The 43,517-nt window shown below is 72.5% G+C and carries 52 protein-coding genes; 44 read left to right on the top strand and 8 right to left on the bottom strand.

The genetic code is table 11. The features are described 5' to 3' along the window. The 4 genes from ACSMHG_RS15965 to ACSMHG_RS15950 all read left to right on the top strand — a co-directional run. Window positions 1–574, top strand: a 574-nt coding sequence (locus tag ACSMHG_RS15965) for a methyl-accepting chemotaxis protein (RefSeq protein ID WP_435746881.1), incomplete at its 5' end; no start/stop codon positions are given. A gap of 102 nt (window positions 575–676) precedes the next feature. Continuing rightward, the gene (locus ACSMHG_RS15960) at window positions 677–1,564 is read left to right on the top strand and encodes a hypothetical protein (RefSeq protein WP_435746879.1); all 888 of its coding nucleotides are present in this window, start codon (window positions 677–679) and stop codon (window positions 1,562–1,564) included. 83 nt (window positions 1,565–1,647) lie between these two features. Continuing rightward, entirely contained in the window at window positions 1,648–2,754 is a 1,107-nt protein-coding gene (locus ACSMHG_RS15955) for a protein-glutamate methylesterase/protein-glutamine glutaminase (protein WP_435746878.1), read from the top strand. Then, on the top strand, window positions 2,751–3,584 hold the full coding sequence (locus tag ACSMHG_RS15950; protein ID WP_435746876.1) for a CheR family methyltransferase: 834 nt from the start codon (window positions 2,751–2,753) through the stop codon (window positions 3,582–3,584). Before ACSMHG_RS15955 ends, ACSMHG_RS15950 begins: the two co-directional genes overlap by 4 nt. A gap of 99 nt (window positions 3,585–3,683) precedes the next feature. Here ACSMHG_RS15950 and csrA read toward each other — a convergent pair whose 3' ends face one another. From csrA to ACSMHG_RS15925, 5 genes are all read right to left on the bottom strand, one after another. Then, window positions 3,684–3,920, bottom strand: a complete 237-nt coding sequence (gene csrA, locus ACSMHG_RS15945; RefSeq protein WP_435746874.1) for a carbon storage regulator CsrA — start codon at window positions 3,918–3,920, stop codon at window positions 3,684–3,686. A gap of 87 nt (window positions 3,921–4,007) precedes the next feature. Beyond that, window positions 4,008–4,394 (bottom strand): flagellar assembly protein FliW, encoded by a 387-nt coding sequence (fliW, locus tag ACSMHG_RS15940; RefSeq protein WP_435746873.1) that lies wholly within the window; start codon window positions 4,392–4,394, stop codon window positions 4,008–4,010. Between the two features lie 21 nt (window positions 4,395–4,415). Then, window positions 4,416–5,312, bottom strand: a complete 897-nt coding sequence (locus ACSMHG_RS15935) for a flagellin N-terminal helical domain-containing protein (RefSeq protein WP_435746871.1) — start codon at window positions 5,310–5,312, stop codon at window positions 4,416–4,418. Continuing rightward, window positions 5,312–6,709 carry a flagellar hook-associated protein FlgK gene (flgK, locus tag ACSMHG_RS15930; RefSeq protein ID WP_435746869.1) on the bottom strand — a complete coding sequence of 466 codons (1,398 nt, stop codon included), beginning with the start codon at window positions 6,707–6,709 and terminating at the stop codon, window positions 5,312–5,314. Before flgK ends, ACSMHG_RS15935 begins: the two co-directional genes overlap by 1 nt. A 2-nt stretch (window positions 6,710–6,711) precedes the next feature. Continuing rightward, window positions 6,712–7,227, bottom strand: a complete 516-nt coding sequence (locus tag ACSMHG_RS15925; RefSeq protein ID WP_435746868.1) for a flagellar protein FlgN — start codon at window positions 7,225–7,227, stop codon at window positions 6,712–6,714. 255 nt (window positions 7,228–7,482) lie between these two features. Here ACSMHG_RS15925 and ACSMHG_RS15920 point away from each other — a divergent pair, with 255 nt between their 5' ends. The 34 genes from ACSMHG_RS15920 (at window position 7,483) to ACSMHG_RS15755 (ending at window position 34,314) form a co-directional block, all read left to right on the top strand. Further along, window positions 7,483–8,364, top strand: a complete 882-nt coding sequence (locus ACSMHG_RS15920; protein WP_435746867.1) for a sigma-70 family RNA polymerase sigma factor — start codon at window positions 7,483–7,485, stop codon at window positions 8,362–8,364. Between the two features lie 207 nt (window positions 8,365–8,571). After that, window positions 8,572–9,711 carry a flagellin N-terminal helical domain-containing protein gene (locus ACSMHG_RS15915; RefSeq protein WP_435746865.1) on the top strand — a complete coding sequence of 380 codons (1,140 nt, stop codon included), beginning with the start codon at window positions 8,572–8,574 and terminating at the stop codon, window positions 9,709–9,711. A 157-nt stretch (window positions 9,712–9,868) separates the two neighbouring features. After that, the gene (fliD, locus tag ACSMHG_RS15910; RefSeq protein WP_435746863.1) at window positions 9,869–11,191 is read left to right on the top strand and encodes a flagellar filament capping protein FliD; all 1,323 of its coding nucleotides are present in this window, start codon (window positions 9,869–9,871) and stop codon (window positions 11,189–11,191) included. Window positions 11,192–11,213: 22 nt separating this feature from the next. Continuing rightward, window positions 11,214–11,594, top strand: a complete 381-nt coding sequence (locus tag ACSMHG_RS15905; RefSeq protein WP_435746861.1) for a flagellar export chaperone FliS — start codon at window positions 11,214–11,216, stop codon at window positions 11,592–11,594. Beyond that, complete coding sequence (locus ACSMHG_RS15900) at window positions 11,591–11,944, top strand: hypothetical protein (protein WP_435746859.1); 354 nt, start codon at window positions 11,591–11,593, stop codon at window positions 11,942–11,944. Before ACSMHG_RS15905 ends, ACSMHG_RS15900 begins: the two co-directional genes overlap by 4 nt. A gap of 69 nt (window positions 11,945–12,013) precedes the next feature. Beyond that, the gene (locus tag ACSMHG_RS15895; protein ID WP_435746857.1) at window positions 12,014–12,397 is read left to right on the top strand and encodes a response regulator; all 384 of its coding nucleotides are present in this window, start codon (window positions 12,014–12,016) and stop codon (window positions 12,395–12,397) included. Then, window positions 12,394–12,852: a chemotaxis protein CheX gene (locus ACSMHG_RS15890; RefSeq protein WP_435746855.1), complete on the top strand. Its 459-nt coding sequence runs from the start codon at window positions 12,394–12,396 to the stop codon at window positions 12,850–12,852. The genes ACSMHG_RS15895 and ACSMHG_RS15890 overlap by 4 nt, the downstream gene beginning before the upstream one ends. Before the next feature lie 90 nt (window positions 12,853–12,942). Beyond that, window positions 12,943–13,314 (top strand): response regulator, encoded by a 372-nt coding sequence (locus ACSMHG_RS15885; RefSeq protein WP_435746854.1) that lies wholly within the window; start codon window positions 12,943–12,945, stop codon window positions 13,312–13,314. Then, window positions 13,311–13,805, top strand: a complete 495-nt coding sequence (locus tag ACSMHG_RS15880) for a hypothetical protein (protein WP_435746853.1) — start codon at window positions 13,311–13,313, stop codon at window positions 13,803–13,805. Before ACSMHG_RS15885 ends, ACSMHG_RS15880 begins: the two co-directional genes overlap by 4 nt. Before the next feature lie 153 nt (window positions 13,806–13,958). Then, window positions 13,959–14,318, top strand: a complete 360-nt coding sequence (locus ACSMHG_RS15875; RefSeq protein ID WP_435746852.1) for a flagellar basal body rod protein FlgB — start codon at window positions 13,959–13,961, stop codon at window positions 14,316–14,318. Further along, complete coding sequence (locus ACSMHG_RS15870) at window positions 14,318–14,710, top strand: flagellar basal body rod protein FlgC (protein ID WP_435746851.1); 393 nt, start codon at window positions 14,318–14,320, stop codon at window positions 14,708–14,710. Before ACSMHG_RS15875 ends, ACSMHG_RS15870 begins: the two co-directional genes overlap by 1 nt. Next, window positions 14,710–15,048, top strand: coding sequence for a flagellar hook-basal body complex protein FliE (gene fliE, locus ACSMHG_RS15865; RefSeq protein ID WP_435746849.1), 339 nt, complete (start codon window positions 14,710–14,712; stop codon window positions 15,046–15,048). Before ACSMHG_RS15870 ends, fliE begins: the two co-directional genes overlap by 1 nt. Next, on the top strand, window positions 15,048–16,628 hold the full coding sequence (gene fliF, locus ACSMHG_RS15860) for a flagellar basal-body MS-ring/collar protein FliF (RefSeq protein WP_435746847.1): 1,581 nt from the start codon (window positions 15,048–15,050) through the stop codon (window positions 16,626–16,628). Before fliE ends, fliF begins: the two co-directional genes overlap by 1 nt. Continuing rightward, complete coding sequence (gene fliG / locus ACSMHG_RS15855; RefSeq protein ID WP_435746845.1) at window positions 16,628–17,641, top strand: flagellar motor switch protein FliG; 1,014 nt, start codon at window positions 16,628–16,630, stop codon at window positions 17,639–17,641. Before fliF ends, fliG begins: the two co-directional genes overlap by 1 nt. Beyond that, a complete protein-coding gene (locus ACSMHG_RS15850; protein WP_435746843.1) occupies window positions 17,625–18,320 on the top strand; it encodes a FliH/SctL family protein in 696 nt (231 codons plus the stop codon). The genes fliG and ACSMHG_RS15850 overlap by 17 nt, the downstream gene beginning before the upstream one ends. Next, complete coding sequence (locus tag ACSMHG_RS15845) at window positions 18,317–19,633, top strand: FliI/YscN family ATPase (RefSeq protein ID WP_435746841.1); 1,317 nt, start codon at window positions 18,317–18,319, stop codon at window positions 19,631–19,633. Before ACSMHG_RS15850 ends, ACSMHG_RS15845 begins: the two co-directional genes overlap by 4 nt. Beyond that, window positions 19,630–20,103: a flagellar FliJ family protein gene (locus ACSMHG_RS15840; RefSeq protein ID WP_435746839.1), complete on the top strand. Its 474-nt coding sequence runs from the start codon at window positions 19,630–19,632 to the stop codon at window positions 20,101–20,103. Before ACSMHG_RS15845 ends, ACSMHG_RS15840 begins: the two co-directional genes overlap by 4 nt. After that, complete coding sequence (locus ACSMHG_RS15835; RefSeq protein WP_435746837.1) at window positions 20,100–21,080, top strand: transglycosylase SLT domain-containing protein; 981 nt, start codon at window positions 20,100–20,102, stop codon at window positions 21,078–21,080. Before ACSMHG_RS15840 ends, ACSMHG_RS15835 begins: the two co-directional genes overlap by 4 nt. Then, entirely contained in the window at window positions 21,077–22,348 is a 1,272-nt protein-coding gene (locus ACSMHG_RS15830) for a flagellar hook-length control protein FliK (protein ID WP_435746835.1), read from the top strand. The genes ACSMHG_RS15835 and ACSMHG_RS15830 overlap by 4 nt, the downstream gene beginning before the upstream one ends. 9 nt (window positions 22,349–22,357) lie before the next feature. Further along, window positions 22,358–22,840, top strand: a complete 483-nt coding sequence (locus ACSMHG_RS15825; protein ID WP_435746833.1) for a flagellar hook assembly protein FlgD — start codon at window positions 22,358–22,360, stop codon at window positions 22,838–22,840. A 117-nt stretch (window positions 22,841–22,957) separates the two neighbouring features. Then, window positions 22,958–23,809 carry a flagellar hook-basal body complex protein gene (locus ACSMHG_RS15820; RefSeq protein WP_435746831.1) on the top strand — a complete coding sequence of 284 codons (852 nt, stop codon included), beginning with the start codon at window positions 22,958–22,960 and terminating at the stop codon, window positions 23,807–23,809. Window positions 23,810–23,971: 162 nt separating this feature from the next. Further along, window positions 23,972–24,289, top strand: a complete 318-nt coding sequence (locus ACSMHG_RS15815) for a flagellar FlbD family protein (protein ID WP_435746829.1) — start codon at window positions 23,972–23,974, stop codon at window positions 24,287–24,289. Beyond that, window positions 24,289–25,056, top strand: a complete 768-nt coding sequence (locus tag ACSMHG_RS15810) for a motility protein A (protein ID WP_435746827.1) — start codon at window positions 24,289–24,291, stop codon at window positions 25,054–25,056. Before ACSMHG_RS15815 ends, ACSMHG_RS15810 begins: the two co-directional genes overlap by 1 nt. Window position 25,057: 1 nt before the next feature. Further along, the gene (locus tag ACSMHG_RS15805) at window positions 25,058–25,918 is read left to right on the top strand and encodes a flagellar motor protein MotB (protein WP_435746825.1); all 861 of its coding nucleotides are present in this window, start codon (window positions 25,058–25,060) and stop codon (window positions 25,916–25,918) included. Then, window positions 25,915–26,349 (top strand): flagellar basal body-associated FliL family protein, encoded by a 435-nt coding sequence (locus ACSMHG_RS15800; RefSeq protein WP_435746823.1) that lies wholly within the window; start codon window positions 25,915–25,917, stop codon window positions 26,347–26,349. The genes ACSMHG_RS15805 and ACSMHG_RS15800 overlap by 4 nt, the downstream gene beginning before the upstream one ends. 135 nt (window positions 26,350–26,484) lie before the next feature. Further along, entirely contained in the window at window positions 26,485–27,450 is a 966-nt protein-coding gene (locus tag ACSMHG_RS15795; RefSeq protein WP_435746821.1) for a flagellar motor switch protein FliM, read from the top strand. Next, window positions 27,447–28,316 (top strand): flagellar motor switch protein FliN, encoded by an 870-nt coding sequence (fliN, locus tag ACSMHG_RS15790; RefSeq protein WP_435746819.1) that lies wholly within the window; start codon window positions 27,447–27,449, stop codon window positions 28,314–28,316. The genes ACSMHG_RS15795 and fliN overlap by 4 nt, the downstream gene beginning before the upstream one ends. A 7-nt stretch (window positions 28,317–28,323) precedes the next feature. Further along, window positions 28,324–28,863, top strand: a complete 540-nt coding sequence (locus tag ACSMHG_RS15785) for a FliO/MopB family protein (RefSeq protein WP_435746817.1) — start codon at window positions 28,324–28,326, stop codon at window positions 28,861–28,863. Continuing rightward, entirely contained in the window at window positions 28,860–29,711 is an 852-nt protein-coding gene (gene fliP, locus ACSMHG_RS15780) for a flagellar type III secretion system pore protein FliP (protein ID WP_435746815.1), read from the top strand. Before ACSMHG_RS15785 ends, fliP begins: the two co-directional genes overlap by 4 nt. Further along, window positions 29,708–29,977 carry a flagellar biosynthetic protein FliQ gene (locus ACSMHG_RS15775; protein ID WP_435746813.1) on the top strand — a complete coding sequence of 90 codons (270 nt, stop codon included), beginning with the start codon at window positions 29,708–29,710 and terminating at the stop codon, window positions 29,975–29,977. The genes fliP and ACSMHG_RS15775 overlap by 4 nt, the downstream gene beginning before the upstream one ends. Window positions 29,978–29,990: 13 nt before the next feature. Then, on the top strand, window positions 29,991–30,758 hold the full coding sequence (locus ACSMHG_RS15770; RefSeq protein ID WP_435746811.1) for a flagellar biosynthetic protein FliR: 768 nt from the start codon (window positions 29,991–29,993) through the stop codon (window positions 30,756–30,758). Next, the gene (locus ACSMHG_RS15765) at window positions 30,755–31,900 is read left to right on the top strand and encodes an EscU/YscU/HrcU family type III secretion system export apparatus switch protein (RefSeq protein ID WP_435746809.1); all 1,146 of its coding nucleotides are present in this window, start codon (window positions 30,755–30,757) and stop codon (window positions 31,898–31,900) included. Before ACSMHG_RS15770 ends, ACSMHG_RS15765 begins: the two co-directional genes overlap by 4 nt. A gap of 87 nt (window positions 31,901–31,987) precedes the next feature. Further along, window positions 31,988–34,039, top strand: a complete 2,052-nt coding sequence (gene flhA / locus ACSMHG_RS15760) for a flagellar biosynthesis protein FlhA (RefSeq protein ID WP_435746807.1) — start codon at window positions 31,988–31,990, stop codon at window positions 34,037–34,039. Continuing rightward, window positions 34,036–34,314, top strand: coding sequence for a hypothetical protein (locus tag ACSMHG_RS15755; RefSeq protein WP_435746805.1), 279 nt, complete (start codon window positions 34,036–34,038; stop codon window positions 34,312–34,314). The genes flhA and ACSMHG_RS15755 overlap by 4 nt, the downstream gene beginning before the upstream one ends. 43 nt (window positions 34,315–34,357) lie before the next feature. Here ACSMHG_RS15755 and ACSMHG_RS15750 read toward each other — a convergent pair whose 3' ends face one another. Then, window positions 34,358–34,786 (bottom strand): CoA-binding protein, encoded by a 429-nt coding sequence (locus ACSMHG_RS15750; protein ID WP_435746803.1) that lies wholly within the window; start codon window positions 34,784–34,786, stop codon window positions 34,358–34,360. Between the two features lie 114 nt (window positions 34,787–34,900). Here ACSMHG_RS15750 and ACSMHG_RS15745 point away from each other — a divergent pair, with 114 nt between their 5' ends. Next, window positions 34,901–35,743 carry a hypothetical protein gene (locus ACSMHG_RS15745; RefSeq protein WP_435746801.1) on the top strand — a complete coding sequence of 281 codons (843 nt, stop codon included), beginning with the start codon at window positions 34,901–34,903 and terminating at the stop codon, window positions 35,741–35,743. A gap of 153 nt (window positions 35,744–35,896) precedes the next feature. After that, complete coding sequence (gene dps / locus ACSMHG_RS15740) at window positions 35,897–36,451, top strand: DNA starvation/stationary phase protection protein Dps (RefSeq protein WP_435746799.1); 555 nt, start codon at window positions 35,897–35,899, stop codon at window positions 36,449–36,451. 133 nt (window positions 36,452–36,584) lie between these two features. Here dps and ACSMHG_RS15735 read toward each other — a convergent pair whose 3' ends face one another. Beyond that, complete coding sequence (locus ACSMHG_RS15735; protein ID WP_435746797.1) at window positions 36,585–37,463, bottom strand: crotonase/enoyl-CoA hydratase family protein; 879 nt, start codon at window positions 37,461–37,463, stop codon at window positions 36,585–36,587. Then, window positions 37,460–38,710 (bottom strand): LCP family protein, encoded by a 1,251-nt coding sequence (locus ACSMHG_RS15730; protein WP_435746795.1) that lies wholly within the window; start codon window positions 38,708–38,710, stop codon window positions 37,460–37,462. The genes ACSMHG_RS15735 and ACSMHG_RS15730 overlap by 4 nt, the downstream gene beginning before the upstream one ends. Window positions 38,711–38,947: 237 nt before the next feature. Here ACSMHG_RS15730 and ACSMHG_RS15725 point away from each other — a divergent pair, with 237 nt between their 5' ends. The 4 genes from ACSMHG_RS15725 to glf all read left to right on the top strand — a co-directional run. After that, complete coding sequence (locus tag ACSMHG_RS15725; RefSeq protein WP_435746793.1) at window positions 38,948–40,426, top strand: LCP family protein; 1,479 nt, start codon at window positions 38,948–38,950, stop codon at window positions 40,424–40,426. A gap of 57 nt (window positions 40,427–40,483) precedes the next feature. Next, the gene (locus ACSMHG_RS15720) at window positions 40,484–41,425 is read left to right on the top strand and encodes a glycosyltransferase family 2 protein (protein ID WP_435746791.1); all 942 of its coding nucleotides are present in this window, start codon (window positions 40,484–40,486) and stop codon (window positions 41,423–41,425) included. After that, the gene (locus ACSMHG_RS15715; protein WP_435746789.1) at window positions 41,425–42,426 is read left to right on the top strand and encodes a glycosyltransferase family 2 protein; all 1,002 of its coding nucleotides are present in this window, start codon (window positions 41,425–41,427) and stop codon (window positions 42,424–42,426) included. Before ACSMHG_RS15720 ends, ACSMHG_RS15715 begins: the two co-directional genes overlap by 1 nt. Before the next feature lie 6 nt (window positions 42,427–42,432). Further along, a partial coding sequence (gene glf, locus ACSMHG_RS15710; RefSeq protein ID WP_435746787.1) for a UDP-galactopyranose mutase occupies window positions 42,433–43,517 on the top strand: 1,085 nt, incomplete at its 3' end.

The following is a 43,517-nucleotide window of genomic DNA, read 5'->3' as shown; positions in this document are numbered from 1 at the left end:
GCGGGTTGCGTCGCAGGCGGTCTCGACGGTGGAGTCGACCAACGAGACGGTGGCGAAGCTGGGGACGTCGAGCCAGGAGATCGGGAACGTGGTGAAGGTGATCACCTCGATCGCGGAGCAGACGAACCTGTTGGCGTTGAACGCGACGATCGAGGCGGCTCGTGCTGGTGAGGCGGGCAAGGGTTTCGCGGTGGTGGCCAACGAGGTCAAGGAGCTGGCGCAGGAGACGGCTCGGGCGACCGAGGACATCGCGCGTCGGGTGGAGGCCATCCAGGGTGACACCGGTGGTGCGGTGGAGGCGATCGGTGAGATCGCCTCGATCATCACCTCGATCAACGACTACCAGCTGACCATCGCCTCGGCGGTGGAGGAGCAGACCGCGACGACGAACGAGATGTCGCGCAACGTGGCGGAGGCCTCGACGGGGACGGGCGAGATCGCCGCGAACGTCGCTGGGGTGTCAGCGGCAGCGGAGTCGACCACCCAGGCGCTGGCCCAGGCCGGCTCCGCGGTGACCGAGCTGTCCTCGATGGCCCACCAGCTGCGGACCCAGGTCTCGCAGTTCAAGGCCTGACCCCACCAGCTCGGGTCACGTACTAGCGTCGGCCCCGTCCGGAGTCTCCGGGCGGGGCCGTCCGTCATCGAACGCCCAGTGGAACCGAACGGAGGAGGCGCCGTGGCGTACTCGTTCGTGGGCATGTCGGCCCTCGGGTTCGACCTCGCGCGCCTCCCGGGAGGCGCGCGCACCGGTGCGGTGCTGCGCACCGCGCTCGCCTGCTCCGGCGAGGACCTCGCGGCCCTCGCCGCCCAGCACCCCGGTGCTGCCGCGAGGGCGGCGGGCCGCGCGCTGGCGCCGAGCCCCGCCCCGCACCCTCGGGTCGCCGAGGAGGTGGGGCGCGCCGCCCGGTACGTCGCGGCACCCGTCCGGCGCGACCCCGAGGTGCTCCGGCGGCTCGAGGCCGCGCTGCTCGGTGACGGACGCGCCCTCGAGCGGTTCGTGCGTCACGAGGCCCTCGACTGGACGTGGCTGCGCAGCGGCGGGCTGGCCGTGCAGGACCCGGTGGCAGCCGACGCCGCCGACGTGCTGGCGGACGCCGCGGTCGCGGGCTACCACCAGGAGGAGCTTCCCGCCGAGGAGCGGCGCGCCCTGGTGGCGCCGCTCCTCCGGTCCGGCCTGGGGCTCCGCGACCACACGGTGCCCGTGGGCACCGGGCTGGTCGACGACGCCCTCGCCGCGCTCGCCGGCACGGACGGCGCGGGTCGGGAGACCTGGCGGCGGGTGGTCGACGAGCTCCGTCCCCGGACCGCACAGTGGGCCCCGGCGATGCACCGGGCCACCTGGGTGCTGACCGTGACCGAGCGGCTGCGGCTGGCGGCCGACGCCCAGCTCGCCGCCGTCGTCGCCTTCCACCAGGCGGGGCTCACCGCGCGGGACGCGGCGTACGGCGTCTGGAACGCCGTCTCTGGCACCGTCCAGGCGCTGGCGGCGATCGACCTGCTCGACGCCGCGGACGCCGAGGTGCTGCTGCGCCCGTGGCAGGAGGTCGGCGGCTCCGTCGGCTGAAGATCCTCAGGTCCGCCCCCTCGCAGCCGATGGGGGAGAGGGCCGAACGACCGCCGGCCGAAGCGCGAGGAACGGGTGGCAACGTGATCAAGGTCCTGGTCGTCGACGACTCCGTCGTGATCCGCCGGCTGGTGACCGACCTGCTGAAGGCGGACCCCGAGATCGAGGTGGTCGGAACCGCGGTCAACGGCCGCGCCGGCGTCGAGAAGGTGGCCCTGCTCCAGCCGGACCTGGTCACCATGGACATCGAGATGCCCGAGGTCGACGGGATCGAGGCCGTGCGCCGGATCCGGGCCACCGGCAACCGGGTGCCGATCATCATGTTCAGCACGCTCACCGAGCGTGGTGCGGTCGCCACCCTCGACGCCCTCGCCGCCGGCGCCTCCGACTACGTCGCCAAGCCGGCGAACGTGGGGAGCGTCGGCCGGTCGATGGAGCAGGTCCGCGACGCCCTGATCCCGCGGATCAAGTCCCTCGTGCCGCACCACCGCGCACCCCGCCCGGAGGCCGCTGCCCGTCCGGCACCGGCGGCCCGGGAAGCCGCCCCGGTGACGCTGCGCCCGGCCAGGTCGGCACCGGCCGGTGGCTACCGGCTGCTCCTCGTCGGCAGCTCGACCGGTGGGCCGGAGGCCCTGGGCACGCTGCTGTCGGCGCTCCCGCCGCTGCCCGTGCCCGTGGTCATCGTGCAGCACATGCCGCCGTTGTTCACCCGCCAGCTCGCCGCGCGCCTGGACCGCAACGTCGCCGCACGGGTCGTCGAGGGCCAGCAGGGCCAGGCCCTGCTCCCCGGCACCGTCACGATCGCCCCCGGCGACCACCACCTGCACGTCACGAGCAGCTCGGGCCGCCTCGTCGCCAGGCTCTCCCAGGAGCCGCCGGAGAACTACTGCCGCCCGGCCGTCGACGTCCTGTTCCGGTCCGCGGTCGACACGGTCGGTGGCGCGGCGCTCGCCGTCGTCCTCACCGGCATGGGTTCGGACGGCTGCCGCGGCGCCGAGCTGCTGGTGGAGGCCGGCGGCAGCGTGGTGGCGCAGGACCAGGCCACCTCCGTGGTGTGGGGCATGCCGGGCGCCGTCGCCGGCGCCGGCCTCGTCGAGCAGCTGTTGCCCCTCCCTGACATCGCCCCCGAGATCGTGCGCCGGATCATGCCGCAGCGCACGCCCGTCACCGCCGCAGGAGCCACCCGATGAGCATCAACGCCCGCACGTTCTCCTTCGTGGCCGACCTGGTGCGCGCCGAGAGCGCGATCGTGCTCGCGGCCGGCAAGGAGTACCTGGTCGAGTCGCGGCTGCTCCCGCTCGCACGGGCCGCTGGTCTCCCGGACGTCGACGCGTTCGTGGAGGACCTGGAGCGCCGGCGCACGCCCGCGGCCGTCCGTGCGGTCGTCGAGGCGCTCACGACCAACGAGACGTCGTGGTTCCGCGACTCGGAGCCGTTCACGGCCCTGCAGCAGATCGTCCTCCCGGAGCTGGCCGCCGCGCGTGCCGGCCGGGCGATCCGCATCTGGTGCGGTGCCTGCTCCAGTGGCCAGGAGCCCTACAGCGTGTCGATGGTCGCCCAGGACACCCCGGCGGTCGCGAACCACCGGATCGAGATCGTCGCGACCGACCTCAACGAGGAGATGGTGGCGCGGGCGAAGACGGCGGAGTACTCCCAGCTCGAGGTGAACCGCGGGCTTCCGGCGACCACGCTGGTGCGCTACTTCCAGCGCTCGGGCGTGGCGTGGCGGGTCGACCCCAAGATCGCGGACCGGGTCAGCTTCCGGACGCTCAACCTGGTCCGGCCGTTCCCGCCGACGATGGGCCGCTTCGACGTCGTCTTCATGCGCAACGTGCTCATCTACTTCGACCTGCCGACCAAGCGCGACATCCTGCGCCGGGTGAGCCAGGTGCTCGCGCCCGACGGCTACCTCTTCCTCGGTGCGGCCGAGATGACGACCGGGGTGGACGAGGGCTGGGAGCGGGTGCCGGCCGGTCGCTCGTCGATCTACCGCCCCCGGGCGGCCGCCCGCGTCGCCTGAGCCGCGTCACTACGGCTCAGCTGTCGGTGCCCGTCGTCCACGCGATGTCGGGCACCGACGCATGTCCCGGTGTGCGCCCGGTCTGTCCGAGCGGTCGCGTCAGTCGCGGCGGCGGCGCAGCTGCTCGGCGAGCGCGGCGACCGTCTCCTCCGCGGGGGAGGCGGCGGCCTTGTTGCTCGACTCCAGCTCGGCGATCAGCTCGGCGCGGTTGACCGCGACGGACCGGGGCGCGTCGATGCCGACGCGCACGACGTCGCCACGGACGTCGAGGACGGTCACGGTCACGGAGTCGCCGATGACGACGCTCTCGCCCACCCGGCGGCTCAGAACCAGCACGGGACCCAGGCTACCGGTGGGCTGGGAGACGCCGGCGCCCGCCGTCCCGGGTGCCGGGGGGCGGGCGTCGGTGGCCGAGCGGGTGCTTCAGGCGACGAGCGGCGTGGTGACCGAGAGGTCGGCGTCGTCGAGGATGACCTGGCAGGCCCGCCGGGTGGCGGTGTTGAGCACCAGTGGGGCGCGGAGGTTCGCGGTCGTCTCCTGCAGCGTCTCGCCGGGGGTGAGCACGAGCAGCACCAGCACCTCCTCGGCGCCGGTGATGGCCAGGTCGGCCACCGTGGCGTCGTCGACGACGGGGGCGTACTCCGGGAAGAACGGCGCCGGAGGCGCCACCAGGAAGCGGAGGTCGGGGCGGCTCAACGAGCGCAGCGCGCACAGCACGCCGTCGTCGTCGAGCTCCACGAGCGCGAAGCTCCGCTCCTCGGGGAACCCCGGGAGGGGGTGCACGAGCTCGATCACCGGGATGTCGGACATGTCAGCAGCCTCCCACGGGGCTCAACGGAGGAAGTCGAGCAGGCTCGGCTGGGTCACCCGTGCGGTGGCGCCGAGGGCCGCCTGGTAGGCGAGCTCCTGCATGTTGAGGTCGACGAGCGCCCGCGGGAGGTCGACGTTCTCGACCTCCGTCAGCCTCGTCGACAGGGCCAGCTCGGTGTCGGTCGCGGCGATCACCGATCGCTCGACCTGTGCGTAGCGCGAACCGACGACGGCCCGAGCGGACCCGATCTGGTCCAGGTGGCCGGCGAGGGCGTCGAGTGCTGCGTTCATCCCGGCGGCGTCGCCGGCGACCAGGGCGTCGGAGGCGGCGGCGAGGGAGTCGAAGAGCGACGCGCCGTCGGGGCCGAAGACGTCGGTGCCGGCGAGGTCTACCCGGACCTTCACGTCAGGGCCGACCTGGCGGGCGATCTCGCCGGGGACCCCGACGAAGGCGCCGTCGTCGACCCCGTCACCGTAGGCGACCGAGCCGGCGGTGATGCCGCCGAAGACCGGACGCTCGAGGTACTTGGTGTTCGCGTCCGCGAGGAGGCTGGTGCGCAGCTGGTCGATCTCGGTGGCGAGCGCTTGGCGGCCCGTGGCCGAGCTCGCGCCGCTCGTGCCCTGCAGCACCAGCTCCCGGGCGCGGCGCACCTGCTCGGTCATGCTGCCGAGGGTGGTGTCGACGAGCCCGAGCCGGCCCAGCGCGTCGTCGGCGTTGCGGGCGTGCTGCTTGGCCTGCGCCAGCGACGAGCGCAGCCGCATGGCACTGGTGGTGTCGGTGGGGGAGTCCGAGGGCCGGTTGAGCTCCCGGCCGGTCGAGATCCGCTCCTGGACGTCGGCCAGTCGGCCGAGCCCACCCTGCAGCGACTGCAGGGAGCGGCTGGCCAGCATGTTCTGGGTGACGCGGAAGGTGGTCATCAGCGGGTGATCCCTGTCCGGTTGATGAGGGTGTCGAGCACGGCGTCGATGGTGGAGACGACCCGGGCGGCGGCCTCGTAGGCACGCTGGGCCGCCACCAGGTTGAGAGTCTCCTCGTCGAGGTTGATGCCCGTGAGCTGCTCGCGGGCACCGTCGACCTGGGCGGTCAGCAGGTTCTGGGTGCTCGCCGACCGGGTGGCCGACTGCACGGTGCTGCCGAAGCCGTTGACCAGGCGCTGGTACGCCGACGTGGCGGCGTTGGGGGCACCGAGCCGATCGGCGTTCGAGCTGTCCAGGACGCCGCCCGGCTTGGACGAGGCAGCGACCTGCTCCGGACCGGTGAGGGCCACGCGCAGCGTGCCGGCCGCGCCGGCCGCGGCGTCGTAGGCGAAGAACGGCTCGCCGGCGCCGCCGGCGAGGTCGTAACCCTCCGCGTGGAGCGCGTTGACGGAGTCGGCGAGGGTCCGCGCGACCTGGTCGAGGCCGGCGAGGTGGTCCGGGAGGGTCTTCGTGACGAGCTCGGCGACGGCGCCGAGCTCGCCGCCCCAGCCGGGGGTGGGGACGGCGGTCGTGGTTCCCCCGAGCGAGATGCCGAGGGAGAGCGCGCCGTCGGGCGAGCCGTCGGCGGCGATGCCGCCGAGGACGGCCACCGTGCCCGCCTGCGAGCCGGACACGAGCGTGACGCCGTTGACCGCGAAGTCCATCCCGCCGTCGGCGCGGGTCGTCGCCTCACCCCCGGTGAGCCCGGCGAGCCGGGCGGCGAGCATGTCGCGGCGGTCGAGCAGGTCGTTGGACTGCGTGCCGTCCAGCTTGGCCGTGGCCAGGCTGCCGTTGACCGACGCCAGGTCGGCGGCCGCCGTCCCGATCTCGGACTGGAGGTCGACGACGTGGTGGACCTGGTCGGCGATCTCGGAGCTCACGTTCCCCGCCTGGGCGCGGAGCGCGTCGGCCACGGCCGCACCGGCCGCGAGGACCTGGCTGCGGGCCGCCTCGCCGTCGGGGTGGTTGGCGAGGTCCTGCCAGGCGGTGGCGAACTCGTCCAGGGCCGCGGCGACCCCGCTGTCGCCGGGCTCGCCGATACCGCTCTCCACCCGGTTCAGGACGGCGACGCGGGTGTCGAGGTAGGCCTGGCGACCGTGCTCGCGGCGGGAGCGCATGTCGAGGAACGGGTCGACCATCCGGTCCAGGGCGCCGAGGGCGACTCCGCCCGCGGTGTCGTCGGAGGTGGACCAGAGGGCCGGCTGCGCAGGAGCGCCCACGGAGACGGCGTCCGCGCGACGGCGGACGTAGCCCTCGGTGGTGACGTTCGCGATGTTGTTGCTCGCGACGTCCATGGCGATGCGCTGGTAGCGCAGGGCGCTCAGTCCGGTGTTGAAGGACGCGAAGGTACCGGCCACGGTCACAGGCTCCTGTCGAGGCGGGAGGGCAGGGGGTCGAGGACAGTGACGGCGCTGCCGTCGGCGCCGTAGCTGACCGTGGTGCCGCCGATCGCGAGCAGCGTCTCCCGGGCGGAGCGGTAGCCGCTGCTGATCAGGTCCCGGTTGCTGTCGGCCAGGGCGGTGATCTCGCGCACCATGCCGGTGAGGGTCTCGTGGTGGTCGGCGAGGACCGTGCGCCACGGCTCGGGGCTCGCGTCGACCAGCTGCTGCAGCGAGGGGCCGGGGGCGAGGCCGAGCTGCTCGGCGGCCTCGTCGGCCGCGACGGAGCGGAGGACGGCGCCGGCGCGCAGCCGGGCGAGGACGGCCTCGACATCCTTGGTCGCGCGCATCAGCCAGGTGGTGCGGCCGCTGGCGAGCACCAGCTGCTCCACCTCGAGGTGGTACTGCAGGCTCTCGAGCAGCTCGCGCTCGTGCCAGAGGGTTGTCGACAGCTTCTCCATGACCTCTACCGCCCACCCGGCGACACCGGTGGGCACGTCTCGTCGCTCGGGTGCGGGACCCGACGCTCGGTCGTGGTCGCGAACCCCTGACGGGTGTCAATCGGCACGTGACCAGACCACCTGAGGGCTTTGCTACTTCCGGGTCCTGCCGACGGTGCTCTCCGGTCGGTCTCGTGCACACCACCCGATGTGACTAGTTGAAACCTGGCGCGCTCACCCGTCCACACCATTTGCGGACCGTCATGCCCCAGAACCGTTCCGTGGAGCCTCGGGATGTGGGGGAATCCTCTCGTGACCCCCCCGCACAGCTCCCTCGCCCTCGACACCGACGGCTCGGCGCCCGACGCCGACCAGCTGGCCGTCGACAACGTCCCGCTCGTCGCCCACCTGGTGCGCGAGACGCTCTCGCGCGTCCCGTCGCACGTCAACGGCGACGACCTGCGCTCGGCCGGCCTCGCCGCGCTGGTGCTCGCCGCGCGCTCCTACGACGCCGAGCGCGGCGTGCCCTTCCCCCGCTACGCGTCCTCGCGCATCCGCGGCGCCATCCTCGACGAGCTGCGCTCGGTCGACTGGGCCTCGCGCTCGGTGCGTCGCCGCGGCCGGGAGGTCGAGGAGGCGCGGACGCGCCTGGCAGCGACCATGGGCCAGCTGCCCGACGACGCCGCCGTCGCGACCGCCCTCGGCATCGACGTGACCGAGGTGCAGCGCTCCGACGACGATGTCGCCCGCGCGAGCGTGCTCTCCCTCCACGCGGGTCCGGAAGGTGGCGTGGGGGACCTGCTCACCGCTCCGGACCCGAGCCCGGAGGCGGCCGTCCTCTCCAACGAGCGGTTGCAGTACCTCGAGGAGGCCATCGCCGAGCTCCCGGAGCGGCTGCGGGCAGTGGTCACCGGCTACTTCATCGACGAGCGACCGATGGCGGAGATCGCGAACGAGCTCGGGGTCAGCGAGTCGCGCGTCTCCCAGATCCGTGCGGAGGCCCTGGTGCTGCTGCGCGACGCGCTCACCGCAGCCCTCAGTCCCGAGGCGGTCGTGCCGCACGCCAAGCCGAACGGGTGTGTCGCGCGGCGACGCGACGCCTACGTCGCCGCCGTGGCCGAGCGGCACGCCGCAGCGCGGTCGGTGCGGTCGGTGCAGGCCGCCCCGTCCCGGGTCGTCGACAACACCGCCTGATCGCCGGCCACGAGTCCCGCGACGCCGCGGTCGGCCTGGCGCCGGCCGCGGCGTCCGTCGTTCGGGACCGTCGTTCCCGGCTGGCGAACTTTCTCCGCTTTTCTCGACCGAATCCCTCAACCGGCACCCACCAGTGCCGATATCTCGGCTGACGGAAGCCCACGGACGGGCTCCAGCAGGTCGACTCAACCAGGAAGGAACCTCATCATGAGTCTCCGCATCAACCAGAACATCGACGCCTTCAACTCGTACCGCAACCTGTCGGTCACGCAGGGCCAGATGTCGAAGTCGCTCGAGAAGCTCTCCAGCGGCTTCCGGATCAACCGCGCTGCCGACGACGCCGCCGGCCTCGCGATCTCCGAGGGCCTGCGTTCGCAGGTCGGTGGTATCAAGGTCGCCTCCCGCAACGCCCAGGACGGCATCTCCGTCGTCCAGACCGCGGAAGGCGCCCTGACCGAGACCCACTCCATCCTGCAGCGCATGCGTGACCTGTCGGTCCAGTCTGCCAACGACTCGAACGACCAGACCTCGCGGGACGCCATCAACGCCGAGGCGACGAAGCTCGAGGAGGAGCTGACCCGTATCGCGGACAAGACGACGTTCAACAACATCAAGCTGCTCGACGGCTCGTTCAACGGCAAGGACTTCCAGGTCGGCTACGGCGCCAACGACACCATCACCGTCGACATCCAGTCGACCGGCGAGCAGGGCGTCAAGGCGGCGTTCGCCAACGGTGCCGCCAGCGTCACCGGCGGCGAGACCGCGACGTTCGAGGTCGGCGGCGTCAGCGTCACGACGGCGGCGCTCGTCGCGAGCACCGACGCCAACAACATCGCCGACCAGCTCAACGGCGACGACGCGTTCTCGGCGGTCTTCACCGCTCGGGTGGGCTCCACCGGTGGCCTGGAGATCCAGGCCAACGACGCCGACCTGGCCGACACCGAGATCACCATCACCGGCAACACCGCGCTGGCGGCGAGCACCAAGACCGACACCGCCAACGGCGCCGGCAGCGGCGGCTTCAGCACGGCCGACCTGGGCGTGGACGTCAACCTGTCGAGCAAGGCGGGCGCCACGGCCGCGATCACGGCGCTCGACGACGCGATCAAGGCGGTCTCCACCTCGCGAGCGAACCTCGGTGCGCTCCAGAACCGGTTCGAGCACACGATCAACAACCTGAACGTGACCGCTGAGAACCTCTCCGCCTCGGAGAGCCGGATCCGCGACACCGACATGGCGAGCGAGATGATGAACTTCACCCGCGCGCAGATCCTGTCGCAGGCCGGCACCTCGATGCTGGCGCAGGCCAACCAGGCGCCGCAGGGCGTCCTGTCCCTGCTCCGCTGACCGCGGACCCGCTGGCGGCGACGACGACCTCGTCGCCGCCGGCGGGCAGCACCCAGCTCGCGTCCTGGCGGGGGTGACCACCCCCCAACATCCCCGTCGGGACGCGCACCACCCACGGCCCCGAGCACCAGGGCCGAGATAACCAGGGAGGACAGCCATGGCCAGCGTCAGCGGGCTCACCGGCTTCGATGCCGGAGGCCTCGTCGAGCAGCTCATGCAGCTCGAGCAGGCCCCTCAGAAGCGACTGCAGACCCGGGTCGGCAACGAGCAGCTGCGCGTCAACTCCCTGCAGACGCTCAACACCAGGGTCGCCTCCCTCTTCACGAAGGCCGAGTCCGCGGGCGATCTCGCCAAGTGGGGCGGTTGGACGGCGACGTCCACCAGCGACAAGGTCTCGGTGACCGCGGGTCCCACGGCTTCGGCCACCTCGCTCAGCATCACGGTCAACCGGACGGCGACCACCCACCAGCTCGGCTTCGCGGACACGGCTGCACCGGGCGACGTCGTGGTCGCCGGCACCACGGCGGCCCGCGAGGTCGTCCTCACCACCGGCGGCGTCGCGAAGACCGTCGCCGTCGGCGGAGGCACCCTCCAGGAGCTCGCCGACGCGCTCAACGACCCGGACAACGCCACCGGCGTCCGGGCCAGCCTGGTCAGCACCACCGGCGGCCACCGGCTGCTCGTGGAGTCGGCCTCGACGGGCGCCGCGTCGGCCTTCACCCTGACCAACGCCGACGGGACGGACCTGCTCGGCGGCGCCACCGTCCGAGCAGGGCAGGACGCGGAGCTTGCGCTCGGCGCCGGGATCACGGTGACCTCCGCGACGAACACGTTCACCGAGCTCCTGCCCGGAGTCAACCTGACCGTCGCGCCCGGCACCGCCGGGGGAACCACCAGCACCGTCACGGTTGCCCGTGACGAGGCCGCAGCCACCAAGCTGGTCAAGGACCTCGTCGACGGGCTCAACTCGGTGCTCGGCGAGATGAAGAGCCTCACTGCCTACGGTGCCAACGGCGCCGGCAAGGGGATGCTCGCCGGTGACTCGGTGGTCCGGTCGGCCCAGCAGGCACTGCGCGGCACGATCTTCGGCGACGACGGGGTGTCACTCGCGACGCTCGGCATCCAGATCGACCGGACCGGCACCTTCACCCTCGACGAGGCGGCGTTCAAGAAGGCCTACGCGACGGACCCGACCGGTGTCGCGGAGCAGTTCACCTCCGGCTTCGCCACCAGGGTCAAGGAGGCTGCGGACGGCGCCAGCAACAAGGACACCGGCACCCTCACCACCGCGCTGACCGGTCGCAAGAACGGCATCGAGCGGCTCAACGACAGCATCGAGGCCTGGGACCGGCGCCTGGAGCTGCGACGCACCGCCCTGAGCCGGCAGTTCACCGCCCTCGAGACCGCGCTGAGCCGGATGAGCAGCCAGTCCAACTGGCTCGCCGGCCAGCTCTCGTCCCTCAGCTCCTACCGCGCCTGACCTCCCACAAGGACGGCTCCCCATGACCAACGCACGTGACACCTACCTCGGCGCCTCGATCGCGACCGCCAGCCCCGCGCGGCTGCTGGTGATGCTCCTCGACCGGCTCGTCCTCGACGTCAACCAGGGCCTCGACGCCCAGCGCCGCGGCGCCCACGAGGAGGCCCACCACCGGCTGGTCCACGCTCAGGACATCGTGATGGAGCTGCGCACCACCCTCAAGGTGGACCTCTGGGACGGCGGCCCGACGCTGGCCGCGCTCTACGACTTCATCCACCACCGGCTCGTCGTCGCCAACGCCACCCGCAACGCCTCGATCACCGAGGAGTGCCTGCCCCTGGTCACCGACCTCGCGGCGACGTGGCGGGAGGCGGCCATGCAATCCGTGGCCGCGGCCGGATGAGCACCCGTCCGGTCGAGCTCGGCGGGCTGTCCCGCCTGGCCGATCCGAACGTGGAAGCCTGGCAGGTGGCGCTGGACCGGCTCGAGCTGGACCTGGCGCGTCTGGAGAAGGCCCTCGGTCTCGGGACCGTGGTCGACACCGACCCCTGGGAGGTCCCCGAGCAGCACGGCCCGCTCCCTCTCGTGCTCCAGCCCCGGGCGTCGGAGCTGCTGGCCCGTCAGGAGGCGGTCATCGAGACCATCCGTGCGCGGATGGACGCGACGCTCCGCGAGCGGGAGACGGTCGATGCCCGGAGCCGTGGGTCCGTGCCCGCCGAGCCGCGCGCGGCGTACATCGACCTCACCGCCTGAGAACGCCTGCCACCTCTCGTCCCACCCGACCCTCAGCACGACCACCGACCTGACCTCACGGGAGCCCGGATGCAAGCCCTCATCATCGACGACTCGCGCACGATGCGGTCGATCCTGCGCCGCGTCCTCGCGGGTCTCGGATGGACCACGCACGAGGCGGGCGACGGCCAGGAGGCCCTCGACCTGCTCGAGGCGGGCCTGGTGCCCGACATCTGCCTGGTCGACTGGAACATGCCGGTGATGGACGGCTACACCTTCATCACCCGCATCCGCGCCGAGGAGAAGTGGCGCGGCGTCACGCTGATGATGGTCACGACCGAGAGCGAGCACGGCCGCATCGTCCGCGCGCTCGCAGCCGGCGCCCACGAGTACGTCATCAAGCCCTTCACCAGTGACGCCATCATCGACAAGCTGCGCCTCCTGGGGCTGCTGCACGAGGAGGTTCCCGCATGAGCACCACCGCACCCACGGCCGTCGACCTCGAGGCCCTCTTCATCGACATGTGGGCGTCCTTCGTCGGCGCCCCCGAGCTCCTGCTCCCGGGCGCGCCGCCCGCCGACGGGACTCCGCTGTGGACCGCCACCGTCACGATCACGGGGGAGTGGCGGGGCATGGTGAGCATCGACCTCGCGGAGCCCGTCGTCCTCGCGGTGACCCGCGGCATGCTCGGCTTCGGCGAGGACGAGCAGCCCGACCTGCCGTCGTGCACCGACGCGGTCGGCGAGCTGGTCAACATCGTCGGCGGCAACGTCAAGAGCCTGATGCCCGGCCCCAGCTCCCTCTCGCTGCCCGTGGTCTCCCGCGGGCCGGTCGAGGTCCCCACCGAGTGGCGCGAGGCCAGCACCCTGCACCTCAGCTGGTCCGACGCCCCCGCCCGGGTCCGGGTCCTCACCGACGCGTCCGCCTGAACACCTTGAGCACCCCGAACGCCCTGAACACCCGCCCCGCACCACCGCCCGGCACCGCCCACTGCTGAGCCCACCTCTGGAGGAACCACCATGAAGATCCTGGTCGCCGACGACAGCCGCGTGATGCGCCAGATCGTGATCCGCACGCTGCGCCAGGCCGGCCACGGTGGGCACGACATCATCGAGGCGGAGAACGGCCGGCAGGCCGTCGAGATGGTGCAGGCCGAGTCGCCCGACGTGGTCCTCTCCGACTGGAACATGCCGGAGATGAGTGGCATCGACGCCCTGCAGACCCTCCGTGCCGCCGGCATCGGTGTGCCCTTCGGGTTCGTGACCTCCGAGGGCTCCGAGGAGATGCGCAGCCGTGCCGAGCAGGCCGGTGCCGCCTTCCTCATCGCCAAGCCCTTCACCCCCGAGGCCTTCGACGAGGCGCTCTCCACCGTCGGGCTGGTCCGGTCGTGACCGTCGGCCAGGTCGAGACGCACCTCCCGACCCCGAAGGAGGTGCGCGACCTGCTCGGTGGGCTCCTCGACCGCGAGGTGACCCTGCGGACCTGCGCGCCGCTGGTGGTCAGCACCAAGCGGCCGGCGAGCGTCGGGGTCTACGTCGACGACCGCCTCGTCGTCCGCGCGGTCGTCGCGCTCGACCTGCCGCTCTCGGCGTACGCCGCCGCGGCGATCGCGCTGATGCCCCTGCCGGCCACCGAGGCCTCCCTGGAGAACCGGGTGCTCGACGAGGCGCTCCGCGAGAACCTCTTCGAGGTGCTCAACGTGGGCGCGTCGCTGTTCAACGTGCCCGACGCACCCCACCTGCGCCTGCTCGACCTGCACCCGGCAGGCGCACCGCTGCCGGGCGACGTGCAGGCGCGGACGCTCACCCTCGGCCGCCGGGAGGACCTCGCCGTCGAGGTGCCCGGGTACGGCAGCGGGCGGCTCTCGGTGGTCCTCACCTGAGCTGACCCCGGACTGGGTCGCCCGGCCGGGCGGAGACCGGAGAAAGCCCTCCGAATCCGCTCAGGTCCGGGCCCCAGCACCCGATAGGGAAGGTGAGCACGGATCGCTCACCCCCCCAGGCCGACGGAATGGCACACCCCAGAAGGGACGACTGTGCCCATTTCGCCCGTCGGCCACGACGCCGTCTCGGCCGTGCTCGGCACGACCCTCGACGGTCTGGCCATGCGTCGCGACGTGATCGCGGACAACATCGCCAACGTGGACACCCCCGGTTTCCGCGCCAGCACGGTCGACTTCGAGTCGGCCCTGCGCGGTGTCGTCGAGACCGGTGAGCCCCGGTCCGTCGCCCTCGCGACGATCCCCACCAACACGCCGGTGGGCGCGGACGGCAACAACGTCGACCTCCGTCACGAGGCGATGGCTGCCATGCAGACCCAGTACCAGTACCAGGTCATGACCCGGGCGATGAGCGACCGCTTCCAGCTCATCACGACCGCGGCGGGCGCATCCTGATGGGCGCCTACGACACCCTGCGCATCGCGGGCTCCAGCCTCGGCATGCACCAGACCTGGCTGGACGCCCTCGCGTACAACATCGCCAACGTCAACACCGTGGTCCCCACCGACCAGGACGCCTTCCAGGCGCAGCTGGTCGTCGCTGGCGCGGACCCCGAGGGAGGCGTCGAGGTGCGCGGTGTCGCGCTCACCGACCCCGAGGGCCTCCTCAAGCACGATCCCGGCCACCCGCTCGCCGACGAGGACGGCTACGTCCGGGCGCCGGCGACCGACCTCGCCAGCCAGATGTCGCAGCTGATCATCGCCCAGCGCGGCTACCAGGCCTCGGTGCAGACGACCAAGTACGCCCAGGACGCCTACAGCAGCGCCCTCCAGATCGGAGCCCGCTGATGAGCGTCCCCGGCATCGAGGCCTTCGTGCCCCTCGACCTCGCCCAGGTGCGCCCGGCGGAGCTGGCCACCCCGGTCATCGGTCCGCAGGGCGCGACCGGCGCCCAGCCGACCGACGGCCCGTCGTTCTCCAGCTTCCTGGTCGACGGCCTGGACCGGCTCGACGGCGTGCAGCGCACCGCCGACGACCTCGCCGTCCAGGCCGCCACCGGTGACCTGTCGAACATCCACGACTACACGATCGCGGCCAGCGAGGCCGCCGTCACCACGCAGGTCACCGTCGCCGTCCGCAACAAGGCGGTCGAGGCGTTCACCGAGATCATGCGGATGCACGTGTGATGAAGCAGAACGTGACCCGGATGCTGCAGCGCGGCCAGCAGAGCTTCGCTGCCTTCACGACCGGACAGAAGGTCGTGGCCGTGATCGGCTCGCTCGCCGTGCTGATCGGTGCCTTCATGGCCTTCCAGTGGGCCTCGCGGCCCAGCTACGCGCCGCTGTACTCCAGCCTCTCCTCGACCGACGCGAGCGCGGTGGTCGAGCAGCTGGAGGCGCAGGGGACGCCCTACGAGCTTGCCGGTGACGGCACCACGATCATGGTGCCGCGCGACGCCGTCCACGCCACCCGCATCACCCTGTCGGGGGAGGGGCTGCCGAGCGGCTCCGGCGGTGGCTACTCGCTCCTGGACGACCAGGGTCTGACGACGTCGGACTTCAAGGAGCGGACCGACTTCAAGCGGGCCATGGAGGGCGAGCTCTCCACGACGATCGAGGCCATCGACGGCGTCGAGACCGCGGTCGTCCACCTGGCGATCCCCGAGAAGCAGGTCTTCGAGGAGGAGAAGGTGCCGACCACGGCGTCGGTCCTCGTCGGGACCCGCGCCGGGTCGACCATGGAGGCCGGCCAGGTCCAGGCCATCGTCAACCTCGTCGCCTCCAGCATCGACGGGCTCGAGCCCGAGCGGGTGACCGTCGCCGACGCGACCGGCAAGGTGCTCTCGAGCCCCGGCGGCGTCGCCGGCGCCGACGGCACGGCCCGGGCGCAGATGGTGGCGGAGGTCCAGGAGGAGTACCGCGTGCGGCTGCAGTCGATGCTCGACCGCGTCGTGGGTCCGGGCAACTCGACGGTGCAGGTCACCGCCGAGCTGGACTTCGACAAGTCGGTCAGCGAGACGGTCGAGTACCAGGCCGAGGAGGACGCGCTGCCGCTGTCCTCCAGCGAGAGCCGCGAGACGTACGACGGTGCGGCCGGGGGCGGTGTCGCCAACGGCGTGGTCGGCCCGGACGGCCAGATGGAGAACGGCGGCGTGGCGGGTGACGGCACCGGCCGGTACCGCAAGTCCCAGACCACCCTCGACAACGCGGTCGGCTCGCGCAGCGAGCGCCGCGAGACCACTCCCGGCGCCCTCGAGCGCCTCGGCATCGGCGTGGTGCTCGACGCGACGACCGCCCAGCAGGTGTCCGACGTCGAGGTGGAGCAGCTGGTGACGGCCACGGCCAGCATCGACGCCCAGCGCGGCGACACGATCTCGGTCGCCACCATGCCGTTCGACCGCAGCGCGGAGGAGGCCGCCCAGGCGGCCATCGACGAGGCGGAGGCCGCCGAGGCCGCCGCCGACCGCAACGAGCTGCTGCGCAACGCGGCCATCGGCGTGCTGGTGGTCGGCGTCCTGATCTTCCTCGCCTTCCGCAGCCGGCGCCGCGCCCGCAAGCGCGACCAGGAGACCTCGCTCATCGTCGAGCAGCTGCGCGAGAGCCGGCCGCCCGAGGTAGCCCTCGAGCCGCCGCCCGCGGTCCTCGCCCTCGAGGAGGCCGAGGCCAACCGCACCGCGGACCTGCGCGACGAGCTCACCGAGCTGATCGAGCGTCAGCCCGACGACGTCGCGGCGCTGCTCCGCGGCTGGCTCTCGGAGCGTCCCTGATGAGCGCCGTGACCAGCACCGCAGGTGCCCGCAAGGCAGCCGTCCTGCTCATCCAGGTGGGCAGGGAGCAGGCCGGCCAGGTCCTCGCACAGATGTCCGAGCAGGAGGTCGAGCTGATCTCCGCCGAGATCGCCCGGCTCGACGCCATCGGCGCCGCCGAGGGCGAGGCGGTCATGACCGAGTTCCGCGACATGATGACGGCCCGGGCGCACATCGCCCAGGGTGGTCTGGGGTACGCGCAGAAGCTGCTCGAGGAGTCCCTCGGGGTCGACCGCGCGGCCGAGATCATGGAGCGGCTGAACGCCGCGGCCGTCCACATGCCGTTCCAGTTCCTGCACGCGGCCGACCCGGCGCAGCTGCGGTCCTTCATCATCGACGAGCACCCCCAGGTGATCGCGCTGGTGCTGGCCCACCTGACCGCCGACAAGGCCTCGATGCTGCTGGCCAGCCTCGACGCCGACAAGCAGGCGGAGGTGGCCCACCGGATCGCGGTGATGGACCGCACCTCCCCGGAGATCGTCCAGGCGGTCGAGAACACCCTGGAGCGCAAGCTGTCGACGATGCTGCAGCCGGCGAGCGTCTCGCGGGTGGGCGGTGTCGACCCCCTGGTCAACATCATCAACCGCTCCGACCGCGCCACCGAGCGCCAGATCGTCGAGGGCCTCGAGGCGCTCGACGCCGCGCTGGCCGACGAGGTCCGCAGCCGGATGTTCATGTTCGAGGACATCGTCAAGCTGGACGACCGGTCGGTGCAGCAGGTGCTCCGGCAGGTCGACGGGTCGCAGATCGCGCTGGCGCTCAAGGGTGTCGCGGACGCCGTCCGCGAGAAGATCACCCGCAACATGTCCGAGCGTGCCGCCACGGCGCTGATCGAGGACATCGAGCTGCTCGGCGCCGTCCGCCTGGCCCAGGTCGAGGAGGCGCAGCAGGCCGTCATCCGTGCCATCCGCGAGCTCGAGGAGCAGGGCCAGATCATGGTCCGCCGAGGAGGCGACGATGAGTTCGTCGAGTGACGCAGCGGTGCTCCGCGCCGCGGACGCCACGGCCGTCCGGGTCCCGAAGACGCCGGAGCTCCGCACCGGCGCGTGGACGCGGTTCGGCGCGAGCTCGATCCTCGGCGACCAGGTGACCGAGGAGACGCTCAGCGGGCTGGCCGAGTCCGCCCGCCGCGCGGCCAGGTCCCAGGGCTACGCCGTGGGGTGGGCCGAGGGCCGCCGCGAGGCCGCGGCCACGGCCAAGGAGGTCGCAGCGCGCCGCGAGGCCGAGGCCGAGGCCGCGGAGCGCCGTCGGGAGGCGGAGCACCGCGAGGCGGTGGCCGGGCTCCAGCGTGCCGCCGAGCGGGTCGCCGACACCACGGCGGAGCTCGAGCAGCTCGTCCACGACCAGGCGCTCCGGTTGGCCCGCGAGCTGACCGAGGCCCTGGTCGGCCACGAGCTGAGGTCGAGCCCCGACCCGGCCGACGACGTCGTACGCCGGGTGCTCGCCCAGCGGGCCGACGACCGGCCCGTGGTGGCACGGCTGCACCCCGGCCTGCTCGACCGCGAGGCGGTCGCCGAGCTGGCCCGAAGCGGGGTCCGCGTCATCGAGGACGCCGACGTCGGGCCCACCGACGCCCTGGTCGAGGTCGAGGGCCAGGTGGTCGACCTCCGGGTCGAGCGCCGCCTCGCCCGCGTCCGCGAGGTGCTGTCATGAGCACACCGGTCAGCCCCGTCCTCGAGGCCGTGCGCGAGCGCGCCCTGGCGACCGCCCGGCCCGAGCGGCTGGGTCGCGTCGACGAGATGCTCGGGCTCCACCTGAGGGTCACCGGTCTCCGGGCAGCCGTGGGCGACCTCGTCGAGGTGCTCGGTGCCACGTCGCTGCTGGCCGAGGTCGCCGCCAGCAGCAGCGCCGGACTCACGTGCCTGCCGCTGGGGGACACCCGCGGCACGAGCATCGGCGCCGTGGTGCGCCACACCGGCGGCCCGCTGCGGATCCGGGTCGGCGAGCAGCTCGCCGGCCGGGTCCTCGACGGGCTCGGTCGCCCGGTCGACGGGGGACCCGCCCTCCACGGGATGGCGGAGGTCACCGTGGACAACGACGCGCCCGACGCGCTCTCGCGGCCGCGGATCGACCACCAGCTGCGGATGGGGGTGCGTGCGCTCGATGCGCTGGTCCCCTGCGGCCGTGGCCAGCGGCTCGGGATCATGGCCGGCTCCGGGGTGGGCAAGTCCAGCCTGCTGTCGATGATCGCCCGCGGCACCGATGCCGAGATCTCGGTCATCGCACTGGTCGGCGAACGCGGCCGTGAGGTCCGTGAGTTCCTGGAGAACGACCTCGGGCCCGAGGGCCTGGCCCGGTCCGTCGTCGTCGTCGCGACGTCCGACGCACCGCCGGTCGAGCGGCTCCGCGCCGCCTTCGTGGCGACCCGGATCGCCGAGTGGTTCCGCGACGCAGGTCGGCACGTCGTGCTGATGATGGACAGCCTCACCCGCGTCGCCATGGCGCAGCGCGAGATCGGCCTCTCGGCCGGCGAGCCCCCGGCCACCCGCGGCTACCCGCCGAGCGTCTTCGGGCTCCTGCCCCGCCTGCTGGAGCGGGCCGGCACCTCGCCGACCGGCTCGATCACCGGGCTCTACACCGTGCTCGTGGAGGGCGATGACATGCAGGACCCCATCGGCGACACCGCCCGGTCGATCCTCGACGGGCACGTCGTGCTCTCCCGCCGGCTCGCTACGTCGGGCCACTTCCCGAGCATCGACGTGCTCGAGTCGATCTCCCGGGTCACCTCGGCGGTCACCACGCGCGACCACCAGGCCGACGCCACCCTGCTGCGCCGCATGCTCGCGGCCCACCGGGACGTGCGCGAGCTCGTCGAGATCGGCGCGTACGTCACGGGCAGCGACCCCGACGCCGACGCGGCGATCGCGCGGATGGGGCGCATCAACGACTTCCTTCGCCAGTCGATGGACGACAGCACCGCGCTCGAGGCCACCCGGGCCGGCCTGCACGACCTGGTGGCGTCGTGAGCGCCCACCGCGACCGCGGGCTCAAGGCCGTCGCCCGCGTCCGCGAGGTCCGTGAGCGGGACAGCAGGCTCGGGCTGCAGCGCGCGGTGAGCGAGCACGAGCGGCACGAGGAGAACACCGCGCAGCTCGAGGCGCAGCTCGACCGGGCGGCCGGGGCCGACGCCACCGGGGCACCCGCCGACGTGGCCGCCTACCTCGCCGGGCGCACGCACCTGCTCGGCCTCGGCCGGGCGGTCGGCGGCGCCCGCCGCCAGCTCGACTCCGCGGCCGTCCTCCGCGCCACCGCCGACTCCCACTGGCAGGCCGACCACACGCGGCTCTCAGCCGTCGAGGGTCTCCTCGAGCGCCGGGACGAGGTCCGCCGGGCCGAGCTGGTGCACGAGGAGGCCAAGGAGCTCGACGACGCGGCCGGCCGCCAGTGGCTGCGCCGCGCCACCCGTACCCATCGCACCGAGGAGGAGCGACGATGAGTGTCACCGCGGTCAGCAGCCGTGTCGCCGAGATCCAGGCCGTCCTCTCCCAGCTGGGCGCCGGCCGGACCACGAGCGCCGCCGCCGGTGCAGCGTTCCGCAGCACCCTGGACGGCGCCCTCGCCACCGCCGGCGCCCCGGCGGCCTCCGCCGCCACGGGGTCGGCACCGAGCCTCACCACGCCGGCGACCGGCACGGGCGGCGCGCGGGTCGTGGCGGAGGCCGAGAAGTACCTCGGCGTCCCCTACGTGTGGGGCGGCACGGACCCCAACAAGGGCCTGGACTGCTCCGGGCTGGTCCAGCTCGTCTACCGGAACCTCGGCATCGACCTGCCGCGCGTCTCCCGCGACCAGGCCCAGGCGGGCCAGGCGGTCCCGAGCCTGGCCCAGGCGCAGCCCGGCGACCTGCTCGCGTTCAACTCGCCCGTCAGCCACATCGGCATCTACATCGGCGACGGGAAGATGATCGAGGCGCCCCGACCGGGGCTCTCCGTGCGCGTCGCCGACGTCACCGACACACCCACGGCGATCCGTCGGGTGCTGCCGGCCGAGGCCGCCTCGGCCAGCGGAGCGGGTCCGGTGAGCGGCCGGGCGACGGCCGTGCCGTACGCCGATCTCTTCAACCGGGCCGCCGCGACGTACGGCGTCGACGCGGGGCTGCTCTCGGCGATCGCGCGCCAGGAGTCCGGCTTCCGGCCCGACGCGGTCAGCCCTGCCGGTGCGCAGGGCCTGATGCAGCTCATGCCTGCGACGGCCCGCGGCCTCGGCGTGGGTGACCCGTTCGACCCGAGCCAGGCGGTCGACGGTGCGGCGCGCCTGATGCGGGACCTGCTCGACCGCTTCGGCCGCACGGACCACGCGCTGGCGGCCTACAACGCAGGCCCGGGAGCTGTCCTGCGGTACGGCGGCATCCCGCCGTACCCGGAGACCCAGAACTACGTCCGCTCGGTCATGGCCATGGTGGGAGGAGCCGCATGAGCGCCGCGATGAGCACCGTCATGCCGGTCGGTGCGCGCACCGCCCCGGCCGCCGGTCCCCGGGCGACCGCGGGTGGGCCCGGTCCGGCCGCGGCGAGCGGGGGAGAGGGAGGAGCCCCTGGCTTCTCCACCCTGCTCGACGCGCTCGTCGGGGAGGCGGCCGGAGACGCGGCTGCCGCCGGCCCGGAGGGCGAGCCGGCCACGACCGGCGACACCGGCGCGGCCGCGGCGCTGGTCGACCCGGCGTTGCTCGGCCTGCTGCGCGACCTCGTCCCGCTCACGGTCCCCGACGTGGTGGCGGGCGGCGCCGCGGCGCTCTCCGGCGTCGCCTCCGCCGACGGCTCACCAGCCACGGCCGGTGAGCCGGGTGCCGGGGTCGTCCCCGCCGAGGCAGAGCTGCTCGCCGGTCAGCCGGGAGCGGCCACCGCGACCGTCCCGGCTCTCGCAGGCGCGGCTGCCGCCGCCGGCACGGGTGTCGTGGCAGCGGGGTCGACCGCGGTCGGCGCGTCCGCACCGGGCGCCGGCGCATCGCCCGACCAGGCGTCCACCTCGGCGTCCACCTCAGGCTCCGCCTCGGCCACCATGCCGGCGGTGGGCGCAGCGGCCGACCAGTCCGGCCGATCCGCTACCGACTCCTCGGGCCAGGGCCCGGGCCAGTCTCCCGCCCAGCCGGCCGCCCTGCCCGACGGCGCGCCCGCGTCGGCCGTCGCGGTGGCCGGCGGTCCGGTCGGGACGAGCCCTGCCTCGGCCTCGGAGGCCACCGCCGCGGTGCCGGTCAGCCGGCAGCTCGCGGACGCGGTCGAGCGACTGACGCAGTCGGGCGCCGGCGCCCACCGGATGACCCTCCGGTTGGACCCGGGCTCGCTCGGTGAGGTCCAGATCCGCCTGGTCGCCCGCGACGGCGCCCTCCAGGTCCACCTCACGGCCGGTGAGCAAGCGCTGGCGGCCCTCGGCGAGGGCTCCTCGGAGCTGCACCGCCTGCTCGCGGCCTCCGGGGCCGCCGACGTGCGGATCACCGTGCGGGAGCTCCCGCCGGGAGCCGACGCAGGAGCCGACCAGCGAGCCGACCCGCAGGCGGCGCCCGACCACGGCGACGGTGCCGCCGGATCGGGCCGCGACCGACCTGCCCAGGGGCAGCCCGACGGCTCCGCCTGGTCCGGCGCCGCCGGTGCGCCTCCCGGCTCCACGTCCCACCGAGCGGGAGACGTGAGCTCCCGACCCACCGAAGCCTCCGGGCCGACGTCGTCCGGCGTCGACCTGTCCCTGTGAAGGAGATCCATGAGCGTCAGTGCCACTGAGGGCGTCGCCCCGACGTCCGTCTTCGGGATGCCCGCCCCCGGCGCGTCCACCGGAACGAGCGCCGCCAACGGCGCGGACAAGGACATGTTCTTGCAGCTGATGGTCGCCCAGATGAAGTACCAGGACCCCATGAACCCCACTGACTCCTCGCAGTTCCTGTCCCAGACCGCGCAGTTCACGGCGTTGGAGAAGATGCAGGAGGTCGCGGAGCAGACCAACCTCCTCCTGGGCGCGTCCCTGGCGTTCGGTGCCAGCGGGATGGTGGGTCGCCAGGTGACCTACGGCCTCGAGGACGGCTCGACCGGCTCCGGCGCCGTCACCGGCGTGACCTTCGGCAGCACCGGCCCGGTCCTCGACGTCGACGGCGTCGCCGTCCCGCTCAGCATGGTCCAGCAGGTGACCGACGGGTCCGCGACCCAGCCGGTCGCCGCCCCGGTCGCCGCGCCGGTCACCACCGCCTGAGCGCCCTCCGCCTGAGCGCCCTCCGCCTCCAGCACCCACCGCAGCACCCACCCCAGCACCACCGCAGCACCCACCCACCCAGGACTTCAGCACCACCCGACCGAAAGGACACCTCCCGTGCTCCGCTCACTCTTCGCCGGCATCAGCGGCCTCCGCGTGAACCAGACGATGCTCGACGTCACCGGCAACAACATCGCCAACGCCAACACCACCGGCTTCAAGTCCAGCAGCACCGTCTTCCAGGACACGCTGAGCCAGATGCTCACCGGAGCCGCCGGCGAGAACCCGGGGCAGGGCGGCACCAACCCGATCCAGATTGGTCTCGGGGTCCAGCTGGCGGCGACCGCCATGAACGCCGGGCAGGGTTCGGCGCAGACCACCGGCCGCAACACCGACCTGATGATCTCCGGCGACGGCTTCTTCGTGCTGCGCTCCGGCAACGAGGACCTCTACACCCGTGCCGGTGCCTTCTCCTTCGACGAGGTGGGCAACCTGGTCGCGCCGTCGGGCGCCCGGGTCCAGGGCTACGCCCTCGACGCGACCGGCGCGCGGACCGGCGGGCTGGTCGACATCAACCGGGAGAGCACCGCGGTCTTCCCGCCGCTCGGCGGCGCCGAGATGACCTCGTTCAGCATCGGCAGCGACGGCAAGCTGATCGGCTCCTTCGACGACGGTGTGAACCGGGAGATCGCCCAGATCGCCATCGCCGACTTCAACAACCCGATGGGTCTGGAGAAGGTCGGCCAGACGGCGTTCCGCGCGACCGCGAACTCGGGCGCCGTCGAGCTCGGCGTCGTGGGCGAGGGGGGCCGTGGCGGCGTGATGGCGGGAGCGCTCGAGATGTCGAACGTCGACCTGGCCGCCGAGTTCACCAACCTGATCCTCGCCCAGCGCGGCTTCCAGGCCAGCTCTCGGGTGATCACCACCTCGGACTCGGTCCTCGAGGACCTGGTCAACCTCAAGCGCTGACCGTGGTCGGTTGAGCCGCCCGGCGTCCGCCGTCCCCCGGGGGCGGACGCCGGGCCGCGATCGGGCCGCAAGATTCACTCAAGAGCGGTGCTCAGGTGCCGATCAAGTCTTCGGTGGCCACGGATGGCTACTGCCACGAACGCACTAAGGATGGTGCACCGCATGATTTCGTTGACCCGACTCTCGGGCGCAGAACTGGTCCTCAACTCGGACCTGATCGAGCGCGTCGACAAGACGCCGGACACCGTCATCACCCTGACCACCGGCGCGAAGTACGTCGTGGTGGAGAGCCTCCCGGCCGTGGTGGCCAGCGTGCGCCTCCACCGGGCCGAGATCATCGCGCTGAGCGAGGTGGTCCGGGTGAGCCCGGAGGAGCTCCAGCACGAACCGTTCGTCGGACGCCCGGAGGGTGCCCGCGAGCGGCCCCTCGCCACGGTGACCGCCCACCCGTCGGTCGTCCCCGGCCGGGGTGAGGGCTGATGGACGCCGCCACCTCCGCCGGCGTCGGCGGCGCCTTCGCCGTCATCATCACCGTCAACATCCTCGAGGGCGGCAACCCGATGAGCATGCTGCTGCTGCCGCCGATGCTGCTCGTCTTCGGGGCGACGCTGCTGGTCTCGGTGGCCGGCGGCACCGTCGCCGACGCGAAGAGCTCGGTCGTCGCGCTCAAGCGGGCGTTCCTCGGGTCGGTCCCGCAAGCAGGCGACGTCGTCCCGACCGTCGTCTCCCTGGCCGACAAGGCACGTCGGGAGGGGCTGCTCGCCCTGGAGGACGCCACCCGCGACCTCGACGACCCGTTCCTCGTCAAGGGCGTCACCCTGGCGATCGACGGCAACGACCCCGACGAGGTCCGCGAGATCCTCGAGTCGGAGGTGATCGCGAAGCGCAAGGTCGACAAGCAGGCCGCGAAGCTCTTCGCCGACGCCGGCGCCTACGCGCCGACCATCGGCATCGTCGGCACGGTGATGGGTCTCGTCCACGTGCTGGAGAATCTCGACAAGCCGGAGACGCTCGGTCACTCGATCGCCGCGGCCTTCCTCGCCACCCTGTGGGGCGTGCTGTCGGCCAACGTGATGTGGCTCCCCATCGCGGCCAAGCTCAAGCGGCTGAGCGAGCTGGAGGCGGGGCGCATGGAGCTGGTCATCGAGGGCGTCGCGGCGATCCAGGCCGGCTCCAACCCGCGGGTCGTCCAGCACAAGCTCGTCGCGCTGCTGCCGGCCGACCAACAGCCGGCGGAGGCGGCCTGACATGGCCGGCCGCAAGCGGCACGTCGAGCACGAGGAGCACGAGAACCACGAGCGGTGGCTGGTCACCTACGCCGACATGGTCACGCTGCTCATGGTCCTCTTCATCGTGCTCTTCGCGATGGGCCAGACCGACGCGGAGAAGTTCAAGGCGCTCAAGGCCAGCCTCGCCGTGGGCTTCGGCCAGGAGTCGACCGTGCTCACCGGCAGCTCCTCGCTGCTGCCGGAGGCGGGAACCGCTGCGGTCGCCCAGGTCGCGCCGGCCTCGATGCGGCCGGTCGCGGAGGAGCCCGCGGGGATCGATGCGACGGTGCGGACCCGCAACGAGGCCCAGCGTGAGCTCTCCCGCCTGCGCGGCGTCGAGGACCGGATCCGCAAGGCACTGGCGGCCCAGGGCCTCACCAGCGACGTGCGGATGTCGTACGACGGCCGCGGGCTCGTGGTGAGCCTGGTCTCGCGCCACGTGGTCTTCCGGTCCGACCTCGCCACCCTCTCGGCGCGTGGCGGCGAGGTGGTCGACGTCGTGGGCCGGGTGCTGGCCAGGGTTCCCGACCGCCTCGAGATCGCCGGCAACACCAACCAGGTCGACGTGCGACCGGCCTACTACGACACCGACTGGGACTTGTCGGCCGCCCGCGCCGTGACCGTCCTCCGGCGGCTGGAGGAGAAGCTCGGCCTGGCGACCGACCGGCTGGCCGTGGCCGCCTACGGCCACACCCGTCCTCTGCTCGACCCCAGCCGCCCGGGCTCGCAGGCGGTGAACAAGCGCGTCGACATCGTCGTGCTCTCGCCGGCGGACCCGAGCGTCCGCGAGCTGCTGCCCGACCTCGCCCGCCTCACCCCCGCTCCTGGAGATCTCCGATGACCACCACCGCCCTGCCCACCGCGACCGCCGCCGAGGAGACGCCCGCCAAGGGTGGGAAGAAGAAGCTGATGATCATCGTGGTGGCGCTGCTGCTCCTCGGCGGCGCCGGCTACTGGTTCTTCCTGCGCCCGACGGGCGAGGCGGAGCCGGTGCCCGGGGAGGTCCTGGTGATGGACCCCGTGCAGGTGAACCTCGCCGACGGTCACTACCTCAGCGTCGGCATCGCCCTGCAATTCGTCGAGGGAGCGGCCCACCCCGACGGCAGCCAGGCGCTCGACACGACGATCGACCTGTTCAGCGGACGGGACGCCACCGAGCTGGTCCGCAGCAAGACCCGGCACGAGCTCAAGGAGGAGCTGGTCACCGAGCTGGAGCACCGCTACCACGGAGAGGTCCTGGACGTGTACTTCACCCAGTTCGTGACCCAGTGATGACCCAGTGACGGCGCGGTAGCGCCTGGCGCCGGCGACGCTCCCTGACCTCAGGGGAGCGTCGGCCGCGGCGTCCGTGGAAACCGGTCTGGACAATTGCCTCAGGTCCGGGCACGCCGTACCGATGGGTCCGGCGTGAGCACGCCCCCCATCGCAGCCGAGCGCCCCGCCGCGCCGTCGGCCGTCCGACCGCGCCGCCGCACGCGCTCAGCGGAGGAGCGGGCGGTGCCGTACGACTTCAGCCGCCCCCTGCAGCTCAGCCGCGAGCACCAGCGGATGCTGCAGGTGGCCTTCGACGGCTTCGCCCGACAGGTGACCACGGTCTTCACCTCCATGCTGCGCAGCGTGTGCCAGGTGACGCTGAGCGCCATCGACCAGCGCACGTACGCCGAGTACATCCAGTCGCTGCCCGGCACGACGTACCTGACCATGTTCAGCGCCGACCCCGTCGCCGGTCGCGGCATCCTGGAGATGCCGCTTCCCTCGGTGATGTCCTGCATCGACCACATGCTCGGCGGGCCCGGATCGGCCCGCCAGCCGCAGCGTCCCCTCACGGAGATCGAGAGCGGCGTCGTCGGCGGGCTGATGGATCGCCTCTTCGGCGAGATGCGCTACTCCCTGGGCTCGATCGTCCAGCTCGAGCCGACACTCGTCGGTGTCGAGTACAGCCCGCAGTTCGCCCAGGCGGCGGGTGCGTCGGACGTCATGGTCGTCGTGGAGCTCGAGCTGCGGATCGACGAGCAGGTGCACCGGATGACGGTCTGCCTGCCGTTCGTCGGCCTGCTGCCGCACCTGACCGCCGCCGCCGCTCCGGCGCCGGTGTCAGGTCGCGAGCGCGCTCAGCGCGCCCAGGCCGCGGAGCTGCTGCGCCAGCAGTTCGAGGAGGTGCCGGTCGACGTCGCCGTCCGGTGCCGAGCCACCTCGCTCACGCCCCAGGTCTTCGCCGACCTCCGGCCGGGCGACGTCATCCGGCTCAGCCACCCCGCCGCTGCACCGCTCGACGTCGCCGTCGACGGCACCGTCTTCGCCCACGCCACCGCCGGCACCCAGGGCACCCGCCTGGCTGCCCTCATCGTCGCCACTCCGAAGGATGCCTCGTGACCACCTCCCAGCACCTCGACCCGTCCGCCCTCGCCCTGGCCGTGGCCGCCGCCGCTGCTGCGGTGATGCCCGCCGCCGACGAGCTGGAGGCCGGCGGCGTCCAGCCGGGAACCCCGGAGGTGACCGGCCTCTTCGTCGGTGCCGTCGTCGCCGACCTCGGTGGTCCCGGTGGGGGCGTCATCGGCCTGCTGGTGGCGGAGGACCTGGTCGCCGCCCTGGAGTCCAGCCCCATCGGTGGCCTCGACCTGCCGGCCGCCGTGCAGCCCGCGCTGGACGCCGCGGCCACCGCGCTCGGCGCCACCGCCGGTGCCGCCCGCCAGGTCGACCGGGACCAGGTCGTCGCGACGGTGCTCGGCGGCTCGGACGCCGGCTTCACGGTGGTTCCCCTCGTCGGCGAGTCCATCGAGGCCGCCGTGCTGCTCGCGGACCGCACGCTCGCGGCCCACCTGGCCGGCGGCCCCGCCGTGCCCGCCGCCACCGCCGTGCCGACCGGCCCGACGGTCGACACGACCGGCGCTCCGGTGCCGGCCGACCTCACGTCGCCGCTGGTGGCCGGGGCCACCGCAGCGGGCGTGCCGCCGGTGGTCGGTGCCACGGTGCCCGCGGCCGGCGCCGCACGGCGCGGCATCGAGATGCTGAACGACGTCGACATGGAGGTGACCGTCGAGCTCGGCCGCACCCGGATGACGCTGCGTGACCTGCTGGCCCTGAGCCCGGGCCACGTCCTCGAGCTCGACCGCGCGGCCGGGAGCCCGGCCGACCTGCTGGTCAACGGGCACCTCATCGCACGGGGCGAGGTCGTCGTGATCGACGAGGACTTCGGCCTGCGGGTGACCGAGATCCTCGAGACTGCCGCGGCGAGCTGATCCGGCCGTGGTCGAGCTGCTCCTGCGGCTGGCGTTCTCGCTCGCCGCCGTCCTCGGGCTGATGATGGTCATCGCCCGGATCGCCCAACGCCGGGTCAGCGGCCGGAAGGGCGCCCCGCTCTCCGTGCTGCACCGCCAGGCCGTCGGCCGGCACGCGTCGGTCGCCGTCGTCTCGGTCGGCAGCAGGCTGCTGGTGCTCGGCGTCACCGACCACCAGGTCCAGATGATCACCGAGCTGGCGCCCGACGACCTCCCGGCCGACGACGAGACCACGGGCGACCCGGTCGACGCGGCCGACCCGGCTGCTTCGCCGGCCGCCTCCGTCAGGACCGTCCCGGCGGCCGGCCCCTGCCCGGTCCCGACGGCCGTGGCGGCCTTCGGCGCCGACGTGGAAGCACCCGTCACCGGGCCGTCCTTCCGCGCCGTCCTGCGCCAGGAGACCGCTCGGGCGGCGACCGTCCCGGCCGACGGACCGCTGGCCGGGTCCCTGCTGTCGCCGACGACCTGGCGACGTGCGGCGCACGCCGTCCGCGGTTCCGCGTCGTGAGCGCCCTCCGACGCCTCCTCGCGGTCACCGCCCTCGCCGTCCTGCTCGGCGTCGCCCTCAGCGTGCTGCTGCCGGCCGGCGTCGCCGAGGCGGCCGGCTCGCCGGCGCCCGTCGCCTCGGCCGACCACGTCGTGCTGGCCGCGGAGGGCCCCGCGGGTCCTCGAGGGCCCGGCGGCACCGGAGACACCTCGGTCACCGTCGACCTCGAGGGCCTGACCGACAAGCCCGGCACCTCGGTCGCCGTGCTGCTCGCGCTCACCCTGCTCTCGTTGCTGCCGGCGATCGTGCTGACCTGCACCAGCTTCACCAAGATCCTCATCGTCCTGGGGCTGACCCGCAACGCGCTCGGCCTGCAGCAGACGCCGCCCAACCAGGTCCTCGCGGGGCTGGCACTCTTCCTCAGCCTCTTCATCATGGCGCCGGTGCTCTCCGACATCAACGAGGCCGGGGTGCAGCCCTACCTCGACGGCCAGAAGAGCAGCACGGAGGCCTGGGACGACGGCATCGACCCGCTCCGCTCCTTCATGCTCGGCCAGACCGACGACGAGGAGCTCGAGCTGCTCACCAACGTCGCCGACCGGGAGCTGCCCGAGACCCGGGAGGACGTGCCGATGTCGACGCTCGTCCCGGCGTTCATCCTCAGCGAGCTCGAGCAGGCCTTCATCATCGGCTTCATCATCTTCATCCCGTTCCTCGTCATCGACATCGTCGTGAGCGGGGCGCTGATGGCGCTGGGCATGATGATGATGCCCCCGGCGATGGTCTCCCTGCCCTTCAAGCTGCTGCTGTTCGTGCTGGTCAACGGATGGAGCCTGGTGATCACGGCTCTGGTGGGGAGCTACGGATGACCGACACCGAGATCATCGGGATCGCCATGCAGACCATGGTGGTCGCGCTCAAGCTCTCCGCGCCCATCCTCGTGACCTCGCTGGTCATCGGCTTCGCCATCTCGCTGTTCCAGTCGATGACCCAGATCCAGGAGTTCACCCTCGCCTTCGTGCCGAAGGTGGTCGGGGTCGGCATCGCGCTGGTGGTGAGCGGCAACTGGATGCTGCACACGCTGGTCAACTTCACCGAGCAGCTGTACCGCCAGATCCCGGCCCTGCTCGGGTGAGCGGGGACCCGCGATGACCCTCACCGTCGACGGCGAGCCGCTGCTCACCTTCCTCATCGCCTCGATCCGGATCGTCGCGTGGATCGCCGTCGTCCAGCCGTTCTCCTCCCGCACGGTGCCGTCGATGGCGAAGGTGGTGCTCGCGCTCGGTCTCGCGTTCGCCGTCTCGCCCTCGCTGGCCGGGACCGCCGTGCCCGTGGACACCGTGGGACTGCTGCTCACGATCGTCACGCAGGTGGTCCTCGGCCTGGCGATGGGGTACGTCACGTCGCTGCTGTTCTCCGCCGTCGCCGCCGCGGGCGGGCTCATCGACGTCTTCGGCGGGTTCTCGCTGGCCCAGGCCTTCGACCCGTTGGGCATGAACGCCAGCACGGTGCTCGGCAACCTCCACCAGTGGCTCGCCACGGTGCTGCTCTTCGTGAGCGGTGGCTACCTGATCGTCATCGGCGGCCTGCTGCGCACCTTCTCGGCAGTCCCCATCGGGCAGAGCCCCGAGCTGCCCGGGGGAGTGGCGGTGCTCACCTCCGTCTTCGAGTTCTTCTTCATCACCGCCGTCCAGATCGCGCTCCCGATGGCCGCGGTCCTCTTCATCAGCGACCTCGGGCTCGCACTGCTGACCAAGGTCGCGCCGCAGCTGAACGCGATCAACGTCGTGTTCCCGGCCAAGATCGGGCTCACGCTGATGCTGGTCGGCCTCTCCTTCCCCGTCCTGCCCGGCGTCGTCGACAAGATCGTCGAGCGGACGCTCGAGGCGATGGCGGCCATGGTGGGGGCGACGTGAGCGACGACAAGTCCGAGAAGCCGACACCCAAGCGTCTCAAGGAGGCGCGCAAGGAGGGGCAGGTCGCCCGCACCCAGGAGCTCGGCGCCTGGTCGGCGATGCTGCTGGTCTCGATCGCCCTCCCACCGCTGCTCCGGCGGCAGGTGGACGCCTTGATCGCGCTCTTCGAGCGCTGCCTGCGGTCGGCCGAGGACGCCGACGTCCCCCTCGCGCTGGAGCTGCTCAGCCAGGCGGGTGGCCACGTGCTGGTGACCATCGTGGTCCTCGGGCTCGGCGTGATGGTGATCGGTGTCGCCGGAGCCCTGGCCCAGGGCGGGTTCTTCCTGGCGACCAAGACGGTGCAGCCGAACCTGAAGAAGCTCGACCCCATCAAGGGGTTCAAGCGGATCTTCGGCCCGCAGTCCTGGTGGGAAGGGGCCAAGATGCTGATCAAGTGCTCCCTGGTCGCGGGGGTGGTCTGGCTCAGCGTCGACGCGATGCTGCCCCTGCTCGGTGGCCTGGTGCCGATCGGTGTCGTGCTCACCATCGTGGGCGACGAGGCCTACGCCATGCTCCGCAACGTCTCCGTGGCGGGCCTGGTGATGGCCGCGGCCGACTACGCGATGCAGCGGCGCCGGGTGGGCAAGCAGACCCGGATGAGCAAGGACGAGGTCAAGCGCGAGCACAAGCAGTCCGAGGGCGACCCCTTGGTCAAGAGCGCGATCCGGTCCAAGCAGCTCGCGGCCTCGCGCAACCGGATGCTCGCCGACGTGCCGACGGCCGACGTGGTGCTGGTGAATCCGACCCACGTCGCGGTCGCGCTCCGGTACGACGCGTCCTCGGGGGCACCACGGGTCGTGGCCCGAGGCGCCGGGCTGGTCGCGCAGCGGATCCGCGAGACGGCCGCGGAGCACGACGTGCCCCTGGTCCGCGACGTCCCGCTCGCCCGTGCCCTCTACGGCGCCACCGAGGTCGGCCGGGAGATCCCGGCCGAGCTCTTCGCAGCGGTGGCGCAGGTGCTCGCGTTCGTGATCAGCCGACGCTCCCGCGGCCACCTGGGCGGGGAGCACGGCACGCCCCGCGTGGGCGCGGAGCTCCCGCCGGTGCTCGCCGGGCGACGCCGCCCGCGGAACCCCTCAGGCGAGGCGCTCGCCGGCCGATAGGGAGCTCGCAGGCCCGGGACCAGGATGGTCCCTCTCATCCTCCGCGCCAGGGACGGCGCCGCGAACGGCTCGAGGAGCACACCCGCGTTGTCCCTGAAGCGCCTGACCCAGCTGGGCGTCCCGCTCGGCATCGTGCTGATCGTGGTGATGCTCGTCATCCCGCTGCCGGCCGTCGTGCTGGACCTCCTCATCGCGCTCAACATCACGGGCGCGCTGCTCATCCTGCTCACGGCGATGTTCGTGTCCCGGCCGCTGGACTTCGCGGCCTTCCCGGCCGTGCTCCTGGTGATGACGCTGTTCCGACTGGCGCTCAACGTGAGCGCCACCCGGCTGGTGCTGCTCGACGGCTACGCCGGCAAGGTGATCGACACCTTCGGCCACTTCGTCGTGGGTGGCTCGCTCATCGTCGGCATGATCATCTTCGCCATCCTGCTCGTCATCCAGTTCGTGGTGATCACCAACGGTGCCGGCCGCGTGGCGGAGGTCGGGGCGCGCTTCACCCTCGACGCGATGCCGGGCAAGCAGATGGCCATCGACGCCGACCTCAACAGCGGCCTCATCGACGAGGAGCAGGCGCGGCAACGCCGTGCCGACGTCCACGCCGAGGCCGACTTCTACGGTGCGATGGACGGTGCCTCGAAGTTCGTCAAGGGCGACGCCATCGCGGCCATCGTCATCACGCTGGTGAACCTCCTCGGTGGCTTCGCCGTCGGCATGATGCAACGCGGCATGTCCGCCGGCGACGCCGTGCAGACCTACAGCCTGCTCTCCGTCGGTGACGGCCTCGTCTCCCAGATCCCGGCGCTGCTGCTCTCGGTGGCGACCGGCCTGGTGGTCACCCGCGGTGCCGGCGACGAGGACATGGGCTCGGAGATCATCCACCAGCTGACCCGGCAGAAGACGCCGCTGCGCGTGGCCGGTGGGTCGGCCCTCGCCCTGTGCCTCATCCCCGGGATGCCGAAGATCCCGTTCCTCCTCGCCGGTGGGGCCTTCCTGCTCGTCTCCGCCAGGATCGACGAGCCGGGGAAGGCTGGGGAGGCGGAGGAGACGCCGCAGCTCGCCGCCGCTCCGCCCGCCGACACCCCCGAGCTGCTCGCGGCGGAGATCCAGCTCGACCCGTTGAGCCTCGAGCTCTCCGCCGACCTCATCGACCTGGTCGACCGGGACCAGGGCGGCGACCTCCTCGAGCGCGTCAAGGCGCTGCGCCGCAAGGTGGCCCTCGAGACGGGCGTCCTCATCCCGCCGGTCCGCACCCGCGACAACCTCGAGCTGCCGCCGCGGACCTACGTCATCAAGCTGTTCGGCATCGAGGTGGCGCGGGGCGAGGCCCCGCGCGGCACGGTCCTGGCGATCGGTGACCACCTCTCGACGCTCCCCGGGGAGGTGACCCGCGAGCCGGTGTTCGGGCTCGAGGCCAAGTGGATCCCCGCGGAGCTCGCGCACCAGGCGGAGATCGGCGGCGCCACGGTGGTCGAGCGCACGGCCGTGATGACCACGCACCTCTCCGACGTCGTCTCCACCCACGCGAGCCGGCTCCTCGGCCGGGAGGACGTGAAGCTGCTGACCGACGTGGTCAAGCGCTCGCACCCGGCGGTGGTCGAGGAGCTGACGCCGACGCTGCTCACCCTGGGCCAGGTCCAGCGGGTGCTCCAGTCGCTGCTCGACGAGGGCGTGACGATCCGCGACCTCGTCCGCATCTACGAGGCGCTGTCGCTGCGGGCGGCCGAGACCAAGAACCACGAGATCCTCGTCGAGGCGGCCCGGACCGCCCTGGGGCCGGCCGTGGTGGCCCCGCACGTGCGGGACGGGGTGGTCCACGTCCTCAGCCTGGACCCCCGCCTGGAGCAGCAGATGCTCGAGTCGATGCGGCCCAGTGACGAGGGCGGCGTGATCCTCCTCGACCCGATGGTCGCTCAGGCGATGGTCACCCACCTGGGCCAGCTGTTGGTGGATGCCGAGAACGCCGACATCCGCCCGGTGCTGGTCTGCGCGCCGCAGATCCGGCCCGCGCTGCGCCGGTTGCTGCGACAGGCGGTGGAGCGGCTGCCCGTCCTCTCCTACCCCGAGCTGGTGGGCGCGACCCAGGTCCGCTCGGTCGGCGTCGTGTCCGGCGAGGCGATGCTGGAGGCGGGCTCGTGAAGCTGCTGTCCGCCCCCGTGCTCGGCGCCGCCGCCCTCGTGACCGCGCCGGCCCTGTGGTCGGCCCTGGTGACGGGCGGGATGCCGGCCGAGACGGCCGCGGTGCGGTTCGCCGTGGTGGTGGTCCTGGGCTGGGCCGCCCTGTCGCTCGTGGCGATGGTGGTCGGCCCGCCGCCGGCCCCGCCCACGCCCCAGCCGGCTGCGCCGGCGTCCGACGGTGACACCGTGGCGTTCCCGGCCGTCGACGCGTCCGGGGAGCCCGCGGGGAGCCGCTGAACGGCGACGCTCGACGGGCCGCTCGACGCTGGACGGGGGACCGTCAGCGGCGGCGCCACTCGATGGCCGGACAGGTGTCCATCACCATCGGCACGCCCGCTCCGGTGGTCCGCTCGAAGGCCGCCTCGTCGACCACGCCGAGCTGGAACCACACCGCCTTGGCGCCCACGGCCACCGCCTGGTCGGCGAACTCGCCGGCCGCCTCGGAGCGGCGGAAGACGTCGACGACGTCGATGGGGAACGGCACGTCGGCGAGGGTCGGGAAGCCCCGCTCACCCAGGACCGTCTCGGCCGACGGGTGGACCGGCACGACCCGCTTCCCGCGCTGCTGGAGCAACGCGGCGATCTGGTACGCCGTGCGGCTCGGGTCGGGGGAGAGGCCGACCACGGCCCACGTGTGGCAGTCCTCCAACATGAAGCGGATCGCCTCCGGGTCCTGCCAGCTGCTCGTCGCGGTGGTCATGGCTGCCATCAAAGCACCCTCTGGTTGCGCCAATCCGCTGCGACCTGGGTCACACCCGACCTAGGTTGAGCGCTGGTCGCTGCAGGGAGGCAGCGCCGACCGCTCTTGGGAGGGAGCATCTCCATGTCCATCTCTGCTGTTTCCAAGCGTCTCGCCGCCACGGGCGTCGCGACCGCACTCGCCACCGGCGCCCTCGTCTCCGGCACGACGGGCACCTCGTCCGCCGCCGTCTCCGGCGGCGCCACCTACACCTGCACGGTGCCGCTGCTGAACGTCCCCGTCGACGTGCCGCTCTCCATCTCGGCGGACGCCCTGCCGACGGAGGTCCTCGCGGACTTCGGCGTGCCCGGTGGCCTGCTGCCCGTCGGCGGCGGCCTGGAGGTCGGCGGCCTGCTCGGGCTGCTCTCCGCCGTCCCGGGGGTGACCCAGCTGGGCGCCAAGCTGGACGGCTTCGCCATGCTGCTCGGGAACGTCCCGGTCCCGGTGCCGCTCGAGGCCCCCGTCGGCGAGCTGAACCCGCTCGCAGCCGTCACCGGGAACGTCGGTGCGTTCAAGACCCCGGCGAAGGCCGGTGCCTACGACATCTCGCTGCCGGACGCGTTCAGCCTCGTCCCGCTCGGCCTGCCCATCCCGCTCGACGCGCTCCCGTGCGCGCTGAAGGACGGCCAGGACCCGAAGGTCGGCACCGTCGACGTCACGAAGCAGAGCGCCGACCTGCGGGTCGTGAGGGCCGTCAAGAAGGGCAAGGCGGCGAAGGTCGTCGCCCAGGTCGTCCGCCAGGACAGCAGCAAGGCCGCCGGCAAGGTCGCCGCCTTCGTCAAGGGCACGAAGGTCGCCAGCAAGCAGCTCAAGGCCGGCAGGGCGAACCTGAAGGTGAAGAACCTCAAGGGCGCCTCGAAGGTCGTCGTGAAGTACCTCGGCAACAGCTCGACCAAGGCCGCCAAGAAGAGCGTGAAGCTCCGGTGACCTGAGGAACATCGCTCCATCGACGACCGCCCGCTGGGCCCAGCACCCGGCGGGCGGTCGTCGCCGTTTCCCAGCAGTGCGACCAGCAAGTGCGACCAGCAAGTGTGACCGGCCCCGCGGTTCCTCCGTCGGGGTGGTGGGTACGGGGCGCACATGGCTACCAACAGCAAGCTCCGATACACCGTCCCCGGCATGAGCGAGTCCGACGCCGAGCGCGTCGTCGAGCTGCTGCAGGGCCGGCTCGATGCCGCCAACGACCTGCACCTGACGCTCAAGCACATCCACTGGAACGTCGTCGGTCCGCACTTCATCGCCGTCCACGAGATGCTCGACCCCCAGGTCGAGGCGGTGCGTGGCTTCGCCGACGACCTCGCCGAGCGCATCGCCACCCTCGGCGGCTCGCCCTGCGGCACGCCGGGCCGTCTGGTGGAGAACCGCTCCTGGCAGGAGTACAGCATCGGCCGCGCGACGACCCAGGAGCACCTGGGCGCGCTCGACCTCGTCTACCAGGGCGTGATCGAGAGCTACCGCAAGGGCATCACGGAGCTCGAGGAGCTCGACCCGGTCACCCAGGACATGTTCATCGCGCAGACCAACGACCTCGAGCTGTTCCACTGGTTCATCCGGGCACACCTCGAGGACAAGGGCGGCAACCTCAGCACCGCCGGCGCGGCCTCCGAGGAGGAGGCAGCGCGCGCCGCGCGCTGACCCGCGCGCTGACTGACGCGTTGACTCAGCAGACACCCCGCGAGGGGACGTAGCCCCACGGCAGCCACGGCCGGGGTGCGGACGAGGGTCCGCACCCCGGCTGGCGTGCGTCCGGACGCCTCGGCTGGTCCGGTCAGGAGATCTCGGGCAGCTCCGAGGCCCTGCCGGTGAACTCCGGCCGGCGCTTCTCGCGGAAGGCCGCGACCCCCTCCTTGCCGTCGCCGATCGAGGTCCAGTACATCGCCAGGGAGTCGGACAGGTGGGCCTCGAGCGGGTCGCTCGCCGCAGACCCGCGGTAGAGCAGCTGCTTGGCCAGCCCGAGCGCCACGGGTGACCGGCCGTCGACGAAGGAACGCGCGAGCTGCTGCGCGGCCGGCAGCAGGTCCTCGGGCTCGTGCACCGACCGGAGCAGCCGGCCGGCGAGGGCCTGGTCGGCGGTGAGCACGTCCGCGGAGTACACCCACTCCAGCGCCTGCTGGATGCCCACGATGCGGGGGAGGAACCACGACGAGGCGGCCTCCGGCACGATGCCGAGCCGCCCGAAGACGAACCCGATCCGCGCCGCGGTCGACGCCAGGCGCAGGTCCATCGCGAGCGTCATGGTGGCGCCGATCCCGACGGCCGGCCCGTTGATCGCGGCGATGACCGGCTTGGGCAGCGCGTGGATCGCCAAGGTGACCTTGCCACCGGTGTCCCGCACGCCCTCGTCGTACGGCGACCGGTGGTACGCCGCCCGGAACTCCTCCGCCGTCGGCCGGATGCTCTCGTCGAGGCCGAAGACGTTGCCGTCGGCGGAGAGGTCCATGCCCGCGCAGAACGCCCGGCCGGCCCCGGTCACGACCACGGCCCGCACCTCGTCGGCTCGGGCGTCGGTGCGGAAGACCTCCTCGAGCTCGCGCGCCATCGTGACGCTGAACGCGTTGAGGTGGTCGGGGCGGTGCAGGGTCAGCGTCGCCACGCCGTGCTCGTCGACGTCCCAGAGCAGGGTCTCGTAACGGTCGGCAGAGGTCATCCGGTCACTTCCTTCGGCAGCCCGGTGGGCGTGCACAGCTGTCGGGGGATGGAGTCGGTGTCGTCCTCGATGATGGCCTGGAACATCCGCGGCGCCCGCTCGGAGTCCCAGGTCACGGCGAGGTCGGAGATCGGGACCCCGCAGGTCAGCCCCGCGTCGCCGTTCACCCGGGTCATCGCGAGGGCCCACATCGCCGCCCGGACGGGCCCGGTGTTCTCGCCGAAGGCGAAGAAGCCCGGGACCGAGGTCATCAGGTTCCAGTAGCGGAACGGGTTCAGCACCGTCCACGGCGAGAGGACCTCGCGGCCGACCGCGGAGACCACCTCGCGCTGCGCCTGGGCGCGCTGGGTGTCACCGAACCGCTCGTAGGTCTTCCGTGAGCGTGCGTACCCGAGGGCGGTCGGGCCGTCCACCTCCTGGCAGCCGGCCTCGATGTCGAGCTTGGCCTGCGGATCGACCATCGCCTCGTCGGGGCAGATCTCGATGCCGCCGACCGCGTCGACGACGCCCGCGAGCCCGCCCATGCCGATCTCGACGTAGTGGTCGATGCGGATGCCGGTCGCGTCCTCGATGGTGCGGGTCAGCAGCCGGGGGCCGCCGAAGGCGTAGGCGGCGTTGATCTTGCTGGTGCCGTGCCCGGGGATGTCGATGGTGGAGTCGCGGGGGATCGACATGAGCAGGTTGGGGCCCGAGCCGGTGTGCAGCAGCATGATCGTGTCGGTGCGCTGGCCCTCCGCGCCGCCGGTGCCGAGCCGGCGTCGTTCGGCGGGGGAGAGGTCGCTGCGCGAGTCGCTGCCGACCAGCAGGTACGTCGTGCCGGGCTGCTCGGGCGGGCGGTTGTCGCGCGGCTCGAAGTCGACCTTCTCCACGTCGTTCCAGGCCAGCACCGGCACCACGACGAGGTAGGCCAGCCAGGCGAGGAGCAGGAGCAGCACCCAGCGCGCACGCGGCCGGGGGAAGCGCCGCGACCGCCTCGGTGGCCGGCCCGGCGCGGCGGGTGGTGGGGCGGGCGATCGAGGGGGCGGGGCGCCGGGTCCACGCGGCGGCTGGCTCGCGGCCGGGGTGCGTGGTCGGGCACCGTCGCGGGGCTGCACCGGCATGACCCGGGTCTCCTCGGGGCGCGGCTCGCGCGCGCCGCCGCGGTCCTTGCCGTAGAGCCAGCCGTACGGCGCGTCCTGCCCGCCGGCTCGGCCGCTGTCGTGGGGCCGCCCGTCCTCGGGACCGCCGTTCCGGGGACGATCTGCCATGGGCCTGACGCTACCGTGCAGCGGTTCCGGGGCCGCGGACGAGGAACCCTCGCGTGGCTGTCCGGTGGCTGTCCGCCCGCCGTCCGCCGCGTTCCGGCGCGTCGCACCCGCCTGTGACGGCTGTGACTGGTGATACTGACGTGCAGCACTGACCTTCCCCTTCAGTACTCACCGCAGTATCACTCGCAGACTCACTCGCAGACTCACCGCAGCACCAGCAACAGAGAGGCACGATCGATGCCACCCGTCTCTTCCCCCGGGTTGCTCGATGGCACCGGCGCGCTGCGCACCTCGGTCGAGGAGCGCGCGGCACGCGTGCGGTTCCGCCGAGCGATGGCCCTCATGGTGATGACCCTCCTGGCGCCCGGATCGGCGCAGCTCGTGGCGGGCAACCGGCGCGTCGGGCTGGTCGCCTTCTGTCTCTGGCTCGGACTGCTGGTGACCGGGTTCGTCGCGCTGGTGGTCGCGCTCGTGGTCGCGCTGGTCCACCGCGAGTGGATCTTCTCGATGGTCTCCAACCCCAGCCTCCTGCTGGTGCTCCGTCTCGGGCTCATCGCCGCGGCCGTCGGCTGGGCCGCCCTCTTCATGGACGCCTGGCGGATCGGTCAGCCGCTCAGCCTCCGCCTGACGCACCGGCGCGCGGTCGTCGGCGTCAACGGCTTCCTCTGCCTGTCGGTGATGGGCACCCTGCTCTTCGGGGCCCACGTCGTCGGCGTGGCCCGCGACGGGATCCTCACGATGTTCGGCTCCGACGAGGTCGTCGGCGCCCACGACGGCCGGTTCAACGTGCTGCTGCTCGGCGGCGACTCCGGCGAGGGCCGCTGGGGGCTGCGGCCCGACTCGCTCACCGTCGCCTCGATCGACGCCGAGACCGGCCGCACGGTGCTGATCGGCCTGCCGCGCAACATGTCCTCGTTCCCGTTCCGCGACGGCTCTCCGATGGCGGAGGAGTTCCCCGACGGCTTCGACTGCGACGGCTGCTACCTCAACGGCGTCAGCACCTGGGCGCAGGACCACGAGGAGCTCTTCCCCGGCTCGGAGGACCCCGGCGTCGAGGCGACGATCGCCGCCGTCGAGGGCATCACCGACCTGGAGATCAACTACTGGGCGATGGTCAACCTCGAGGGCTTCAAGGACCTGGTCGACGCCGTCGGAGGCGTGACGCTCAACGTCCGCCAGCCGATCCCGGTCGGCCTCCCGCACGAGGCGCACTTCCACTACATCGACGCCGGCGTCCGGAAGCTCGACGGGCACGACACCCTCTGGTACGCCCGGGCCCGCGAGGGCTCCGACGACTACTCGCGGATGGCGCGCCAGAAGTGCGTCATGAACGCCATGCTGCAGCAGGTGAGCCCGCAGGTCGTCGTGCGCAACTTCGAGAAGATCGCCCAGGCGTCCACCGCGATGGTCTCCACCAACCTGCCGGCCTCCGAGCTCGACACCTTCATGGACCTCGCGCTCAAGGCCCGGGGGCAGAAGGTCTCGACCCTCTCGCTCGTCCCGCCGATGATCCAGACCGCCGACCCCGACATCCCGCTCGTGCACCGCAAGGTCGAGCAGGCGATCGAGCAGGCCGAGGGCGGTGGCACCAAGGCGGCCGGCGGCACCGGGCGGAAGCCCAAGGCCACGCCCGACGCGGTCACCGGCGGCTCGATCGGCTCCCTGTCGGAGGGGTACGCCGCGAACCAGGCCGAGGACCTCGGCGCCGCTTGCTGAGCGTGCACGCGCCTGCGGGCGCGGGCACCGGGCGGGCCGGTCCCTAAGGTGTACGCCGTGCCTGATGATCACCCTCGCGTCGTCGCCGTCGTGGTGACCTTCAACCGGTTGCCGCTGCTCCAGCGGCTGCTGGAGCGGCTCGACGGCACCGAGGAGCTGGCCGAGGTGCTGGTCGTCGACAACGCCTCGAGCGACGGGACGGGCGAGTGGCTGGCCGGCCTCACCGACCGCCAGGTGCCCGACGACCACCCGAGCACGCCGGTGGTCGGACGCACCCTGGCCGAGAACGTGGGCGGTGCCGGCGGCTTCCACGAGGGGCTGGCCTGGGCGCTCGAGCGCGGGGCCGACCTGGTCTGGCTGATGGACGACGACGGCCTGCCCGAGCCCGACTGCCTCGGCACGCTGCTGCCCTGGCGGGACCGGCTCGACTTCTGGGGGCCCGTGGTGGTCGACGAGGACCGCCCCGAGCGGCTGGTCTTCCCCATCCGGCTGCCGGGCGGCACCCGCGTGGTCCACGAGATGACCGACGTCGTCGCCGCGGCGACCGACGGCGTGATCCGCGACGTGGTGATCCCGTTCAACGGCGTGCTGCTCACCCGCGCGCTGGTCGAGCGGATCGGCCTGCCGCGGGAGGAGTTCTTCATCTGGGGCGACGACCACGAGTACCGGCTGCGGGCCGAGCGGGCGGGTGGCCGGGTCGCCACGGTGGTGGGGGCTCGGGTGCACCACCCGAGCGTCGGGGAGCTGGGCAGCCCGATGCTGGGTGGCCGGACGACGTACAACCACAGCCCGAGCGACCTCAAGCACTACTGCATGGCGCGCAACAACCTGCTCAACCTCCGCGAGTACCGCGGCTGGCCCCACGCGCTGGCCTTCGTCGCCAAGACCGTGTGGTTCTACGCCGTCACCCGGCCGCAGCCGGGTCGCCTGCTGCTGAGCGTGCGGGCGTGGCGCGCCGCCCTGCGCGGGGACTTCACCGGCCACCGGAGGTATCTCTGATGGTCTCGACAGGCTCGACCAGCGACGGCTCGACCAGCGACGGCTCGACCAGCGACGGCTCGGTCAGCGACGGCTCGGTCAGCGACGGCTCGGCCGGCGGCGGCCGCGAGAGCGTCGCGGTGGTCGTGGTGACCTACAACCGCGCCGACCTGCTCGACCGGATGCTCGACGGGCTGGGGGCCCTGACCACCCCGCCCGACGCCGTGCTCGTCATCGACAACGCCAGCACCGACCACACCGCCGCGCTGCTCGCCGGGCGCACCGACCCGTGGCTGCGGGTGACCCGGACCGAGGAGAACCTCGGCGGTGCGGGCGGGTTCTCCCTCGGCGTACGACAGGCGTGGGACGGCGGCTTCGACCGGATCTGGCTGATGGACGACGACGTCGTGCCGGCGCCCGACTGCCTCGACGTGCTGCTCGCGCAGGACGAGGACTGCCTGATGGCGGTGCGCGAGGACCGGGCGGGCCGGCTGTGCGAAAAGGCGGCGACCCGGTTCGACCTGACCAACCCGCTGGCGGTGAAGCCCAAGACCGCCATGGTCGAGACCGACTGGGGCACCCGGGCGGCGATGCCGGAGCGGGTCGAGCTGGAGAACGTCGCGTTCGAGGGGTTCATGGTCCGCCGGGCGGTCGTGGCGGCGATCGGCCTGCCCGACCCGTCGTTCTTCATCTTCTACGACGACGTCGACTACGCCATGCGCGCCCGGCGCGCCGGCTTCCGGATCTGGGCGGTCCGCGACGCGGTGCTGGTGCGGCAGCTCGACTTCGACCAGCAGCACGACCTGGCGGGGTGGAAGGGGTTCTACATGTACCGCAACCTCTTCGCCGTCCACCTGCGCTACGGCGAGAGCCCGCTGGTGCGGCTGAAGCCGTGGCTCATCGCGCTCGCGGTGGTCGCGCTCAGCCCGCTGCGCGGCGGCCGGGCCGAGGCCCGCAACGTGGTCCGTGCGGTGCTCGCGGCGCGTGCGATGCGGACCCCTCCGCCGCTCTCCGTAGACTGACCGACCGTGTCCTCCACCAACGCTGCCTCCTCCGGGGGTCCCGACCTCGTCGTCGTCGGGTCGGGCTTCTTCGGCCTGACCGTCGCGGAGCGCTGCGCCACCGAGCTCGGCCTGAAGGTGCTCGTGGTGGAGCGCCGCAGCCACCTCGGCGGCAATGCCTACTCCGAGATCGACCCGGAGACCGGGATCGAGGTGCACGTCTACGGCACCCACCTCTTCCACACCTCCAACACGAAGGTCTGGGAGTACGTCAACCGGTTCACCGACTTCACCGGCTACCAGCACCGGGTCTTCGCCAAGTACCAGGGGCAGGTCTACTCCTTCCCGATGAACCTGGGCCTGATCAACCAGTTCTTCGGGAGGTCCCACACCCCCGACGAGGCCCGCGCGCTGATCGCCGAGCAGGCCAGCGAGATCGCGACCGCGGACGCCACGAACCTCGAGGAGAAGGCGATCTCCCTGATCGGCCGCCCGCTCTACGAGGCGTTCGTCAAGGGCTACACCGCCAAGCAGTGGCAGACCGACCCCAAGGAGCTGAGCGCGGACATCATCACCCGCCTGCCGGTCCGCTACACCTTCGACAACCGGTACTTCAACGACACCTACGAGGGCCTGCCCGTCGACGGCTACACGGCCTGGCTGGAGCGGATGGCCGAGCACCCGAACATCGAGGTGCGCCTCGACACCGACTTCCTGGACCCGGACGCCGGCCTCGTCGAGCAGTACAAGGGCAAGGTCCCGATCGTCTACACGGGCCCCGTCGACGAGTACTTCGGCCACTCCGAGGGCCGCCTCTCGTGGCGGACCATCGACCTCGAGCGCGAGACCGTCGACGTCGACGACTACCAGGGCACCGGCGTGGTCAACGCCAACGACGAGGACGTGCCGTGGACGCGGGTGCTGGAGTTCAAGCACCTGCACCCCGAGCGGACCTACCTGCCGGGCAAGTCGATCGTCGTCCACGAGTACTCCCGCTTCGCCGAGGAGGGCGACGAGCCGTACTACCCGGTCAACACCGCGGCCGACCGGGAGAAGCTGCTCCGCTACCGGGAGCTGGCCAAGAAGGAGCCGCTGGTCCTCTTCGGCGGACG

The sequence above is a fragment of the Nocardioides ureilyticus genome, from assembly GCF_051280745.1.
Taxonomy (GTDB): domain Bacteria; phylum Actinomycetota; class Actinomycetes; order Propionibacteriales; family Nocardioidaceae; genus Nocardioides.
This window is presented reverse-complemented; position numbering and strand designations above follow the sequence as displayed.

Bases quoted from the DNA above. Each gene is read 5' to 3' on its own strand.
- fliF (WP_435746847.1), top strand. From the start codon at position 15,048: ATGAAGCAGAACGTGACCCGGATGCTGCAGCGCGGCCAGCAGAGCTTC.
- ACSMHG_RS15830 (WP_435746835.1), top strand. From the start codon at position 21,077: ATGAGCGCCGCGATGAGCACCGTCATGCCGGTCGGTGCGCGCACCGCC.
- ACSMHG_RS15725 (WP_435746793.1), top strand. From the start codon at position 38,948: ATGCCACCCGTCTCTTCCCCCGGGTTGCTCGATGGCACCGGCGCGCTG.
- ACSMHG_RS15870 (WP_435746851.1), top strand. From the start codon at position 14,318: ATGGGCGCCTACGACACCCTGCGCATCGCGGGCTCCAGCCTCGGCATG.
- fliD (WP_435746863.1), top strand. From the start codon at position 9,869: ATGGCCAGCGTCAGCGGGCTCACCGGCTTCGATGCCGGAGGCCTCGTC.
- ACSMHG_RS15770 (WP_435746811.1), top strand. From the start codon at position 29,991: ATGACCCTCACCGTCGACGGCGAGCCGCTGCTCACCTTCCTCATCGCC.
- ACSMHG_RS15715 (WP_435746789.1), top strand. From the start codon at position 41,425: ATGGTCTCGACAGGCTCGACCAGCGACGGCTCGACCAGCGACGGCTCG.
- fliE (WP_435746849.1), top strand. From the start codon at position 14,710: ATGAGCGTCCCCGGCATCGAGGCCTTCGTGCCCCTCGACCTCGCCCAG.
- ACSMHG_RS15800 (WP_435746823.1), top strand. From the start codon at position 25,915: ATGACCACCACCGCCCTGCCCACCGCGACCGCCGCCGAGGAGACGCCC.
- dps (WP_435746799.1), top strand. From the start codon at position 35,897: ATGGCTACCAACAGCAAGCTCCGATACACCGTCCCCGGCATGAGCGAG.
- ACSMHG_RS15730 (WP_435746795.1), bottom strand. From the start codon at position 38,710: ATGGCAGATCGTCCCCGGAACGGCGGTCCCGAGGACGGGCGGCCCCAC.
- ACSMHG_RS15775 (WP_435746813.1), top strand. From the start codon at position 29,708: ATGACCGACACCGAGATCATCGGGATCGCCATGCAGACCATGGTGGTC.
- ACSMHG_RS15950 (WP_435746876.1), top strand. From the start codon at position 2,751: ATGAGCATCAACGCCCGCACGTTCTCCTTCGTGGCCGACCTGGTGCGC.
- ACSMHG_RS15935 (WP_435746871.1), bottom strand. From the start codon at position 5,312: ATGACCACCTTCCGCGTCACCCAGAACATGCTGGCCAGCCGCTCCCTG.
- fliG (WP_435746845.1), top strand. From the start codon at position 16,628: ATGAGCGCCGTGACCAGCACCGCAGGTGCCCGCAAGGCAGCCGTCCTG.
- ACSMHG_RS15810 (WP_435746827.1), top strand. From the start codon at position 24,289: ATGGACGCCGCCACCTCCGCCGGCGTCGGCGGCGCCTTCGCCGTCATC.
- ACSMHG_RS15845 (WP_435746841.1), top strand. From the start codon at position 18,317: ATGAGCACACCGGTCAGCCCCGTCCTCGAGGCCGTGCGCGAGCGCGCC.
- ACSMHG_RS15825 (WP_435746833.1), top strand. From the start codon at position 22,358: ATGAGCGTCAGTGCCACTGAGGGCGTCGCCCCGACGTCCGTCTTCGGG.
- ACSMHG_RS15895 (WP_435746857.1), top strand. From the start codon at position 12,014: ATGCAAGCCCTCATCATCGACGACTCGCGCACGATGCGGTCGATCCTG.
- ACSMHG_RS15890 (WP_435746855.1), top strand. From the start codon at position 12,394: ATGAGCACCACCGCACCCACGGCCGTCGACCTCGAGGCCCTCTTCATC.
- ACSMHG_RS15850 (WP_435746843.1), top strand. From the start codon at position 17,625: ATGAGTTCGTCGAGTGACGCAGCGGTGCTCCGCGCCGCGGACGCCACG.
- ACSMHG_RS15735 (WP_435746797.1), bottom strand. From the start codon at position 37,463: ATGACCTCTGCCGACCGTTACGAGACCCTGCTCTGGGACGTCGACGAG.
- ACSMHG_RS15805 (WP_435746825.1), top strand. From the start codon at position 25,058: ATGGCCGGCCGCAAGCGGCACGTCGAGCACGAGGAGCACGAGAACCAC.
- ACSMHG_RS15900 (WP_435746859.1), top strand. From the start codon at position 11,591: ATGAGCACCCGTCCGGTCGAGCTCGGCGGGCTGTCCCGCCTGGCCGAT.
- ACSMHG_RS15905 (WP_435746861.1), top strand. From the start codon at position 11,214: ATGACCAACGCACGTGACACCTACCTCGGCGCCTCGATCGCGACCGCC.
- ACSMHG_RS15885 (WP_435746854.1), top strand. From the start codon at position 12,943: ATGAAGATCCTGGTCGCCGACGACAGCCGCGTGATGCGCCAGATCGTG.
- ACSMHG_RS15915 (WP_435746865.1), top strand. From the start codon at position 8,572: ATGAGTCTCCGCATCAACCAGAACATCGACGCCTTCAACTCGTACCGC.
- ACSMHG_RS15835 (WP_435746837.1), top strand. From the start codon at position 20,100: ATGAGTGTCACCGCGGTCAGCAGCCGTGTCGCCGAGATCCAGGCCGTC.
- ACSMHG_RS15750 (WP_435746803.1), bottom strand. From the start codon at position 34,786: ATGGCAGCCATGACCACCGCGACGAGCAGCTGGCAGGACCCGGAGGCG.
- ACSMHG_RS15745 (WP_435746801.1), top strand. From the start codon at position 34,901: ATGTCCATCTCTGCTGTTTCCAAGCGTCTCGCCGCCACGGGCGTCGCG.
- fliW (WP_435746873.1), bottom strand. From the start codon at position 4,394: ATGTCCGACATCCCGGTGATCGAGCTCGTGCACCCCCTCCCGGGGTTC.
- ACSMHG_RS15815 (WP_435746829.1), top strand. From the start codon at position 23,972: ATGATTTCGTTGACCCGACTCTCGGGCGCAGAACTGGTCCTCAACTCG.